The sequence below is a fragment of the Streptomyces sp. NPDC052036 genome (assembly GCF_040680495.1).
GTDB lineage: Bacteria > Actinomycetota > Actinomycetes > Streptomycetales > Streptomycetaceae > Streptomyces.
In genome coordinates, this window is record NZ_JBFAWW010000009.1 from 112,144 (window position 1) to 167,655 (window position 55,512).

Below are 55,512 nucleotides of genomic sequence, written 5' to 3' on the forward strand. Positions count from 1 at the left end.
GGCCCTCGATGCCGAGCAGCTTCTCGACCGCGAGGCAGTACGCCGTCTCGTTGAAGAACGGCGTCAGATAGTCCATGCGCGTCACGAACGTGGTGCCCTGGGTCCACGTGCGGTACTCGAGGTTCTTCTCGATACCGGTGTGGAGATAGCCGATGCCGCAGCGGGCCTCGGTGACGGTCTCGCCGTCGATCTCCAGGATGAGCCTCAGCACCCCGTGCGTGGACGGGTGCTGGGGACCCATGTTGACGATGAGGCGTTCGTCGTCGGCGCGGGTGGCGGACTGGACGACCTCGTCCCAGTCGCCGCCGGTGACCGTGTAGACGGTGCCCTCGGTCGTCTCGCGCGAGGAGGCGGAGGACGGAGTCTGCGTGCTCATGAGTACGACCTCCGCTGGTCCGGAGCCGGGATCTGGGCGCCCTTGTACTCGACGGGGATGCCGCCGAGGGGATAGTCCTTGCGCTGCGGGAAGCCCTGCCAGTCGTCGGGCATCATGATCCGCGTCAGCGCCGGGTGGCCGTCGAAGATCAGACCGAAGAAGTCGTACGTCTCGCGCTCGTGCCAGTCGTTCGTGGGATAGACGGGGACGAGCGACGGGATGTGCGGGTCGGCGTCGGGGGCGCTGACCTCCAGGCGGAGCAGCCGGTTGTGGGTGATCGACCGCAGGTGGTAGACGGCGTGCAGTTCACGGCCCTTGTCGCCGGGGTAGTGCACCCCGCTGACGCCGGTGCACAGTTCGAAGCGGAGCGCCGGGTCGTCGCGGAGGGTCTGGGCGACGGCGACGAGGTACTCGCGTTCGATGTGGAAGGTCAGCTCGCCGCGGTCGACGACGGTCTTCTCGATGGCGTTCTCGGGGACGAGTCCCTGTTCCTCCAGGGCGCCCTCCAGTTCGTCGGCCACCTCGTCGAACCAGCCGCCGTAGGGGCGGGTGGCGGCGCCGGGGAGGCGGACGGGACGGACCAGGCCGCCGTAGCCAGAGGTGTCGCCGCCGTTGTTGGCGCCGAACATGCCGCGCTGGACGCGGATCTCCTCGCCGTGGTCGCCGCGCATGCCCGGGAGGTTGGCGGTGCCGAGATCCTTCTCGGGGTTGACGCCGTTGCCGTTCGCGCCGTTGCGGTGCGTGTCCGCGCCGTTGCTCTTCGCGTCGCTCATCGCAGCAGCCCCTTCATCTCGATCGTCGGGAGGGCCTTGAGGGCCGCTTCCTCCGCCTCACGGGCCGCCTCCTCGGCGTTGACGCCGAGCTTCGAGGTCTGGATCTTGTGGTGGAGCTTGAGGATCGCGTCCATCAGCATCTCCGGCCGCGGCGGACAGCCCGGCAGATAGATGTCGACGGGGACGATGTGGTCGACGCCCTGCACGATCGCGTAGTTGTTGAACATGCCGCCCGAGGAGGCGCAGACCCCCATGGAGATCACCCACTTGGGGTTCGGCATCTGGTCGTAGACCTGCCGCAGGACCGGCGCCATCTTCTGGCTGACCCGGCCGGCGACGATCATCAGGTCCGCCTGCCGGGGCGAGCCCCGGAATACCTCCATGCCGAAGCGCGCCAGGTCGTAGCGGCCGGCGCCGGTGGTCATCATCTCGATGGCACAGCAGGCCAGGCCGAACGTGGCGGGAAAGACCGACGCCTTGCGCACCCAGCCCGCGGCCTGCTCGACGGTCGTCAGCAGGAAACCGCTCGGCAGCTTTTCTTCGAGTCCCATGACTAAAGGCCCCTCAGTCCCATTCCAGGCCGCCGCGCCGCCATACGTACGCGTACGCGACGAAGACGGTGAGCACGAAGAGCAGCATCTCCACGAGCCCGAAGATCCCCAGGGCGTCGAAGGTGACGGCCCAGGGGTAGAGGAAGACGATCTCGATGTCGAAGACGATGAAGAGCATCGCCGTCAGGTAGTACTTGATGGGGAAGCGCCCGCCGCCGGCCGGCGTGGGGGTCGGCTCGATGCCGCACTCGTAGGCCTCGAGCTTGGCGCGGTTGTACCGCTTCGGCCCGATCAGCGTGGCCATGACCACGGAGAAGATCGCAAAGCCTGCCCCGAGGGCTCCCAGTACGAGGATGGGCGCATACGCGTTCACCGCTCCTCGCTCCTCTCAGTCGGCATTGACTGCATGGGGTCCCCCCTGGTCGAGCGGAGCCGAGACCTTGGGGGAGGTTGCGCTGGACTCACACCGGCCTCACAGGGCCCACGAGCCCCGCCCGCCCCGGCGAAGATCGCGGACATGTGAAGCAGGTCACAAGCCCAACTGCCCCGCATCTTATGCCCGGCGGTATGTGATCTGCGACACGGGGGTCACCACGTACTTTGTGATCTCCACCACCTGGCGAAGGATCATGAAGTCGGATGAGCGGTGACCTTCATACGCGAAGCAGTCGAGTGATCACCAAGAGGTGACATTTTCGCCTGCCTTCGCTGGTCGACGGCGTCTTGCACTATCAAGGATCACCCCTGCGAGGCAAATTCGCGCCGGACCGGATCGCTTGATAAGGGAGCGCGTTCACACCCGGGAGTGAGGGGCGGGGAGGAATGTGGACACGTGCACACGTTCACAAGCGGGGGCAGATGTGATCAAGCGTGAAGGTCTGCGCGTTCACAGGGAACGAGAGGTGTCCTTCGTGCGCGAGACGCCGCCCCACCGGTGACCGTTCCGTGACCTGCGCCACATCTGTGTGAGATCGAAATAAGCGGGCTTGGCCATGTGCCGTGACCGGTGATAAGCGCAGCGCAATCCGGACGTAACGAAGAAAACCCGTGATCACAGGCTTGATCACTGGTGTCCGCAATGCCCGTTACGGCGTCAATAAGGAGTGGCGCGCCCGGGGTTTTGGGGATCGATTGAACAACTGTGGCGCACCACACGTTTCTTGAAGGTATGGAGGAGCCCCTGATACCCGTTGTACTCATGTCCCACACCGCTCACATACGCAGCCACCGGAAGCCCCGCAACCGCAGCGCGTCGACGATCGCGATGCGGGCCGGAGTTGCGGGTGGCGTCCTCGGCACGCTGGCCGTTGCCGGCGCGTCGGCCTCGGCGAACGCCGCCGAGCCCGTGACGCAGACCCTTGAACTGCCCACCCTGACCGCCGACATGGCCACGCAGGTCGCGCAGTCCGCGGAAGCCACCCAGCAGGCCGCCGCCGACTACCAGCTTCAGGCCGAGCGCGACGCAGCCGCCGCAAATGCCGCAAAGCAGGCCAAGGCAGACCTGGCGGAGGCCAAGAAGAAGGAAGCGGAGGCTCAGCGGAAGGCCGAGGCCGAGCGCAAGACGGCAGCCGCCGCCTCGCGCAGCGCCGAGCGGACCGTCCTGGCCGCCGCGTCCGGCGCGACCTCGACCAGCACGTCCACGGCCACCGGGTCCGCCGCCGCGGTCGTCGCCTTCGTCAAGGCGCAGATCGGCGACTCGTACGTCATGGGCAGCACCGGCCCGAACTCGTGGGACTGCTCGGGCCTCGTGCAGACCGCGTTCAAGCAGATCGGCGTCAGCCTGCCGCGCGTGTCGCAGGACCAGTCGACCGCCGGCACCCAGGTCTCGCTGAGCAACCTGCAGCCGGGCGACATCCTCTACTGGGGCGGCGCGGGCAGCGCGTACCACGTGGCGGTGTACGTCGGCGACGGCATGTTCGTCGGCGCGCAGAACCCCTCCAGCGGTGTCGTGGAGAAGCCGCTGTCGTACGACCCGCCGACCGGCGCGGTCAGGATGCTCTGACCCGCACCACGACCCGTACGGGCGTCATGACGCGTACGCGCGTCACCGGCGCCACGGACTGAGGGCCGCCGCTGCCACCGGGCACGGCGGCCCTTGCGGTTGCCCTGACGCTCCCACCGAGGGACGCACGGGGTATCTCGCCGAGGGCTGCCCCGGCGCGCCCACAGCGCCCGCGAGCGCCGCCCGTTGGTCCGGGCGGAATTCACCCAAAGGGAACACCCGCGTGCCGACGGCGACGGGACGGGCCCCGGCGGGGCGGAGTGTGGGGCGGGTGGCTCCCGCCCTCCGGACCACGCGCCGACCCCCCGAAGCCCTGCGGCTCGGCGGGCTGCCGTGGCTGCTGTGCGCGGCGGTTGGCCGGCGATACGGACTCCGGTGGACGGTGCGCTTCGCCCGCGCCTGCGGTGTTCGCACGGCGCGCGGCCAAGGCGGCCGAGCTGGGCGCCCCGTAGGAGCACGCCCATCCTCAGGGCCCGGGGCCGGGAACGCGCCGACTGCTCGCGCCCTCACGCCCCGCCGGGGGCGCTCACCGCCCCCGGGCCGTCCGGCACCCCCGGGAACGCTCACGCCCGTGCACAAGCCCCCCATGCCCCCACGAGCGCCGCCCCCACGAGCATCGGGCCACGAGCGCCGAACCCACGCCCCGCCGGACCCACGCCCCACCGAACCCCGCGAAGGGTTACGCCTTCGGGGCCACCTTGGACAGGCCGTTGATGATGCGATCCATGGCGTCGCCGCCCGTCGGGTCTGTCAGGTTGGCCAGGAGCTTCAGCGTGAACTTCATCAGCACCGGGTGCGTCAGGCCCCGCTGGGCCGCGATCTTCATCACCTTCGGGTTGCCGATCAGCTTCACGAAGGCGCGGCCCAGCGTGTAGTAGCCGCCGTAGGTGTCCTTGAGGATCTTCGGGTAGTTGTGCAGGGCCAGTTCGCGCTGGGCGGGGGTCGCGCGGGCCACGGCCTGGACGATGACGTCCGCGGCGATCTGGCCCGACTCCATGGCGTACGCGATGCCCTCGCCGTTGAACGGGTTCACCAGTCCGCCCGCGTCACCGACGAGCAGCAGGCCCTTGGTGTAGTGCGGCTGGCGGTTGAAGGCCATGGGCAGGGCGGCGCCGCGGATCGGGCCGGTCATGTTCTCGGGGGTGTAGCCCCAGTCCTCGGGCATCGAGGCGCACCACGCCTTGAGGACCTCGCGCCAGTCCAGCTCCTTGAAGGAGTCGGAGGTGTTCAGGACGCCCAGGCCGACGTTGCTCGTGCCGTCGCCCATGCCGAAGATCCAGCCGTAGCCCGGGAGCAGCCGCTCCTGGCTGCCGCGCCGGTCCCAGAGTTCCAGCCAGGACTCCAGGTAGTCGTCGTCGTGACGCGGGGAGGTGAAGTACGTGCGCACCGCAACGCCCATCGGCCGGTCCTCGCGGCGGTGCAGTCCCATCGCCAGGGAGAGCCGGGTGGAGTTGCCGTCCGCGGCGACGACGAGCGGCGCGTGGAAGGTGACCTCGCGCTTCTCCTCGCCCAGTTTGGCGGTGACACCGGTGATCCGGCCGGTGCGGTCGTCGACGATCGGCCCGCTGACGTTGCAGCGCTCGTACAGACGCGCGCCCGCCTTCTGGGCCTGCCGGGCCAGCTGCTCGTCGAAGTCGTCGCGCTTGCGGACGAGTCCGTAGTTCGGGAAGGAGGCGAGATCCGGCCAGTCGAGCTGGAGGCGGACACCGCCGCCGATGATCCTCAGGCCCTTGTTGCGGAGCCAGCCGGCCTCCTCGGAGATGTCGAGGCCCATCGCCACGAGCTGCTTGACGGCACGCGGGGTGAGGCCGTCGCCGCAGACCTTCTCCCTCGGGAACTCGGTCTTCTCCAGCAGGAGGACATCGAGCCCGGCCCTGGCCAGGTGGTACGCGGTCGTGGAGCCGGCTGGCCCCGCGCCAACGACGATCACATCGGCGGTGTTGTCGGAGAGGGGCTCGGTCACGGCGGGATCTCCCCAGGGTTCGAAAACTGCGTGCTGACGGGCACTGGACATGGGCAGTCTATTCAGCAGAATTGATCACCCGGCTGAAGGGCTGCCCCCGTGAACCGAGCTCTGCCCGTAGTACGGTTGCGCGTTCCCACCGACGAGGACGCCGTGGCCTGGCACAGGGTGTTCGACCACCCGGACGTGATGGAGTTCCACGGCGGCCGATCCGCCGGACTGTCCGTCTACGAGGAACTCACCGCCCGGCAGCGGCGGCACGACGCCGAGCGCGGCTTCTGCCTGTGGACCGTGCTCGACGCATCCGGTCGGGTCCTCGGTTTCACCGGCGCCCAGCCGTGGCCGCAGGAGTGGGGGCCGCAGGGCGAGATCGAGATCGGCTGGCGGCTCGGGCGGGAGCACTGGGGCAAAGGGTATGTCACGGCGGCCGCGCGGATGACCCTGGAGCGGGTCCGTGCCGCGGGCGTGGACGACGTGGTGGCCATGGTCAACGCCCGGAACGCCAGGTCGATCGCGGTCACCCGGCGGCTCGGCATGAACCTCGCCGAGGTCCTCACGACGCCGGTGTCGAAGCAGGAAGCACACTGCTACCGCCTCGCGTTGTGACGTAGCGTAGCCAACTGCTACAGAAAGAAACGCAGCGCTTCCGGGTGGCACCCTCGTCCGGTTACCCTTCCAGTATCGCTGGGGGTGACATCTGTGCCTATAACACCCAAAACACCCGAAGTTCGTGTGCCGCGCCTGGTCGGGCTGATGGCGATGGACGCACGCGAGACCGCCGCGCAGCGGGGTGTGGCCCTCGCCGCACCCGACCGGCCGGACTTCCACCGCACCGTCGTCGACTACGTCGTACGCCAATATCCCCTGCCCGGCGCCGAGGTGCCGCGCGGTGCCGTGGTCACCGTGTGGTTCGACCTCGGTGAGGGCGAGGGCGGCGGAGGCGCCGGGGTCCGCGAACCACGGCTGCCCATCCCGCCGCCGGGCGGACTGCGCCGCGAACTCGACGAACCGGGAGACACCTTCGAACTGCTCAGGTGAGCCGCCCGGCCCCGGCCGGCCTTCAGGCGCCGGCGGCTTCCGTCAGTCGTTCTTGAAGCCGCGGTGCAGCGCGACGATGCCGCCGGTCAGATTGCGCCACGCCACATTCGACCAGCCCGCCTTGCGCAGTCGCCCGGCCAGGGCCGGCTGGTCGGGCCAGGAGCGGATGGACTCGGCGAGGTAGACGTACGCCTCCGGGTTGGACGACACCGCGCGGGCCACCGGCGGCAACGCCCGCATCAGGTACTCGGTGTAGACCGTGCGGAAGGGCGCCCACGTGGGATGCGAGAACTCGCAGATCACCACGCGCCCGCCCGGCTTGGTCACCCGGTACAGCTCGCGCAGCGCCGCGTCGGTGTCCTGCACATTGCGCAGCCCGAAGGAGATCGTCACGGCGTCGAAGGCATCGTCCCGGAACGGCAGCCGGGTGGCGTCGCCCGCCGTGAACGGCATCCAGGGGTGTCGCTTCTTGCCGACCTGGAGCATCCCGAGCGAGAAGTCGCAGGGCACCACATAGGCCCCCGCGCGCGTGAAGGGCAGCGACGAGGTCGCCGTGCCCGCCGCCAGGTCCAGGACCTTCTGCGCGGGACGCGCGTCGACCGCCTTCGCGACCTCCTTGCGCCACACCCGGTCCTGGCCGAGCGACAGCAGGTCGTTCGTCAGGTCGTACCGTTCCGCCACGTCGTCGAACATCGAGGCGACTTCGTGCGGCTGCTTGTCCAGGGATGCGCGGGTCACGTTCCCATTGTGGCAGTACGGGGTACGGCATCACGGCAGCAGCCTCGGCTTCTTCCGGGCGGCCACGTCCTCGACCCATCCCAGGAGGGGAAGCGCGACCCAGATCAGCACCCAGCCGACGCCGTACAGGAACCACTGGCTGTCCAGCGGCAGCCACTTCTCGAACGCGGGCACGTCCCAGAACCGGTCGATCAGCGGCACGGCGAGGACGAGCGCGATCTCGTGCCAGAGATAGATCGTCACCGCGCGCGCGTTGAAGATCGTCACCACCCGGTCGGTCCGCCGGAGACGGGCCAGCCACGCCAGGTCGATACGGAAGTAGGCCTTGGCGTACATGAGCAGCGTCACATAGCCGGCCGACCAGAACGCCTGGGCGAGCGGGATGTCGTCCAGGTCGTAACCGCCCGCCTCCTGCTGGTGGGTGAGGGCGTACCAGCCGCCGTACGCGATCGCCGCGAGGGAGAGCGCGACCACCGGGAGGGGCGCCAGCCGCCGCAGCACGCCCTCGCGGTGGGCGAAGCCGAGCAGCCAGCAGAAGAGGAAGGTGGCGAAGTCGTACAGCCCGCTGCCGAAGCGGTTGTCCGGGGGCGCCCACAGATACCGGAACACCACGATCGGGGCGAGCGAGGCGAGCAGGACCGGGACCGGGGCCGCCCGGAAGACCCGGAGCAACACCGGGGAGAGAAGGACGAACCAGAGGTATGTCCGCAGGTACCAGAGGATCTCCCAGGCCTGCTCGCCCCAGGCGTTGCCCGGTGGATCGCCGAGCGGGACGGTCCAGTAGACGATCTGCCAGCCGGGCATCCAACCGCGGGCCAGCATCGCGAGCACGACGAAGAAGCCCCAGAACCAGAAGGGGGGCAGGAGCCGCCGCAGCCGGCTCCTGATCACCTTCAGGGCCGGCCGCTCCAGGGACTTGGCCATCAGGGTGCCCGCGAGGGCGAACATGACGCCCATGGAGGGGAAGACCAGGCCGGCCCAGGCCCAGCCGAAGGTGTGGTAGGTCACGACCCGGACCAGGGCGACGGCCCGCAGGGCGTCGAAGTAGCGGTCCCGGCCGGCCGCCTTCGGCTCGGGCGGGGCGTCCGCTCGGGGCGGCTGGGCGGCGTCCGGGGACGCGCCGGGCACCGGGGCGGAAGCGCCTCCGGAAAGAGTCGATATGGGCTCTGCTGCCCCTTTTCGATGGGAACCCATTCAGCTCGCCCCCGCCGGTGTGCCCACTTCGCCCGTGCGCTTGAGCTTCTGCCAGCGCAGTCGGCCGCCGGTGAGGGCGGTGATGCAGGAGTGGATGAGGACGAGGTACATCATCTGCCGGTAGGCGAGTTGCTGCAGCGGCATCATCAGCAGATAGCGATACTGCTCCCGGTCGAGCCGGAACGCGTACGCCGCGCACAGCAGCTGGACGGCCAGCACCGCCAGCCAGGCCAGCAGCGCCGCCCGGAAGTCGACGAAGATCATCGAGTAGACGGTGAAGACGTCGATGAGCGGGGCGAAGACCGGCGTGATGATCTGGAAGACGACCACGAGCGGCATCCCCACTCGGCCGAAGCGGCCCGAGGGACCCTCGTCGGTCAGGGACGTGCGGTGCTTCCACAGCGCCTGCATCGTCCCGTACGACCACCGGTAGCGCTGTGACCACAGCTGGCCCAGTGAGCCGGGCGCCTCCGTCCAGGCCCTGGCGTGCTCCTCGTAGACGACCCGCCAGCCCGCGCGGTGCAGGGCGATCGTGATGTCGGTGTCCTCGGCGAGCGTGTCCTCGCTCATACCGCCCACGGCGAGCACCGCCTCACGGCGGAACGCGCCGATCGCACCCGGGATCGTCGGCATGCAGCGCAGCAGGTCGTACATCCGCCGGTCCAGGTTGAAGCCCATCACGTACTCGATGTGCTGCCAGGCCCCGATCAGCGTCCGGCGGTTGCCGACCTTGGCGTTGCCCGCGACCGCGCCGACCTCCGGATCGGCGAACGGCTGCACCAGCCGCTCCACGGTGTCCGGCTCGAAGACGGTGTCGCCGTCCATCATCACGACGATGTCGTGACGGGCGCTGCGGACGCCGTTGTTGAGCGCGGCCGGCTTGCCGGCGTTCTCCTGGCGCAGGACCCGTACGTTCGGCAGCCCGAGGCCCTCCGCGATGTCCGCGGTGCCGTCCGTCGAACCGTCGTCGACCACGATGATCTCGATGGGATGGGTGCTCCGGGCGAGAGAGTTGAGCGTGTTGGCGATGCACTCCTTCTCGTTGTACGCGGGCACGATCACGCTCACCGGCCGGGTGACCGGCGGCCCCCAGGAGAACCGGCGTCTGTTGCGCTGCCGGTGGTGGCGGCGGGCCAGGAACAGCATCATCCCGAACCGGCCCAGCACGGCGAAGCCGACGACCGTGAGTCCGCCCGCGAGCACCGGCACGGTCCACTCCGCTACGGCGACCGCCCAGACGAGGGCCTTGCCCTCGTAGAGGGTGGCGCCGGTGGCGGTGCGGTGCGCGGCCTGGAGCACCGTCATCCCGGACCGGGTCCGGCCGGCACCCTCCCCGCCCGGCCCGGCACCCTCCGCCACGGCACCCGCACCGGCAACCACTCCCGAACCGGCCCCGGCACCCGTCCCCGAGCCGGCGGAGGCCCCGGCGCCCGTGGCCGTCCGCCCGATCGCGCGGTCCTCGGCGAGGGCGCCGCTGATCGTGGTGAAGGTGTAGCCCTTCGCCTTCATCTTCTTGATGTACTGCGGCAGCGCCTTGACGGTCTGCGAACGTTCGCCGCCCGCGTCGTGGAAGAGGACCGAGGCACCCTTGCTCTTCTTCGGCGTGGCCCACTGGATGATCTTCGAGACGCCCGGCCTCTTCCAGTCGTCGCTGTCGGTGTCGACGAAGACGCTGGTGTAGCCCTGCTCCCCGAGCTTCTTGTAGACGGGCCAGCTGTAGTTGTCGATGGCGTCCGCCTCCGAGGAGTACGGCGCGCGGAACAACGTCGTCGTGATGCCGGCCGCACCCGCGAGGGCGAGCTGCGTCTGGTCCATCTCACGCTGGACGCGGGCGTCGCTCTGGTACGACAGGTCCACATGCGTGAAGGTGTGGATGCCCACCTCGTTGCCCTGCTCGACCATCGTCTTCACCACGCTCGGGTAGCGCGAGACCATCGAGCCGACCAGGAAGAACGTGCCCGGGACGTCGTTCTCCCGGAGGATCTTCAGAACCTGGGGCGTCCAGGTCGGGTTCGGGCCGTCGTCGAAGGTGAGCGCGATCGTCTTGGCGGGCACCGACCGGGACACGGCCTGTCCGCCCCGGAAGGTGAGGATGGAGCCGCCGTCGAGCACCTTGTCGGGGACGTCATCAGAGGCGGCGCCGGTACGCACGCGCTGGTCGCCGCCCACCTCCGCGCGCAGATAGCCGTCGAGCAGCATCACGCTGGTGAGGGCGAGCAGAAGCAGTCCGGCGAGGATGACCCGCGGTTTCTGGAGTGCGGCGGCCTTTCCGGCGGCCCGCTCGATCTTCGAGGGGGCGCGTCGGCGGCCGCGTGTAGAGGTCGTCGTCATGACTGTGGCCGCACTCCCGTCAGTTGGCGCCGGAGGACGCGACGGCGGCCGGGGCCGTGGGCGCGCCCGCGGGTGGAACACCGGTGGGACTGCCGGTGGGTTTGCCCGTGGGCCTGCCGGTCGGCGTGACGCCCTCGGGGCCGCCTCCCGGCCGGAAGCCGCCGCCGGGTGCGGACTGGCCGCCACGGCCGAAGGGCAGCAGCGCGGACGGGGTCAGCGAGGTGCCCCAGCCCATGAACGCCATGCCGAGCACGGCCGCGTACCCAAGGCAGACGATGCCGACGAGAAGGCCGATCCGGCGCAGCGCCTTGGCCCGGCGCCCGGAGTTGTCGACGAAGACGGGCCCCTCCGCGGACCCGCTGCCGCGCTTGCGGCGGCCACCGGGGACGCGGGCCGCGGCGGCGCTTTTATCTATGGCGGACTCGGATTGCATTCCTCGGATATTAGGGCTGCTTTATTTGGCCGAATCTCTGGCTTTCATGTGCGCCACCCGTGAGAAGCGCCGGAGACTGTCATTACGCTGAGAGTTTCCCGGAATCACTCGACGGCACAGATCAGGGCGCAGTGCCCGGAATGCCGGACGACTTGCCCCATCATGCCCCTTTCATGCCGCCACCCCCCAGTCTTCCCTGTGCACCCGCTGTCGAAATAAATCACAGCCCGATGTGATTCATTTCCGTTTCCGGAACGGATTTGTTTCCGTCCTGAGACAGACTCACGAGAGCGGGTGCATGCGCAATGAGGAGTTTCCTGAAGCCGGTGGCCGGGCTCAGCTGCCTGCTCGCCCTGGCCGTCGCCGGCTGCTCCTCCGCCACGAAGAGCTCCCCGCCCGAGCCGTCGTCGCCCCCCTCGGCCGGGTCGGCCCCGTCGGCACGATCGGCCCCGTCGGCCCGGTCGACCGCCTTCGAGCCCTACGTCAGCGCCACGGACGCCTCCGCCATGGACGCGGCCGGGTCCCCGTCGACGTACAACCTCGCCTTCGTGATCTCGGACGGCAGCAGCTGTACGCCGAAGTGGAACGGCACCGAGGCTGTCGGCGACTCGGCGGTGACGGCCCGGATCGCGGCGCTGAAGCAGCACGGCGCGACGGTACGGGTCTCCTTCGGCGGGGCGTCCGGGAAGGAGCTGGCGTCGGTCTGCGCCAGCGCGAGCGCGCTGGCGGCGGCGTACGCGAAGGCGCTGGACACGGCGGGCGCGACCCGGGCGGACTTCGACATCGAGGGCGACGAGCTGACAGACACGGCGTCGGTCGCGCTGCGCTCGAAGGCGATCGCGCTGCTGCAGAAGGAGCGTCCCGGGCTCGACGTCTCGTTCACCCTGCCCGTGATGCCCTCGGGCCTGGACGCCGACGGCAAGGCGCTGCTGGAGTCGGCCAACGACCACGGGGTGCGGGTGTCCGCCGTGAACGTCATGACGATGAACTACGGCGAGTCGTACTCCGGCGACATGGGCGACTACGCGATCACCTCCGCCGAGGCGGCCCACGACCAGCTCGCGGATATCTTCGGGCTGAGTTCCCAGGGCGCGTGGCAGGGCCTGGCGCTGACCTCGATGATCGGCGTCAACGACGTCTCGGGAGAGACGTTCACGCTCTCCGACGCGGCCCAGGTGCGGGCGTTCGCCGAGCGGAAGGACCTGGCGTGGCTGTCGATGTGGTCGACGTTCCGCGACCGGAGCTGCGTGGACGGCAGCTCCTCCAAGGGCGACGCGGCCACGAACTGCAGTGGCGTCCGGCAGACTTCGGGAGCCTTCGGACAGGCCTTCGCGGGGTGAACCGTCAGCGGCGCCGGTGCACGAGCCGCCCGGCGACGACCGTCGCCACACACGTCCCGGCCCCGCGCTCGGTGAGGGCGGCCTCGTCGGGGACGTCGAAGACGGCGAACGTCGCGTCCCAGCCGTCGGCGCCGTCCGGCGGAAGCGGCAGCAGTATCGCCTCCGCCAGGCTGCGCCCGGTCAGCGGGTCGAGGGACGGCGGGCTCTCGGGACGCTCGAAACGCTCCTCCTGCGTCAGCCCCGCTCGGTACACGGCGTCCACCACGGCGGGCCTCGTCAGGGTTCCGGCCACGGCGACCGTGCCGTGCGCCAGCATCCGCTGCACTCCGCGCCGCGCGCTCGCGCCCCAGCGGGTGTCGCTCATCACGATCCCCGCGAGGGCCTCGCCCATGAGCGGCTGGGTGCCCAGTTCGTCGGCCTCACGGGGATCCGGATGGTAGGCCTGCTCCAGCAGTTCGGGCCCGTACGGGTTCAGCAGACCCGGGGTCAGGAGCCCCGGCCAACGCCGGACCCGGGCGGTCGGGTGTGCCGCCGCCAGTTCCTCGTACGGGCCGACGGCCGCGCACGCCCGGCCGTCGAGGAGCACCGCGCCGTCGGGCAGGGCGGTCCGCCGGTCCCCGGTGACCAGGAGACCGGCGGTGTGGATCGTCAGCATGCGCGCGCTAGTTGGAGGCGAGCAGCTTCAGCTCGGGGTGGGCCGTGCCGCCCTCGATCGCCGTCGACGAGATGTGGGACGCGACCCGCTCGTCGACCGGGTCGTTCGCCGGGTCGTCGTGGACGACCAGGTGCTCGTACGTCGTCGAGCGCTGCGCCGGGACCCGGCCGGCCTTCCGGATCAGGTCGATGATCTCCTGGCGGTTGGAGCGGTGCTTGGCACCGGCCGAGGAGACGACGTTCTCCTCCAGCATGATCGAGCCGAGGTCGTCCGCGCCGTAGTGCAGCGACAACTGGCCGATCTCCTTGCCCGTGGTCAGCCACGAGCCCTGGATGTGCTGGACGTTGTCCAGGAAGAGGCGGGCGATCGCGATCATCCGCAGGTACTCGAAGAGGGTCGCCTGGGTGCGGCCCTTCAGATGGTTGTTCTCGGGCTGGTAGGTGTACGGGATGAAGGCCCGGAAACCGCCCGTGCGGTCCTGTACCTCACGGATCATCCGCAGGTGCTCGATGCGCTCGGCATTGGTCTCGCCGGTGCCCATGAGCATGGTGGACGTGGACTCCACGCCCAGGTTGTGCGCGGCCTCCATGATCTCCAGCCAGCGCTCGCCGCTCTCCTTCAGGGGCGCGATCGCCTTGCGGGGCCGCTCGGGCAGGAGTTCGGCGCCGGCCCCTGCGAAGGAGTCGAGCCCGGCGGTGTGGATGCGCGTGATGGCCTCTTCCACCGAGACGCCCGAGATCCGTGCCATGTGCTCGACCTCGGACGCCCCCAGGCTGTGGATGACCAGCTGCGGGAAGGCTTCCTTGATGGCGCGGAAGTGCTTCTCGTAGTACTCCACGCCGTAGTCCGGGTGGTGGCCGCCCTGGAACATGATCTGGGTGCCGCCCAGTTCGACGGTCTCCGCGCACCGGCGCAGGATGTCGTCGAGGTCGCGGGTCCAGCCCTTGGCGGTGTCCTTCGGGGCCGCGTAGAAGGCACAGAACTTGCACGCCGTCACGCAGACGTTCGTGTAGTTGATGTTGCGCTCGATGATGTACGTCGCGATGTGCTCGACACCGGCGTACTTGCGGCGGCGTACCGCGTCGGCGGCGGCGCCCAGCGCGTGCAGCGGAGCGTCCCGGTACAGGACGAGCGCTTCCTCGGGGGTGATCCGCCCACCGGCTGCGGCACGGTCGAGGACGGCTGTGACATCAATGGGCGTGAGGTCGGCCTTCTCGGTCACCGGGCGTCCCTTTCGTAAGGGTTGTGGACAGACCGGACCAGCCTACGCCAGGGGTTTCACCGGGCCGACGTCAGGCCGCACCCGCGCCGGTCAGCAGTCCCACCAGGGCGCCGGCGATGAGGAACGGCCCGAAGGGGATCGCGGTCCGCCGCCCGGCCCGGCGTGCCAGCACGAGCGCGAGTCCGTACAGCCCGCCGAGGAGGAATCCGGTGAAGGTGCCGAGGACCACGGCCGGCCAGCCGTACCAGCCGAGGACCGCGCCGAGCCCGAGGGCGAGTTTGACATCGCCGAAGCCCATGCCGTTCGGGTTGACGAGGAAGAGCACGTAGTACGCGCCGCCGAGGACGAGGGCGCCGAACAGTGCGGTGCGCCAGTGCCCCGTGTGCCCCGGCAGGGCCGCGGCGGCCGCGAGCAGGACCAGGGCGGCGGCCGCGAGCGGCAGGGTGAGCACGTCCGGCAGCCGCTGCACCCGGAAGTCCACGATCGTCAGCAGGACGCCGACGGGGGCGAGCAGCAGCCAGACGGCCAGCTCGGGGCGGGTGCCGGTGGCCAGGGCGAGGGCGGCGCACACCAGGGCGGTGGCCACGCTCACCGAGACGGTCCCGGGGCCGTACGCCCGCCCGTCGGCGCACCGGGCCCGGCCGAGCCACCCGTCGATCGGGTGCCCCTCGGGACACCGGTCCCGCCATGGCTGTTCGGGCTCGACGCAGAGCCGGTACGCGGCCCGGGGCACCAGCAGGCCGACGCCCGCACCCCACACCGCGGCCCCGACGGCCGCCCAGAGGTCCAGATCCACGGGCACAGGGTAAGCGCCGGATGCCGTTCCCGACTCGCCCCGGGGAAGGGCTACTTGACCTTCTGCAGGAGTGCTGTCGGGTTCCCGGCGTCCGCGTTGTCCGTCTCGTACTTGAGGTCCGAGCCGTCGGGCGTGAGCCGGACCTCATGGCTTCCGGTCGTGCACGTCGACGGGTTGGACTTCTCGGCGACGCTCGTGGCGACGAGCTGCCCGGCCGAGACACGCTTCAGGAACAGTACGTCGTCACAGACGCCGCCCAGCTGGTCGGTGGACCGGAAGGTGCCGATCCGCCCGCCGGCGGCAGCCTGGCCGATGGTCACCCGGAACCTGCCCGCGGGCAACGCGCCACCGAGCGCCAGGGCGTCGCCCTCCCAGGTGCCGAGGTAGAAGGCGGACACGGCGGCGTTCCCGTCCGCCGGGGTGGACGCGCTGCCCGTGGCCGACGGGGACTTGGGGGCCCCTCCGGCGGTGCTGCCCCCGCCGGAACCGCCGCCGTCGAACAGCCGGAAGGCGAAGTGCGAACCGACCGTCACCACGGCCAGCGCCCCGGCGACCGCCAGCGCGACCGTGCAGCTCATGCGCCGGCCGCGACCGCCCGGCGCGGGGGCGGAGGTCGCGGCGACGCTCACCGAGAGCCTTCCGGGGCCGCCGGTGGCGGTCACGGCGTCCTGAGGCTGCGCCTCGGGGCCCCGGGCGGGAGGGACGGTCATGGCGGGCGGAGGACCGAAGACCCCGGCGGGCACCGGGACTTCGGGCGCCGGAGCGGGACGGCTCGCAGAGGCCGCGCCCGTACCCGCGTCCGCAGGCGCCCCGGCCGAGTCGCTCACCGACGCGTTGCTGAACCGCACCGGCCCCGACGGCGGCGTCTGCGCCGGATGCGCCCCCGAGACCTCCAGGTTCAGCAGTTGTACGGCCTTACGGCTGACCTGTTCCACCAGCGGGCCCGGCAACCAGCCGCCGCCCACCAGGCGGGACGCGCCCTCCGGGGCGAGGCGCCGGACCACGTCCTCCGGTGCGGGGCGCGCCGCCGGGTCCTTGGCCAGGCAGGCGGCCACCAGGTCCCGCACCTCGCCGTCCAGGGCGCCGAGCTCCGGTTCCTCGTGGACGACCTTGTACAGCAGCGCCGCCGAGGAGTCGCCGGGGAACGGAGGCTGCCCGGTCGCCGCGTACGCCAGCACCGCACCCAGAGAGAAGACGTCCGCCGCGCCGGTGACGCCCTGGCCGAGGATCTGCTCGGGGGACATGTAGCCGGGCGAACCGACGGAGACACCCGTGGAGGTCAGCGACGCCGTGCCGTCCGTGGCCCGCGCGATGCCGAAGTCGATCAGGAGCGGTCCGTCGAGGGTGAGCAGGACGTTGGACGGCTTGACGTCCCGGTGCACCAGGCCCAGTCCGTGCACCGCCGCCAGCGCCTCCGCGAGGCCGGCGCCCAGTGCCCGTACCGAATGCGGGGGCAGCGGGCCGCCGTCCGTCACCGCGACGGCCAGGGACGGCCCCGCCGCGTACCCGGTCGCGACCCAGGGCACCGGCGCCTCGGCGTCCGCGTCCAGCACGGGCGCGGTCCAGGCGCCCCCGACCCGCCGCGCGGCCTCCACCTCGCGGCGGAAGCGGGCGCGGAACTCCTCGTCCAGCGCGAAGTGGGGATGCACGATCTTGACCGCGACCGTGCGTCCGCCCGCGCTGCGCCCCAGGTAGACCCGGCCCATCCCGCCGGAGCCGAGCCTGCCGAGCAGCCGGTAGGGCCCCACCGTGGCGGGTTCACCGGCTTCCAGTGGCTGCATGGCGCCACTCCTCCCCCGTACGACCTGCCAGCAGGGTAGTGCCGTCCCGGGGGGAGCCTGCTAGGAGTCCAGGAGCTCCACTTTCACGTCCGCGGGGAAGCCCGTGGTCGGCCCGACCCGCCGGGCGAACTCGGTGACCGCCGCCAGCTGCGGACCGCCGAAGCGGAAGTCGAGCGTCGTGAAGTACTTCTCCAGCACGGTCGCGTCGAAGGCCTCCCAGCGGGCCGCCTGCTCGGCGACCTTGGCGACCTCCTCCAGGGACACGTCGCGGGAGGCCAGGAACTCCTTGTGCACCCGTCGGGTGACCTCCGGCTCGCGCTCCAGATAGTCCCGGCGGGCGGCCCACACCGCGAAGACGAACGGCAGGCCCGTCCACTCCTTCCACAGCACGCCGAGGTCGTGCACGGCGAGGCCGTACCGAGGGCCCTCGTGGAGGTTGGCGCGCAGGGCGGCGTCGCCGATGAGGACCGCGGCCTGCGCCTCCTGCATCATCAGGCTGAGGTCGGGCGGGCATGTGTAGTAGTCCGGCGTCACCCCGTACCGCTCGGCGAGCAGCAACTGGGCGAGGCGCACGGAGGTCCGGGAGGTGGAGCCGAGGGCGACACGGGCGCCGTCGAGCTGCTCCAGCGGGACCTGGGAGACGATCACGCAGGACATCACGGGGCCGTCGCAGCCGACCGCGATGTCGGGCAGGGCCACCAGGTCGTCGGCGTTCTTGAGGAACTCGACCAGGGTGATCGGGCCGATGTCGAGATCGCCCCGCACCAGCTGCTCGCTGAGCTTCTCGGGGGTGTCCTTGGTCAGCTCCATGTCCAGGAGCGTTCCGGTTCTCGCGAGCCCCCAGTAAAGGGGCAGACAGTTCAGGAACTGGATGTGGCCGACGCGCGGCCTGGTGCGGGAATTGTCCACATCGCGACACTAGACCCCGTGCGGTACGGTGCTGGCTTCAGGGTCCAGAAGCCACCTCGCACCCCTTGCGGACCATTGGTGTCAACCCCTACGTCCACTATGCGACACTGTGTCGTCAGTTCAGCTCACACCCGTTCAAACATTCGGGTGAAGTGATCTTGGCCTCTATTGCTTTGGGCTGCCTGCATGCTAGGCTCGCCGCAAGTTGCAGTTTGGTTTCCTTGCAGTACAGAGCCTGCGGAGCATGTGACCGCGGGCTCTCGTCGTTTTCAGAGACATGCAGTTGTGCGGCGCTTCAGTTTTCACACTTGCAGGTTCTGGAGCAGGGCAACCCTTTGGGCCCAAGGAGGGCTTATGGCTACCGGAACCGTGAAGTGGTTCAACGCCGAAAAGGGCTTTGGTTTCATCGCCCAGGAAGGCGGCGGCCCCGACGTCTTCGTCCACTACTCCGCGATCAACGCGAACGGTTTCCGCTCGCTCGAGGAGAACCAGCAGGTGAGCTTCGACGTGACCCAGGGCCCGAAGGGCCCGCAGGCGGAGAACGTCACGGCCATCTGAGTCGCTGACCCGGAGTTTTCGGTCTTCGGTTCCAGGCCTTCGGCTCACCGGCCCTCCGGCCCATCGAGTCCGATGCTTTGATCCGGAACGGACAGCAGTACCCAAGGAGCCCCGCGCGCCATCCGGCGCAGGGGGCTCCTGCTTTTTTGCGCACACCTTTTCCCACCGGCTTCCCACCGGTTCCCCGTCAGGCGCGCATAAACCCCACCGGCCCCGAGGTCCCACAGCGGATCACCCCGCGCTTCCGCACCACGAGCGAAAGACGTCCGGAAGGCATCGGGAAGACGGCCCGTCGAGCGGCCTGGCGGCCACCCCCGCGTCCGCGCAGTCGGCCGGGAACGGCGACGCGCTCTCCCTGCTGACGCCCCTACCACTCCACCGGCAGCTCCAGCGGGAAGCGGCGGATCGTCTCCGTGTCCCAGCGGATCTCCCCCGGCGGTACCGCGAGCCGCAGTTCGGGGAAGCGTTCCAGGAGCCGTCCGATGGCCACTTCCAGTTCCGCCATGGCCATCGGTACGGCGATGCACCGGTGGCCGCCCCAGCCGAAGGTCATATGGGGCAGGTTGGGTCGGTCCGGGTCGATGAGGTCCGGGTCGGGGTAGCGCTCCGGGTCGCGGTTCGCGGTCAGGTACGACACATGGACGTAGTCGCCCGCCCGGATGAGCACCCCGTCGATCTCCACGTCCTCCAGCGCCACCCGGGGAATGCCGACGCCCTTGCGGAAGGGGATGTAGCGCAGGATCTCGTGCAGCGTGGCCGTCAGGGTCTCGGGTCGCTCGCGCAGCCGCTGCACCAGCGCGGGGCGGGTCAGCAGCAGATAGACGATGTCGCTGATCTGGCAGGTGGCCGTGTCCTGGCCGCTGAGCACCAGCGTCAGCGCCATGACCGCCAGTTCCTGGTCGTCGAGCGTGTCCTCGCCCTCCCGCGCGGCGGCCAGCGCGCTGATCAGATCGGGCCCGGGGGCGCGCCGGCGCTGTTCGACCTGTTCGCCGAAGTACGCCCGCAGTTCCGCCTTGGCGGCCGCGGCCTGCTCCCGGCTGTCCGGGCCGGTGGCGAGCAACTGGTGGACGTACTCCTGCATCCGGTCCCAGTCCGCCTCGGGGATGCCCAGGACGTCGAAGATGGTGCGCCGGGGCAGCGGGTTCGACAGATGCTCGACCAGGTCCACCGGCGGCCCCTGCGCCTCCATCTCGTCGAGCAGGGTGTCCGCGAGCCGGGTGATACGCTCCCGCATCCGCTCCACCTGCCGCTTGGAGAAGGCCTGCGAGGCGAGGTGGCGCAGCCGGCTGCTGTGCGGCGGGTCCATCACGTTGACGGACTCCGGGGAGACGATCGGCTCCGGCGTCAGCCGGGGATAGTCGGTGCCGATGATCGCCGCCCGGCTGAACCGCTGGTCGCTGGTCACCTGCCGCACCCCCTCGAACCCGGTGACCAGCCAGGCGTCGCCTTGGCCGTACGGCAGCCGGATACGGCTGAGGGAGTCGCGGCCCATGAGCTTCGCGAGCGAGGGATCGAACTCCAGGCCCTCGCTGAAGTCGAACGGGCACAGGAGGGGTTCGTTGCCTGGGGTCATCGTGCGGTCTCCGTTTCGAGCGGCCTTCGGTGTGCGTGTGCCGTCAGTCCTCCGTCACCGGCCTGACGTCGGTGGCGGCCACCGCGGCGCGCAGGCCCCGGGCGAGCTTCACGGCGTCGCCGACGGCCCAGAAGTGGACGAAGAACAGACGGGGTTCGTCCCTGAGGCCGTGGTTGTGCAGTTCTACGAGTTCGGCCCCGGCCCCCCGCAGGGCCGCGAGGACGTCCTGGACCTCCCCGGCGACCAGGCAGCAGTCGCCGCTGACGGCGGCCCGACCGCCGCCCAGCGGCTGCCAGTTGATCGCGGTCGTGGATCCCAGTCCCGGTGGCAGCACCCGATCGCCGTCGGTGACGGTCTCCCGGCGGACGAAGAGACTCTTGTAGATCCCGTCGTCGATGCTGCCCTTGACGCCCAGCGCGGCGTCGATGCCGGCGGTGTCCAGGTCGAGGGGGCGCGGCCGGACGGAAGGCGTGGGGCGGGCCGGGGGCGGGGTGCCGGTGCGGTCGAGCGCCGCGCGCAGGCCCCGGGCGAGGGCCACCGGATCGTGGCCGTGGGCGTGGATGTGCATCCACCAGACGTCCGGGCGCTGGGCGAGCAGATGCTTGTGGAGCGCGGTCTGCTCGATGCCCCGCTGGTGCAGGACATCGGCGAACCCCTGGAGTTCGGCCTCGGTGACCACCATGTCGCCCATCACCATCGTGCCGCCGTCGGCATAGCGGACGAAGGCCATGTGCGCCGCCAGGGCGAGCGCGGGTCTGACGCGGACGCCGTGGGAGAGGACGGCGAGGTCCCGGCGGGCGAAACCCGTGTGGTACATCACGTTCCGCTTCATGTCGCCGGTCCGGCCGAGCGCGTCGGCGACGCCCTTCCAGTCCGACAGCACGGTGGGCACGGGACGGACCAGCTCCCGGCCCCGCCCCTTCGCCGTCCCGGCAGACTGGGCACGGGCGCCCGTCGACACCGCGGCCAGCAGCGGCGCCACAGCCGCCGCGGCCACCACCCGTCGACGTGACGTGCCGGGGCCGGGTCGGGCGTCCTGCTGTCGGTACTCAGCCATCATGTGCGCCTCCTGACGGGATGGAAGCACGCAAGGCCCTCCACACCCGCCAGCACCGCCGCCGCCCTGGGCCAGGTGGCCCAATCACCCGCCGGTGAAGTCGGTGAAGCGGGTGGTGTCACGGAAACGCCGGGCAGTGCTCGTCGTCCCGGGCGCGCCGGCCGCGCGGTGCCCGAGCCGATACGCGGCGCCGGGCCGTCAGTCGTCGGCCAGGACCGCCGCGATCACCCGCTCCGGCGCCTCCAGCGACGGCCAGTGGCCCACGTCCGGCAGCTCCACCAGCCGTGCGCCGGGCATCCGGTCGCGGATCCGGTCGGCCATGTGCGCGCCGGAGACCGGGTCCTGAAGGCCCCACACGAACCGCAGCGGAAGATCTGTGTTCTCAAGCGCGCCGACCCACCGGTCGCGGTGCGTCTGCCGATCACGGATATAGCGGATCAGCAGATAGGAGTTCAGCTGTCCCTCGTCGCGGCTGTAGGTGCGCCACATCTCCACGCTGTCGGTCAGCGCGTCGTAGGCGGGCGGGAACGTGACGGCGAGGTCGGAGACGAACCCGTCCTCGTCGGCCCGCGCGCTCAGTGTGCGGCCGGTATCGGGGTCCAGGAGCCGGCTCTGCGCGTCCGTGCGCCGGTGCAGCTCGGGGTAGATCCCGCCGTTCATCAGTGTCATGCCGGCCAGGGCCACGGACAGCGAGCCCTCCGCACGGCGTGCGAGCAGCTCCTGCCCGACCGAGCTGCCGTAGTCGTGTGCGACGACCCGGGTGGCGCCCAGGCCGTCGTGCGCCCACAGCGCCTCCACCAGATCGGCCTGCTCCATCAGCGAGTAGTCGTGCTCGCGCGGCTTGGCGGACGCCCCGAAGCCGAGGAAGTCCGGCATCACCAGGGTGTGCCTGCGGGCCAGCTCGGGCGCGATCCTGGCCCACTGGTGGGACGACGCCGGATATCCGTGCAGGAGCGTGAGCGGAGGTCCGCTGCCCATCCGGCGTGCGAAGATCGTGCGCTCGACGCCGCGCAGGCGCAGGGGCACGTACTCGCCTTCCGACCACCAGGCCTCGACGCTGTCGATCGACATGGAGCCCCTCGCTCTCGGCTGGAGTGACATCTCCACTCTCCGCGTGGCCGACGGGCGCCGCAAACACGCATCAGGCCCACGCGTTCGTCGCGGCGCCGGGCGCTACGGCGTGTACAGCCCCTCCACCTCCCGCGAGAAGTCCCGCAGGATCGCCTCGCGGCGGAGTTTCAGAGACGGGGTCAGATGGCCGGCCTCCTCCGTGAAGTCCACGGGGAGGACCGTGAAGCGGCGGATCGACTCGGGGCGGGAGACCAGTTTGTTGGCCTCGTCCACGGCGCGCTGCAGGACCACGTACAACTCCTCGTCGTCGGCCAGGAGTTCCGGCGGTACCGGGTGCTTGCCGATCATCTGGCGCCAGTGGGTGATGCCCTCCGGGTCGAGGGTGATCAGTGCGCTGATGTAGGGGCGGCCGTCGCCGAGGACCAGGCACTGGGAGATCAGGGGGTGGGAGCGCAGCCAGTTCTCCAGCGGGGCCGGGGCCACGTTCTTGCCGCCCGCGGTGATCAGGATCTCCTTCTTCCTGCCGGTGATCGTGAGATAGCCCTGGTCGTCCAGACGGCCGATGTCACCCGTGGGGAACCAGCCGTCGGGGCCCGCCGGGACCACCCCGCCCGCGTGCGGGTCCCAGTAGCCGCGGAAGACCTGGCCGCCGGACAGCAGCACCTCGCCGTCGGCCGCGATACGCACCCTCGTGCCGGGCAGCGGCCAGCCGACCGTGCCCAGCCGGGGTTTGAGCGGTGGGGTCACGGTGGCGGCGCCGGTCGTCTCCGTCAGGCCGTACCCCTCGTAGATCCCTATGCCGGCGCCCGAGTAGAAGGCGGCGAGGCGCTGGCCGAGCGGGGAGCCGCCGGAGATGACATGGCGGACCCTGCCGCCCAGGGCGTTGCGGATACGGCGGTAGACGAGGGGGTCGTAGAAGGCCCGGGCTGTCTTCAGGGCGCGGCCCGGGCCGGAGCCGGTGCCGTGCCGACGGGCCTCCGTCGCCTCGCCGTAGCGGCGGGCCACCTCCGCGGCACGGTCGAACAGCGTCGCCCGGCCGGCGCGCTCGGCGGACGCCCGCGCGTTGTTGTAGACCTTCTCCAGCATGTAGGGGATGACCAGCAGGAAGGTCGGCCGGAAGCTCGCCAGGTCGGCCAGCAGGTCCTCCGCCTGGAGGCTCGGCGCGTGGCCGAGCCGTACCCGGGCGCGGATGCAGGCGACCGCCACCATCCGGCCGAATACATGCGACAGGGGCAGGAACAGCAGCGTGGACGGCTCGTCGCTGCTCTTCGTGCTGAAGATCGGGTGGAGGAGCTCGGTCGCGTTGTCGACCTCGGCGAGGAAGTTGCCGTGGGTCAGCGCGCAGCCCTTGGGGCGGCCCGTCGTGCCCGAGGTGTAGACGAGGGTGGCCAGGGTGTCCGGGCCCAGGACGCCCCGGCGTACGGAGATCTCCTGGTCGGGGAGCGACTGCCCCACCTGCGCCAGGCTGTCGACATGCCCCTTCTCCATCACCCACACACGGCGCAGGTCGGGCATGTGGGGGCGTTCGGGGCCGAGGGCCGCCGCCTGGGCGACCGTCTCCGTCACCAGGGCCGCGACGCCCGCGTCCTGGAGGATCCAGCGGGTCTGGAAGACGGAGGAGGTGGGGTAGACGGGGACCGTCACCAGGCCCGCCGCCCAGGCCGCGAAGTCGAGGAGCGTCCATTCGTACGTCGTACGCGCCATCACGGCGATCCGGTCGCCCGGCATCAGGCCCTCGGAGATCAGCCCCTTCGCCACGGCCAGGACCTGGTCGGCGAACTGAGCCGCCGTCACATCCGTCCAGCCGCCGTCCGCGTCGCGGCGGCTGAGGGCCCGGTGGTCGGGCGCCTCGGCCGCGTTCTCGAACGGCAGGTCGGCGAGCGAGCCGTGGGTCACCTGCGGTACCAGCGGGGGCACGTACGCCTCCCGCACCTCACCGTTCAGCCGCCGGGTCTCCGGCTCCACGAGGACCGGGCCGCCGTCGTGGTCGAGGTGGACCGGGGCGGCGGGAACGGGAGCGGACGAGTACGAGATGGGCATGGGCAGCTCCTGGGACCTGCAGCGGTGCACTGCTTCGCTGCATGGGGTACGCGCCGTGCGCACCGAGATGTTCAACCGCGGCGCGGCTCACTGTTACCGCCGGTTCAGGACCCGGATCGTACGGGGCCCGCGTGGGGAGTCTGTGCGGGTTCGGGGAGGGTCCGGGGATGGTCCGGAGGCGGGGGTGTGCGGGTTGTCCCGCGTCGGTCGGGCGTTCGTCAGGTGTCGGTCAGGGGCGTTCGAGGATCGCCGTCACCCCCTGTCCCCCGGCCGCGCAGACCGAGATGAGGCCGCGGCCCGGGGCGTCCCGCTCGGCCAGCAGCTTCGCGAGCGTCGCCACGATCCGGGCGCCCGTGGCGGCGAAGGGATGGCCGGTGGCGAGGGAGGACCCGGCGACGTTCAGCCGGGCGCGGTCCACCGGGGCGAGCCCGCGCCGCTCCCAGGCGGCGAGCGTCGCCAGCACCTGGGAGGCGAAGGCCTCGTGGATCTCGACGAGGTCGAAGTCGCCGATGCCGAGGCCCGCCCGCTCCAGCATGCGCGGGACCGCGTACGCGGGCGCCATCAGCAGTCCGTCCTCGCCGCCCGCGACGTCCCCGCCGACGAAGTCGACGGCCGCGGTCTCGTACGCCGTCAGATACGCGAGCGGCTCCAGCCCCCGCGCCCTGGCCCACTCCTCGCTCGCGAGCAGGACGACGGCGGCGCCGTCCGTGAGCGGGGTCGAATTCCCCGCGGTCATCGTCGGTTCGGGCCCGTCGGTGCCGAACACCGGCTTGAGACGGGCGAGTTTCTCCGGTGCGGAGTCGGGGCGCAGGTTCTGGTCGCGGTCGAGGCCGCGGAAGGGGACCACCAACTCCCGCAACAGGCCCCGGTCGTACGCCGCCGCCAGCCGCCGGTGGCTCGTCGCCGCCAGCTCGTCCTGCGCCTCGCGGGTGATCCCCCACGCGCGGGCGGTGACGGCGGCGTGCTCGCCCATGGACAGGCCGGTGCGCGGCTCGGCGTTGCGCGGGATGTCGGGGACCAGATGGCCGGGGCGGATCCCGGCCAGGGCCCTCAGCCGGGCGGCGGGTGACTTCGCCCGGCGGGCTCGGAGCAGGATCCGGCGCAGGGTGTCGTTCACCCCGAGGGGCACGTCGCTCGCGGTGTCCGCGCCGCCCGCGATCGCGGACTCGGTCTGCCCGAGCGCGATCTTGTTGGCGGCGGCGATCACGGCCTGCAGTCCGGTGCCGCAGGCCTGCTGGATGTCGTAGGCGGGAGTACGGGCGTCCAGCGCGGATCCCAGCACGGTCTCCCGGGCGAGGTTGAAGTCGCGGCTGTGCTTGAGCACGGCCCCGGCGACCAGTTCGCCGACCGCGCCCGGTGCTCGGAGGCCGTGGCGCCGCACGAGGGCGTCGACCACGGCAGTCAGCATCTCCTGGTTGCCGGCCGTGGCGTAGGGCCCGTCGGAGCGGGCGAAGGGGAGGCGGCTGCCGTCGAGCACGGCGACTCTGCGCACCTCACCGATCCTGAGGGAACCGCTCATCTCGACTCGCTCCTCACCCGGGGCATAGCCTTACCCCCGGTAACCTTACTTCAGGGTAAGCAGTCGAGCGAGCTGGGAGCCTGACGATGACCGACCGCTATCTGCGCTTCACGGGGACCGCCCCGGGCCGGTTCCTCACCCGGCGGCTCGGTCTGCCCCAGCCCGTGACGCTGCATCGCCGGTCGGCCGAACGCCCCGCCCTGGAGGGGCCGCTGCTGCATCTGACGGCGGGCACGTCCGCGCTGGATCTCGCCCCGGTGCTGGCCCGGACCGGACCGACCGGCGGGGACGACGGCCGTCCCGCCGCGGTGGTCCTCGACGCCACCGGCGTACGGGAGGTCGAGGCGCTCGCCGAGGTGCACGCCGCGCTGCACCCGGTCGTGCGCTCGGTCGCCGACAGCGGACGCGTGGTGGTGCTGGGCTCGCCGCTCGACGCGGCCGACCACCACCAGGCGGCGGTGCAGCAGGGCCTGGAGGGGTTCACCCGCTCCCTCGGCAAGGAGATCGGGCGGGGGCGGACCGTGACGCTGCTGCGGCTGACGGACGCGGAGGCCGCCGAGTCGACGTTGCGGTTCCTGCTCTCGCCGAGGTCCGCGTATGTGAGCGGGCAGGTCGTCGAGGTCGGTGAGGGGCCCGTCGCCGCGCCCGGGGACGGGGCGCGACCGCTCGCCGGGCGGACCGCGCTGGTGACCGGGGCCGCGCGCGGGATCGGCGAGGCGGTCGCCGAGGTGCTGGCGCGGGACGGGGCACGGGTGGTGTGCCTGGACGTGCCGGCCGCCGGGGCGGAGGTGGGGCGGGTGGCCGAGCGGCTCGGCGGGAGTGCGCTGACGCTCGACATCACGGCGGCGGACGCGGGCGCGCGAATCGCCGACGCGCTCCCCGACGGGCTGGACGTCCTCGTCCACAACGCGGGCATCACCCGGGACCGCCGGCTCGCGAACATGGCGGCGGACCGGTGGAATCCGGTGCTCGATGTGAACCTCGCGAGCGTGCTGCGCACGACGGACGCCCTGCTGTCCCGCGGGGTGCTACGGACCGGGGGGCGGATCGTGGCCACCGCGTCGATCGCCGGGATCGCCGGGAACGCGGGGCAGACGAACTACGCGACGAGCAAGGCGGGCGTGATCGGGCTCGTGCGCTCGCTGGCCCCGCGGGCGCTCGCGGAGCACGGGGTGACGGTGAACGCCGTGGCCCCCGGATTCATCGAGACGAGGATGACGGCCGCGATTCCGTTCGCCGTCCGGGAGGCGGGGCGGCGGATGAACTCTCTGGGGCAGAGCGGGCTGCCGGTGGACGTGGCGGAGACGACGGCCTGGCTGGTCCACCCGGGTTCCGGAGCGGTGAACGGGCAGGTTGTACGGGTCTGCGGCCAGAGCCTGCTGGGGGCGTAGACCATGACCGTCCGCACCGGCTCCCCCGCGCTGACCCCGCTGCTGGCCCGGGGCGCCCTTCTCTCCCCCTTCAAGCGCCCCCGGCCCGACGCCCCCTTCCCCCGGGCCCGGCTCGTGCTGCCCGGGGTGCGGATCGACGCGGACCGGCTCGCCGCCTACGAGCGGGTCTGCGGCTTCCCCACCGGGATCCACGCGCTGCCCGTCACCTACCCCCATGTCCTCGGGTTTCCGCTGGCCATGCGGATCATGGCGATCCGGGCGTTCCCCCTGCCCCTGCTCGGGCTCGTGCACACGTCCGTCGAGATCACCCAGCACGAGCCGCTCACCCCGGACGGGGAGTACGTCATCGGTGTGCGGGTGCGGGAACTCGTGCCCCATCGGCGCGGCACCGAGGCCGTCGTCGTCACCGAGGCTCACCGGGGGAAGCGGCTGCTGTGGGAGTCGGCCGGCACCTACCTGGCCCGGCACCGCACCTCCGCCGCCCCGGCCGAGGCACCCCCGCCGTCCGGTCAACCCCCTCTGCCCGCCCTCGCCGAATGGCGTCTCGCCGACGACGTGGGCCGACGCTACGCGGCCGTGTCCGGGGACGGCAACCCCATCCATCTGCACCCCCTCACCGCCCGTATGTTCGGCTTCCCCCGGGCCATCGCGCACGGCATGTGGACCGTCGCCCGGTGCCTCGCCGAACAGCCCGCCGGTTCCGCCGTGCACCTGCGTGCCGCGTTCAGGGCCCCCGTTCTGCTCCCGGGCACCGTGACCTACGCGGCGGACGGCGGACGCTTCGAACTGCGCGGCGGGGACCGGCTCCACCTCAGCGGCGAGATACGGCGGCTGCGGGAGTGAGAGTCCGCCGCCGCTCGGCGCGGCCCGGAATCCGCATGGGTCCGGCCCGGAGGGGTACCGGGGAAACATGGGTGTGCTGGCCCGCCTGGACGGTTACCAGCGACAGCATCGCTGGACGGGTTTTCCTTTGGCCGTGGCCTACAAGTTCTTCGACGACCAGGCCGCATATCTGACCGCGCTTCTGACGTACTACGGCTTTCTGTCCCTGTTCCCGCTGCTGCTCTTCCTCGTCGCCCTGCTGGGTTCCCTGCTCAGCGGCAACCCTCAGCTCCAGCACGCGGTGCTGAACTCGGCACTGGGCGAGTTCCCGGTGATCGGCGACCAGCTGGGGCACAACATCCACTCCTTCCACGGAAACGGCGTCGCCCTCGCCGTGGGTGTCGTGGGCAGTCTCTACGGAGCCCTGGGCATCGCTCAGGCCGCCCAGCTCGCTCTGAACAAGATCTTCGCGGTGCCCCGCCACGCCCGCCCCGATCCCCTCCGCTCCCGGCTGAAGGGCCTGAAGTTCCTGTCGCTGCTCGCGCTCGGGCTGCTGGTCACCACTGCCCTGTCCGCCGGGGAGTCCGAGGCCAGCGTGTTCGGCACCCGGCTGGCCATAGGGCTGCGCCTGGCCGCCGCGGCCACCGCCATCGTGCTCAACGCCGTCCTGCTGATGCTCAGCTACCGCATCCTGGCGCGCCGCCGGCTGCCGGTGCGCCTGATGTACGGCCCGGCCCTCGGCGGTGCCTGTGCCTGGCAGGTGCTCCAGTGGGGCGGCTCGTACTACGTCGGCCATGTCCTCAAGGGCGCCACGGCCACATACGGGCTGTTCGGGATCGTGCTGGGCCTGATCGCCTGGCTCTACCTCGGCGCGTTCGTGTACCTGTGCACCGCGGAGATCTGCGCGGTGCGGTGCCTGCATCTGTGGCCCCGCAGCCTGCTGAGCCCCTTCACCGACCGGGTCCACCTGAGCCCGGGCGATCTGCGCGCCTACCGGTCGTACGCGGCGACGGAGTCCTTCAAGGGCTTCGAGAAGATCACGGTCCACTTCGACCATCCCCCGCACCCGCCCCTCGACGGCGGCACACCGGAGAGCCATCCGCCCGCCGACGGCGGCACACCGTAGGACGTTCCACGCGGATCCTCTGCCGAGGACACGGAGCGCGGTGGGCGGCGGCGCCTCCAGCACGCGGGTGAGGTCTAGTCGTGGTCCGGCGGTGACCAGGGTCGGCTTTCCATGAGGTTGCCGAGGCCCGCCCAGGCAAAGTTCATGAGGGTCGCGGCGGCCTGCCGAGCGGAGACGCCCGGGGTGGCGTTCGCCCAGGCCGCGAGGGACTCCGCCGCGCCCACCAGGGCCTCGGCGAGCCCGGCCGCGTCACGCTCGGGCAGGTCGGGGTCCTGGGGGGACCTCCCCGTTCGAGCGCGGCCGGGAGCTTGGGGGCGGGCCTCGCGCGCGGCGACGGCGATGAGCTGTGTCACGAACGCGACGATCCCCTCGCGCATCGCGTCGACCTCGGCCGCGAAGGGCTCACCGTGCGTACGGGCCTGGAGGTGCAGCACCGTCCAGGCCTCCGGGTTCCGCGCGGTGTGCGTGAAGAACGCGCACAGCCCCTCCCAGAGTTGGCGGTCGGCGGGCAGACCCGGCCGGACGCCGGAGCGCACGGCCGCGGTGAGCGCGGCGGCCTCGCGGCGGATGCAGGCGGTGAAGAGGTCTTCCTTGGAGTTCAGATACAGGTACACCAACGGCTTGGAGACGCCCGCCAGTTCCGCGATCTCGTCCATCGACGCGGCCGTGTAGCCACGCCGGCCGAAGATCTGCACGGCGGCGTCCAGCATCTGCTGCTCGCGCACGGCCCGCGGCATCCGCTTGGTCTTCACGGAACCCATACGCGTAGCGTAAGCCGCCCCGACAGCGCCGGTTGCGCACTCGGCGGCGGCTCACCGTCCCGATGAGCGCTCCGTGCGCCCGGACCGGCGTCCCGCTACGACGCCTGGCCCTGCACCGGCGCCGTGTCGTCGGCCGCGTCCTCCTGGGCGCGGTTCGCCTCGATGTTGGCCTTCATACGGTCGACCTTGCGCACGACCTGCACCGAGGCACGGTCCCGCTCCCCGCGGAGCAGCACGAAACTGAGCGGTGCCGAGATCACCAGGGCGAGCAGAACCATCCACAGGCCGTTGGAGGCACCGAGGCCGCGCGGGGCGATGCCCGAGTAGACGAGGCCCCAGACGACCACGAGGCAGCCCGCGAAGATACCGAGGCGCATCAGCGTGTAGCGGAGCATCTCAATCCACTCTTCCGTTCCGTGGGAATCCCCCTGTGGGTCACCGTCCAGTGAAGCACGCGCGGCACCCGATCTTGCACGGGGGTGCGGGCGGGCCGGTCATCCCAGGGGAAGCAGCATCGTGATGTCGTCGCGGTCGTCCCCGGGCGCCACCCGTATCGCCCCGGGCACCCGGCCGACCTCCTTGTAGCCGCAGGAGCCGTAGAAGTGCTCCAGGCCGAGACCGCCGCGGCAGGTGAGCCGTATCGCCTCGATGCCCTCGATACCGCGGGCCGCGTCGGCGGCGGCCGCCAGCAGATCGCGGCCGTAGCCCTTGCCCTGATGCCGTGGGTGCACCATCACCGTGTAGAGCCACAGCCAGTGCGTCATCAGCCGGTGGGTGTTGAGGGTGAGGAACGTGCTCGCGCCCACCTGCCCCTGCGGGTCGTACCCGACGAGCAGCCGGGTGCGACCCTCGCTCATCGCCGTCAGATGCCTGAGCAGCTCCTGCCGGACCGTCTCCCGGGTGACGGGCGGCACGAACCCGACGGCCCCGCCGGCGTTGGACACGTCCGTCCACAGATCGAGGACGCCGTCGCGCAGGGCGGGCGTCATGGGCGGATCGAGGACGAAAGTAAGGGGCATGCGGCGAGGCTATCCATTACCTCGTTGCGGGCTCAAGCAAGTGTGGCGCCCCTCACCTCACGACCCTGACCTCCACAGACGTGCAGGCCCCGGCGGTGCGCGCCGGGGCCTGCACAAGGACTGGGGAGGGATCAGAGCCGCATCGGCTGGGGCGCGTCACGGCGGGCCGGGTCCGGACCGTCGTACTCGCGGATGATCTCGTACCGCGTGTTCCGCTCCACCGGGCGGAAGCCCGCGTCCCGGATCAGGTCGAGCAGGTCCTCGCGGGTCAGCTTGTTCGGCGTGCCGTAGTTGTCCGCGTCGTGCGTGATCTTGTACTCGACGACCGAGCCGTCCATGTCGTCCGCGCCGTGCTGGAGGGCCAGCTGTGCCGTCTGCACGCCGTGCATGACCCAGAAGACCTTGACGTGCGGGACGTTGTCGAAGAGCAGCCGGGAGACCGCGAAGGTCTTCAGCGCCTCCGCGCCCGTCGCCATCTGGGTGCGCGCCTGAAGGCGGTTGCGGACCTTGCCGTCCTGCATGTCCACGAAGTCGTGCTGGTAGCGCAGCGGGATGAAGACCTGGAAGCCGCCCGTCTCGTCCTGCAGCTCACGCAGCCGCAGCACATGGTCGACGCGGTGGCGCGGCTCCTCGATGTGGCCGTACAGCATGGTGGCCGGGGTCTTCAGACCCTTCTCGTGCGCCAGGCGGTGGATGCGCGACCAGTCCTCCCAGTGGGTCCGGTGGTCGACGATGTGCTGCCGGACCTCCCAGTCGAAGATCTCGGCACCGCCGCCGGTGAGCGACTCCAGACCCGCGTCGATCAGCTCGTCGAGGATCTCGGACGCGCTCAGGCCGGAGATGGTCTCGAAGTGGTGGATCTCCGTCGCGGTGAACGCCTTCAGCGAGACGTTCGGCAGGGCGGCCTTCAGCTCGCGCAGCGACCGCGGGTAGTAGCGCCACGGCAGGTTCGGGTGCAGGCCGTTGACGATGTGCAGCTCGGTGAGGCTCTCCGACTCCATCGCCTTGGCGAGCTTGACCGCCTCCTCGATGCGCATCGTGTACGCGTCCTTCTCGCCCGGCTTGCGCTGGAACGAGCAGTACGCGCAGGACGCGGTGCACACGTTCGTCATGTTGAGGTGACGGTTGACGTTGAAGTGGACCACATCGCCGTTCTTGCGGGTCCGCACCTCGTGCGCGAGGCCGCCGAGCCAGGCCAGGTCGTCCGACTCGTACAGCGCGATGCCGTCCTCGCGGGTCAGCCGCTCACCGGCCCGGACCTTGTCCTCCAGCTCGCGCTTGAGCCCGACATCCATGCTTCTGCCTCTCCCTTTGGACAAAACCGACCCCACCGTACCTCCGCCCCGCGGGCGGACGGCGCCCCACCCGGCACCTCCACCGGGCGGCCCCCGCACGGCGCCGTGCGCCTACTGCGTCTCCGGAAGCTCCCCCACCCGGTTCTCCCACTTCGTGGACAGCACGATCGTGGTCCGCGTACGGGAGACGCCCTTGGTGCCGGAGAGCCGGCGGATGGTCTTCTCCAGGCCGTCCACGTCGTTCGCGCGCACCTTGAGCATGAAGGAGTCGTCGCCGGCGATGAACCAGCAGTCCTCGATCTCCTGAAGGTCCTTCAACCGGTGCGCCACGTCTTCGTGGTCCGCTGCGTCGGAGAGCGAGATGCCGATGAGGGCGGTGACCCCGAGCCCGAGGGAGGCCGCATCGACGGTCGCACGGTAACCGGTGATGACCCCGGCCGCCTCAAGCCGGTTGATGCGGTCGGTGACGCTGGGCCCGGACAGGCCGACAAGACGTCCCAGCTCCGCGTAGGAGGCCCGGCCGTTCTCCCTCAGGGCCTGGATGAGCTGCCTGTCCACCGCGTCCATGCGATCGAAGCCTTCCACTGAAGAGGTCTGATACAGAAGGTCTGAAGAGATCTGTTTACAGAGGTCTGAAGAGATCTGCCGCAGAGGGTCCGAAGAGATCTGATGCAGAGGTCTGAAGAGGTGCTGAAAGTGCTGCGGACTGCCGCGGCCCGGCCCGTGAGGCGCTCGGCCGGCTCTCACGTCGTACGGCTGCCCCCGCCCAGTTCGCCCTGCCAGCGGCGGTAGAGCCCGTGCTCCACTCCCACCGTGTCGAGCACCCGCCCGGCCACGAAGTCCACCAGGTCCTGGATGTGCGTGGCCCCGGCGTAGAAGGCGGGCGAGGCGGGCACCACGACCGCGCCCGCGTCGTCCAGGGCCACCAGGTGGCGCAGCGTCTGGCCGTTCAGCGGGGTCTCCCGTACGGCGACGGCCAGCGGACGGCCCTCCTTCAGGGTCACGCTCGCCGCCCGCTGCAACAGGTCCTTCGACAGCCCGAGTGCGACCCCCGCCACGCACGCCGTCGAGGCCGGCACGATCAGCATCCCCTTGGCCGGATAGGACCCCGAGGACGGCCCGGCGGCCAGGTCCCCGGCACTCCAATGCCGTACCCCCGTGATGTCCACGTCGAAGGTCCCGGGCTTTCCGTCGGCACCGCGGGACAGCCAGGCCCGCAGATCGTCCTGCCAGTGGGCGTCCCGGAACGGCAGGCCCGTCTCGTCGAGCAGCGTGAGCCGGGAGGCCCGGCTGACCACGAGATCGACGCTCTCGCCCGCGTCGAGGAGTCCGCGCAGCACGGCAGCGGCGTAGGGGGTGCCCGAAGCACCCGAAACCCCCACGATCCAAGGCGTACGCGGCGTCTCTCCTGGCTTGACTGGGTTCACGCCCCCGAGCCTATCCGGCGTCGCACACGGGCGACCGGCCAAGGTCCCGGCAGAGCGGACGGTGTGACCGGGGCCGGGGTCAGGACCGGGCGGGCGCCTTCGGGTCCACCGGCAGCCCGCTGGTCGTCAGCGTCAGCTTGCCCAGCGGGGAGTCGACGGTCAGGTCGGGGCCGTACGGGATGGTGTCGCGGCCGCGGTAGCCGTCGGGGCCGGGGTTCCACATCGTGACGACATGGCCCTTGAGCGGGTCGAGAACCAGGTAGTTGGCGATGCCGCGGGAGGCGTACCAGCGGGGCTTGACCTCGTAGTCGCGGCGGACGCTTTCCGGGGAAACCACCTCGGCGACGAGCTCGATCAGGTCGGACGGGTACGCGCTGCGGTTCTCGGCCTCCGCCTCGGCCGGGATGACCGCGATGTCCGGGCAGAACTCGTTGGCGTCGTCGAACGGGAACGCCACATCGCTCACCAGGGACCACCCCGGCGGCAGCTGTTCCTCGAGGAGTGCCCACACCCGCTGGATCGTCTTCCCGTGGAACGGCCTGACCGGGTTCATCACGATGCTGCCCTCGACAATCTCCGTCACATAGCCGGGGAACATGTCCTCCAGCCTGCTGAGCTGCGAGTGCAGGCGGTCGATGCCCGAGATGGTCACGGCGGCCTCCCTGGGGTCCTGCCCTCGATGGTAGGCCGCACCGTGGTCAGACGCTCAGACCCCGAACGAGAAGATCGAGCAGCGCGCACACGAACAGGGCAATCCCGATGAAGCCGTTGACGCTGAAGAACGCGCGGTTCAGGCGGCTCAGGTCGTGCGGCCGCACGATCGAGTGCTCGTAGACGAAGGCACCCGCCACGATCACCAGGCCGAGCCAGAAGAAGAAGCCAGCGCCGGTGGCGACCGCGTACCAGACGAACAGCGCCGTCACGATCGCGTGGCAGACCCGGGCGGCCCGGATCGCCGTCGGGATGCCGAAGCGGGCCGGCACCGACATGACCCCGATCTCGCGGTCCGTCTCCACGTCCTGGCAGGCGTAGATCAGGTCGAAGCCGCCGATCCAGATGCCCACCGCGAGGCCGAGGATCACCGCGTCCCAGTCCCACCTGCCGCTGATCGCCAGCCAGCCGCCGATCGGGCCCATGGCCTGGGCGAGGCCCAGGATCGCCTGCGGGAAGTTCGTGAACCTCTTGCCGTACGGGTACACCACCATCGGGATCACCGCGATGGGGGCGAGGGCCAGGCAGAGGGGGTTGAGCAGGGCCGCCGCGCCCAGGAAGATCACCAGGGCGATGAGGGCGCCGGTCCAGGCATGGCGGACCGACATCGCTCCGGTCACCAGCTCGCGGTGCGCCGTGCGCGGGTTCCGGGCGTCGATCTCCCGGTCGATGATCCGGTTGACCGCCATGGCGAACGTCCGCAGACCCACCATGCAGACGGTGACCAGCAGCAGCCGTCCCCAGTGGATGTTCCGGTCCCACTGGTACATCGCGGTCAGCGCGGCGATGTACGCGAAGGGCAGGGCGAAGACGGAGTGCTCGATCATCACCAGGCGCAGAAACGCCTTGGTGCGTCCCGGCTGCGGGATCGCGGCGGAAGCGCTGCTCACAGGCCGTACTCCGGTTCGCCCCCGCGACGGCGGGAAAACCCCGTCGCCGCCCTGCCTGCTTCCTGCATGGCCGTACGCATCACAGCCCGTACTCCTTCCAGCGCCGGGTCACCTTCGCCGCAGTCTCCTCGTCCGACAGGACCATCTCGGGCCAGCCGCCGTCCCTCGTGTAACCCTCCTCGGGCCACTTCTTCGTCGCGTCGATGCCCGCCTTGCCGCCCCAGAACTGCTGGTAGGAGGCGTGGTCGAGATGGTCGACGGGACCCTCGACGACGGTGAGGTCGCGGGCGTAGTCCGTGTTGCCGAGGGCACGCCAGGCGACCTCGTGCAGATCGTGCACATCGCAGTCGGAGTCGACGACCACGATCAGCTTCGTCAGCGACATCATGTGCGCGCCCCAGATGGCGTGCATCACCTTCTGGGCGTGCTTGGGGTACTTCTTGTCGATCGACACGATCGCACAGTTGTGGAAGCCGCCCGCCTCGGGCAGGTGGTAGTCCACGATGTCCGGCACGATGATCTTGAGCAGCGGCAGGAAGAAGCGTTCGGTGGCCCGGCCCAGCGGACCGTCCTCCGTCGGGGGGCGGCCCACGACGATCGACTGGAGCAGCGGGCGCTTGCGCATGGTGACGCAGTCGATCTTCAGGGCCGGGAAGGGCTCCTGCGGCGTGTAGAAGCCGGTGTGGTCGCCGAACGGTCCCTCGGGGAGCATCTCGCCGGGCTCCAGCCAGCCCTCCAGGACGACCTCCGCGTTGGCAGGAACCTGGAGCGGGACCGTCTTGCAGTCGACCATCTCGATCCGCCGGCCCGCGATGAACCCGGCGAAAAGGTACTCGTCGATGTCGCCGGGCAGCGGCGCGGTCGAGGCGTACGTCACCGCGGGCGGACACCCGAAGGCGATGGCGACCGGCAGCCGCTCGCCGCGCCGGGCCGCCACCTGGTAGTGGTTGCGGCTGTCCTTGTGGATCTGCCAGTGCATGCCGATCGTGCGCTTGTCGTGGCGCTGGAGGCGGTACAGCCCGAGGTTGCGGATCCCGGTCTCCGGGTCCTTGGTGTGGGTGAGCCCGAGGTTGAAGAAGGAGCCGCCGTCCTGGGGCCAGGTGAACAGGGCCGGGAGGGCGTCGAGGTCGACGTCGTCGCCGCGCAGGACGACCTCCTGCACCGGGGCGCTGTCCGCCTTGACCTTCTTCGGCGGCACATGCGCCATCGCGCCGAGCTTCCCGAAGGCCTCGCGCATGCCGACGAACCCGTGCGGCAGTTCGGGCCGGAGCAGACCGCCGATCTTCTCGGAGATCTCGCCGTACGACTTCAGGCCGAGGGCCTTCAGCAGTCGGCGGTCGGTACCGAACACGTTCATGGCGAGCGGCATGCGCGAGCCGCGCACGTTCTCGAAGAGCAGCGCGGGCCCGCCCGATTTCTGCACCCGGTCGACGATCTCCCCGACCTCCAGATAGGGGTCGACCTCGGCTTTGATGCGCTTGAGGTCTCCCTCGCGCTCCAGCGCCCGGAGCAGGGACCGAAGATCGTCGTAAGCCATGCGATCCAGTATCCGGTACCGGCTAACCTGACCCCGTCACCGGGGCCGTCCCACGCTCCGCCGTCGTCTCCTGGGGGATCCCACCACCATGTTCAGGTATCTGCCCTACCTGCTGGTCCTGGCGCTGTGGATATACGCCTTCATCGACTGCCTGAACACCCCCGAGGAGCAGGTGCGGGGGCTGCCCAAGGTGGTGTGGGTCATCATCATCCTGCTCTTCGGCGAGGTGCTGGTCGGACCGATCGCCTGGCTCGTGGCGGGCAAGGTGCGCCATCCCGCGGTGAACGGCTCCACCCCCTCCGAGTGGCACCGCAACCACCGTATGGACTGGGTCGCGCCCGACGACAATCCGGAGTTCCTCAGGTCGCTGAAGGAGGAGACCAAGAAGGACGAGGCGCTGTTGAAGGACTGGGAGGCCGATCTGCGCCGCCGCGAGGAGGAGTTGCGCCGCCGGGAACGCGGCGAGGACCCCAAGGACTGAGCGGACCGGGACCGTCCGATGGAACTCCGGCTGCTCGTCACGTTCGAGAAGGTCGCCACCCTCCTCAGCTTCACCCGCGCCGCGGCGGAACTGGCCTACGCGCAGTCCAGCGTGACCGGCCAGGTCCGCGCCCTGGAGGCCGCGCTCGGCACGGAACTCTTCGACCGGCTCGGCAGCCGCATCCGGCTCACCGAGGCCGGCGAGCGGCTGCTGCCCTACGCACGGCGGATCATCGAGCTGAGCGAGGAGGCCCGGGCGGCGGTGGCCGGTGCGGAGGAACCGGCGGGCTCCCTCACCGTCGGCACCATGGAGTCGCTGACCTCGTACCGTCTGCCCCCGCTGTTGGAGTTGTTCCACCACCGCTACCCCAGGGTGCGGCTGTCGCTGCGGACCACCATCGGTGACGAGACCCGGCAGGCACTGCGGGTGGGGGCGTACGACCTGGGCTTCCTGATGGAGGAGGAGACCGGGCACGCCGGGCTGGAGACGGCGGTGCTGGCCGAGGAGCCGCTGGCACTGGTGGCGGCGCCCGGACATCCCCTGGCCCCGGGGCCGGTCGCGACGGCCGATCTCGTGGGGCAGTCCCTGCTGGCGACCGAACCCGGCTGTGCCTACCGGGACTTGTTCGAGCGGGAACTCAGTGCTCTCGGGCCCGTGGACTTCAGGGAGTTCGGCACCATCGAGGCCACCAAACGCGCGGCGGCGGCCGGTCTCGGGGTCTCGCTGCTGCCCGAGGTGACGGTCGCCGCCGAACTCGCGGAGGGCTCTTTGGTACGTCTGCCGTGGGAGCCGCCGTTCACGCTTCGCACGCAGCTGGCGTGGCGGGCCGGGAAGCGGCTTCCGGCGCATGCCCGGCTGTTCGTGGAACAGACGCGGCGCCTCGTGGCCGAGGAGTCGGGGCAAGGGTGACGCGCAGGCTCGCGAGGACGATCAGCGGGACGCCGAGGGCCTGGACGAGTCCGATGTGGTGGCCGTACACCGCCCAGTCCATGATCATCGCGACCGCCGGGTAGACGAAGGCCAGTACGGCGATCTTCGCGGTCGGCAGCTTGGCGTAGGCGGCGTACATGAGGACGTACATCAGACCGGTGTGGATGACGCCCAGCCCGACCAGCCAGCCCCAGTCCGCGCCCTCGATGGGGGTCCCCCCTGCTCGAGCGAAGCCGAGAGCTTGGGGGAGCATGGCGCCGAAGTCGGCGAAGGGCAGGAGCAGAGGGATGCCGACGAGGACCTGCACCAGGGCGATGAGGTGGGGGCGTACGCCCGTGATGCGCTTGGTGACCAGGGTCGACAGCCCGTACAGCAGCGCGGCGAGGAGGGCCTGGCCCACGCCCAGGAGGTACGAGCCGCCGTTCCCGAAGTCGCGGGGTGTGACGCCCGAGACGAGGATCAGCCCGACGAAGGCGACGGCCACCCAGCCGGCCTTCGCGGCGGTGAGCCGCTCGCGGAACAGCAGGGCGCCCAGCAGGACCACGTAGAACGGCTGGGTGTGGTAGACGACCGTGGCCACGGAGATGGACGTGTTCCGGTACGCCTCGAACAGCAGGACCCAGTTGCAGACGATGAACACGCCGCCGAGGACGGCCAGTCCCAGGGTGCGCGGGGTGAAGCCGTGGCCGCGCAGCCAGCCGCGGGCGACGACATAGGTGCCGAGGGCGAGGGCGCCGAACAGCACACGGAAGAAGACGACGTCGAAAGGCGAGGCGCCCGACTCGACGACGAAGACACCGAGGGTGCCGGAGAGCACCATCGCGGTCGTCAGCTGGGCCGTGCCTTTGTTCTCGGGGGTCATGCCCAGGACGCTACGAGCGGGCGGCCCGGCCGGTCCACGCGCCGGCGGGGCGTCCTGCCGATGGGCCCATCGGCCCCGCCGATGGCGGCGACCGCCTGGGCGGCCCTTCCACGGGGTCACGGGACGTCCGGCCCCCGCCCGCCCCCGGCGCCCGGCCGGCGGATTCAGGAGGGGGCGAACGTATCGCCCCGCACGGTTCGGGGAACGGAAGCTATATGGGCATATGGAACAAACGAGACAATATGCTGGTGCATGAGGCCGAGCCGTACAACGCCGAACCGCCTCCCGGCGCCCTTGTCTCCCCGCTCACCCCCCTGGACACCTTCTACGGCCGCAACCACGGGCCGATCCCCCGTGTCGACGTGGCCCGCTGGCGGCTGCGGGTGGAGGGGTTGGTCGAACACACGCTTGAATTGTCGCTCGACGACCTGCGGCGCCGCTTCCCCGAGCGGACGGTGGTGGCGACACTGCAGTGCGCCGGTAACCGCCGCGCCGATCTCATGGAGTTCCGCGACATACCGGGCCAGGTCCCCTGGGGCCCGGCGGCCACCTCCACCGCATGCTGGAGCGGGGTGCGCCTGGCGGATGTGCTGGCAGCGGCCGGACTGCGCGGGGAGGCCGCCCATATCGCCTTCACCGGCACCGACGTGTCGCAGCAGGCCGACCCGCCGGGACCCTTCGGCGGCTCCGTCCCGGTGACGAAGGCGGCCTCCGACGAGGTGCTGCTGGCCTGGGCGATGAACGGCGAGGCGCTGCCCGCCGCGCACGGCGCTCCGCTGCGCGTGGTCGTCCCGGGCTGGATCGGCGCCCGCAGCGTGAAATGGCTCCGGTGCATCACCGCACGCGCCGAACCCTCCGACAACTACTTCCAGACCGAGTACAGCATCCTGCCGCCGGAGGCCGACCCCCGCACGGCCGGGCCGGGCGACGGCATCACACTGGGCCCGATCGCCCTCCACTGCGCCATCCTGCAGCCCGACAGGAACTCCTGGCTGCCTGCCGGGCCGACCGAGGTCACCGGCTACGCCCTCGCCGGAGAGGACCGGACCGTGGCACGCGTGGACGTCTCCCCCGACAACGGCAGAAGCTGGACCCACGCCGATCTGGACGCACCGGAGAACCCCTGGACCTGGCAGCACTGGCGCACCACGCTCACCCTGCCGGTGGGCGAGACGGAGCTCCTCGCCCGCGCCTGGGACTCCACCGGGGCCGTGGAGCCCGAATCGCCGGCGACGGTCTGGAACCCCAGGGGGTACGCCAACAACTCCTGGGCCGGCCTGCACCTCACCTGCCACACCTGACGATCGACCGCGGTGCAAGACGATCATTCGCGGCCCGACAGCGGGCAACTTTCGTAACCCAACGGACATCACGCACCCTAGTCCGAATCAACTCCCCCTTTTTACACTGGTATTGGTAGACCTCACAGCAGCACATCGGATCGGACCGCTCCGGGGGGAGACGCGGTGCACAGATCGCTGCACGGCCGGGGGCCGCTGTTCGACGCCGATCCGCCGGGCCTCGCTGCTCGGCTCGTCGGTCTGCGTCCGTACCAGCTCCGCTCCTCGCTGCAGGAACACCAGGGCGACCTGCCGTTCGTGGTGTTCGCCGGCGGGCGCGGCATCGGCAGGACCGCCCTGCTCGCCGAGGTGCGCACCGCCTACCAGGGGCATACGCCCGTCGCACTGGTCGACGCCGAGGAGGCGCAGTTCACGGCGCCGCCCCCGGATCGGCCCGCCGAGGCGTGGTCGCCCCTCGCCCAGGCCCTCACGACCGTCGCCGAACAGCTCGCCGAGCCTGTGAAGGGAGCCGGGCGGATCAACTTCCCACGGCTCGCCTCGGGGCTGCTGGCCGTCGCGGCGGGCGGCTGGAGCGACCGGGACGTGCCCCGGATCCGGCAGGAGGCCGAGCGGATCCTGCTGCTGAACGACGCCCGTTCCTTCCTCGACGGGTTCGCGGGGCGCTGGGTGGGCAAGGTGGTCGCGAAACTCGTCGCCTCCATGTCGAACACCGGGCCCGTCGTCGAGCCGATCATCGAGGCGACCCTGGAGTCCTTCAGCGAGGGGGTCTCGCCGACCCACCGGCGGTTACGCAGGGCCGCCACCTGGTACCGGGACTACCCGAACGCGGGCGGCAACCCCAAGCTGGGGCTGATCCTGCTCTCGGGGCACTTCCGGGCGGGCGGCGACTCCCGTGCCCACGCCGAGCGCCATCTCGTACGGGCCCTGCTGGCCGACCTCGACGACGCCTACGCCGGGGTCATGCAGCGCTCCCACCGGCTGGGTCGCCCGGTCGTGCTCATCGACAACGTGCAGGCACCCGCCGGGCGCGGCCTCATGGAGTCCGTGCTGCGCGACCGAGCGGACGGCATCCGCGACCAGGTCGTCTTCTTCTCCGCCCTGCGCGGTAGCACCCTCCCCCACTCCCGGCCGCACTCGGGCGGCGGGACCCCCGTCTCGCTCCGCAACGCCGGACGCCGCTCCCTCACGGAGGTCGCCCGCACCACCGGCTGGGAGCCGGGCGCCTCCCCGTCCTCCCGGGCGCTGCTCGTCACGCTGCCGCCGCTGACGCCCGACGACACCCTGCACATCGTGGGCGCCGCGTGCCGGGGCCTTCAGATGCCACCCCAGCTTCCGCACGCCACCCACCGGCTGACCGGCGGCAGCCCGCTCGGCATCACCCTGCTCGCCGAGTCGGCCCGGCAGAACCTGCCGCGCGGGGCCCGGTCCCTCGGTGCGCTGCTCACCGCGGACGTCGCCCTGCACGCGGACCACGACGGCCACCCCGCCTACCGGCAGCTGCTCGACCGGCTGGTGCCGGGCGGCCGCATCGACGAGCTGACCGTGCTCGCCGCCGCGCACGACCGGGACTCGGCGCTGGCACTCGCCGAGGACCGGCTCCCGGACGACTTCGGCGCGGCCGGGGTGCTCGGTCTGCAGGAGCGGCTCGCCGAGGAGGGGTGGCCGACGGCGGCCGGGCAGTTCGTCGGCGACCCGTTCCTGCGGGCCCTGCTCCTGCTGCGGCTGCACCACCTCGACACGGGGCACGCGCAGTGGCAGGCGACCCATCGGGCGGTCATCGACCACTACGGCGAGCGGGACACCCCGGACGCGCCCCGCTACCGACTGCACCACGAACTGGCCCTCGGCAAGGCCGACTTCGCGGTGGCGCATCTGCGGGACGCCTTCCCGGACACCGAGGTCGGCGCCTGGCTGTCCGAGCTGGTCTTCATCGCCTCCGCGCCCTACTACCCCGCACGCGACCCCGAGGGCCACGACTTCGACGGCCACGACCACCGGGCCGCGGTGGCGCTCGGCCGTACGGACCCGGCGCAGCGGCCGCCCGAGGGCGTGGACACCGCCCTGCACCTGCGCGTACGGCGGCTGCTGCACGCGGTGTGGCAGCTGACCGATCCGCTGGTGCTGCCCGACCCCAAGGTGGCCGAGCGGCTGCGTTTCGAACTGGAGCAGCTGTCGAACCTGCGGCCCGGGGGCACGGCCCTGCTGTGGCGTGCCTCGCGCGACTGGCCCTCGGACGCGCTGGCCGGCCGTCCCCTGCGCATCCCGGTCGACGACGAGGACGGGGGGCAGGGGTGAGGGGCCCGGCGGGCGGGGCCCCGGGGCTGAGCGGTACGGGGGCGACGGAGACCACGGGTTCGTACGAGGACGGGGGTCGGTGATGGCGGCACGTTTGTGGAGATGGCTGCGCGAGGACGTCTGGGAGATTCGCTTCCGCCGGTATGTGGCATTGCTGCTGACCGCCGTGGTCGTGGCCGCCGCCGTGTGGACCGGTCTCGTGATGACCGAAGAGGACCGTTCCTGCGCGCCGGGGGTGTCCCGCCCCCAGGACAGCGACGACTGTGTGGGCGTGTCGACGACGGCGTACGACTTCGGCCGGTCCCGATTCAGCGCGACCGTGCGGGCGATCGACCGTGAGAACCGCCGGCTCAAGCCCGGCAGCTATGTGACCGTCGCGCTGTTCCTGCCGTTCACCGCGTCCGCCCCGGCCAGCCTCAACGACATCCAGCACCAGTTGCAGGGCGCCTATCTGGCCCAGTACCAGGCCAACCACGACACCACGGACCAGACCCCGTCGATCCGGCTCGTGCTCGCCAACCCCGGTGCGGACGGGACGCACTGGGGGACCGTCGTCGACCGGCTGGCCGCGATGACCAAGGGCCCGGACACCCTGCGGGCGGTGACCGGGATAGGGCAGAGCACCGACGCCAACAAGCAGGCGGTCAGGGCACTGACCCGGCACGGCATCCCCGTGATCGGCACCTCGATCACCGCCGACGACCTGGCCAACGGACAGGGCGGCAAGGACCCCTACCCGGGGCTGGCCCGGGTCTCCCCCACCAACACGGACGAGGCCCGCGCCCTCGCCTCGTTCGCGAGGGTGTCGGGCGGGCAGGCGCTGCTGGTGTACGACAAGCCGGGCGACCCCTACACCCGCACGCTCCAGGACTCCTTCCAGCGGCTGCTGTCCGGATCGCGGATAGCGCCGCAGTCGTTCGCCCCGCCCGCCGACCGCACGCTGGACGGCACCACCGGGAACCAGTTCCGGCAGATCGCGTCCGTCGTGTGCGACACCCCGGCGTCCATGAACACGATCCTGTTCGCCGGACGGCACACCCAACTGCGCCAGTTCATCAACGCGTTGGGGGACCGCGGCTGCACGGACCGCAAGCTCACCGTGCTCACGGGCGACGAGGGCTCGTATCTCACCGGCGACAAGAAGCTCAACCGGGACGCCCTCACCCGCAACCTCGCCCTCCGCTACACCTCACTGGCCCACCCGGACGCCTGGAAGCAGCAGACCCCGGCGACGGGCGGCAGCACCGCGGACGCACGGGCGCTGGACGATCTGATCGCCCGGAGCCAGAGCGAGCCGGTCGGGCCGATCGGGCCGACGGCCCTGGAGGACGGACAGCTGATCATCGCCTACGACGGGATGCGGCTCGCGGTGCAGGGGCTGCGGGAGGCCACACCGACCGGCCAGGCCGTGCCGCCGCTGACCGACGTGGTCAACGAGTGGTCGTACATCAAGGGGTCGCACCGGGTGAACGGGGCCGGCGGATGGATCTGCCTCGACGGGCACGGGAACCCCTACGACAAGGCCGTGGCGATCGTGGAACTGACACCGTCGGGCGCGTCGCGGTTCGTGAAGCTCGCCTGGCCGGAGGGCAAGCCGCCCGCCAAGGAGTGCCTGCCGCCGACGTGAGGCCCCTCGCGTCAGAGGACGTCGGCCTCCACGACGGCGAGCAGGCGCTCGAAGCGCTCCCGCCAGCCCGGGTCGACGTCCTGTTCGCTCTCGTGCGTGAACCGCACGGTGGTGCCGGCCGGGCGGCCCGGCTCCAGATGGAAGCGGATACGGCCGCGGCCCTCCACGGTGTACTCGGCGACCCGTTCCACGTCCCAGGCCGTGATCCGGCCCCGGGCCGTGCCCTCCGGCAGTCTGAGTGCCACCGCTCCGCCGAGCCGCGGCTCGAACGGCTCGGCGGCGGCCAGCCACTCCCCCAGACCCGCGGAGGTGGCGAGGGCGGGCCAGACCTCCGCCACGGGCCGGGCCAGGCGCAGCAGGTAATGGCGTACGTGCAGATCCCCCCGATGCTCGGCGACGCGCTCTTCGATGGCATTGGTCATGACACCAGCCTGGCGCGGCAGCCGGGGTTCCGCTCCCCGAGGAAGGTCAGCGACACGATGTCCTCGGCCCGCGCCCAGCCCCCGGTGACCGTGTCCGCACTCAGCGTCCGTCCGTACGGCAAAGGCCGGTTCCCATGACTCAGGTCACAGGGAACCGGCCTTCGCGGCAGGGAGGCTTACACGCCGGCGTAGGAGTGCTTGCCGCCCACGAAGATGTTCACGCCGTAGTAGTTGAACAGCCAGCAGCCGAAGGCGATGAGCGCGATGTACGCGGCCTTGCGGCCCTTCCAGCCGGCCGTGGAGCGGGCGTGCAGATAGCAGGCGTACGCGACCCAGGTGATGAAGGCCCAGGTCTCCTTCGGGTCCCAGCCCCAGTAGCGGCCCCAGGCCGACTCGGCCCAGATGGCGCCCGCGATGATCGTGAACGTCCACAGCGGGAAGACGGCGGCGTTCACGCGGTAGGCGAACTTGTCCAGGGACGCCGAGGCGGGCAGCCGCTCCAGGACGGAGGTGGCGAAGCTGCCGGGCTTGCCGCCGTTCGCGAGCTTGTTCTCGTAGGACTCCTTGAAGAGGTAGAGCAGCGTGCCGACCGCGCCGACGTAGAAGACCGCACCGCAGATGATGGCGGTGGAGACGTGGATGTACAGCCAGTACGAGTGGAGCGCGGGCACGAGCTGGTCGCTGGCCGTGTACAGGACGGTGACCGCGAGACCGAGGTCGAGCAGCACCGAGGTGGTGAGGAAGAGGCCCAGCCACCGCACGTTCTTCTTCAGGGCGAGCAGCGCGAGGTACACGCCGACGGCGACCGTGGAGAAGGTGATGTTGAACTCGTACATGTTGCCCCACGGCGCCCGCTCCACCGAGGCCGCGCGGGCGATGACACCGGACAGCTCCACGAGGAAGGCGAGCACGGTGAGGGACACGGCGATCCGGCCGTAGAGGTCGCCCTGGGCGTCACCGCCGTGGGCGCCGGGACCGTCCGGCACCTCACGGGCGCCGGCCGCGGCGCGGGTGACGACCTTCGGGCGCTCCAGCACCGCGGTGCCCCCGGCCTTCTTGACCGTGACGGCGGGCGCCTCGGCCTGCCGGTCGGTGCCCGCGGTGAGGGCGTTGGCGGTGCGGGCGACCTTGCTGCGGCTGCCGAAGAGCCATTCGGCGATGTACGCGAAGAAGGCCAGGGTGTAGACGGCCATAGCGGAGTAGATCAGCGTGTTGCTGATATTCGCGAGATGTTCGTTGGTGGCGGTGGCGAGGGTCACTTCTTCTGAGCCCCTTCAGCGGCGGGTACGGGGGTATCGGCGCCCGGCTCCTGAGCGGGGTCGGCGTCGGCGTCGTCCTTCTCGTCGGTCTTCGTGGGTGCCCGGTCGTGGACGAGTCCGGCCAGGTCGCCGAGCTCCTCGGGCAGTTTCGCGGACTCGCTGCGGCCGAGGCCGCCCATCTCCACCACGGTGACCCCGTCGGGGCCGGCCGAGGCCCGCACCCAGACGCGGCGGCGCTGGATGAACAGGGAGCCGGCCAGACCGAAGATGGCGGCGAGGGCACCCCCGAGCGCCCAGCCGCTCGCCGGCTGCTGCACGATCTGGAAGCCGGCCCACTCCTTGACCTGCTTGTCGAAGGTGATCGAGCCGTTGCCGTCGGGCAGCTGCATGGTCTCGCCGGGCAGCAGGCGGGCCTTGACGAGGTTGCCCTTGGCGTCCTTGAACGGCTTCAGGTTCTTCGTGTTCAGCTGGTACACGTTCTGCGGGATGCCCGAGTTGACGCCCAGGTCGCCGTGGTACGCGGACACCGCGAGCACCGGGAAGTCCAGCGCCGGGAACTGGGAGAACATCGTGCCCTTGCCGGCACCGGCGAAGGTCGGCACGAAGAAGGCGGCGAAGCCCAGCTGGTCGGTCTGTCCCTGGGCGTTGCGGTAGCCGTCGTAGACCTTGACGGCGCCCTGCGAGGTGACGTTGGAGTCGATCGGCAGCAGCGGCACGGCGTCATGGAAGACGACGTCGCCCTTGCCGTCGCGGACGGTGACGACGGGCGCGTACCCGTGGCTGACGAGGTAGACCTTCGCGTCGCCGATGTTCAGCGGCTCGTTGACCTTGACGGCGGTCTTCCGGTCCTTGCCGTAGGCGCCCACGTTGTAGGTGATGTTCGCCTGGTACGTGCGCGGGGTGCCCTTGTTGGGGCCGGTGCGCTCGTACGTGCCGACGAACTTGTTCAGTCGGAAGCTGAACGGCACCAGGTCGTCGTCGGTGAAGAGGTTGCCGGACTTGAAGTCGTCGTACTGGGTGAGGGTGTTGGAGAAGCCGTCACCCTCGACGATCAGCTTGTTGCCCTCGGACTTGAAGAGCTGGCCCCAGGCGAAGGCGATCAGCATCACGATCAGGGCGAGGTGGAAGGCAAGGTTGCCGGCCTCGCGCAGATAGCCCTTCTCGGCCGCGACCGCGTCCCCTGTCGTATGCGTCCGGAAGCGGCGCTGCCTGAGCACCTTGAGCGCGACCTCGCGGACCGCCTCGGGTTCGGCGTCGGTGCGCCAGGTCGTGTACGCGGGCAGCCTGGTCAGCCGCTTGGGCGCGGCCGGCGGGCGGCCTCTGAGCTGGCCGATGAACTGCCAGGTGCGCGGGACGATGCAGCCGATGAGCGAGACGAACAGCAGAATGTAGATCGCCGAGAACCACACTGAGCTGTACACATGGAACAGCCCGAGTTTCTCGTAGAGGGGGCCCAGCGTCTTGTGGCCGTCCTTGAAGTCCTGCACCTTCAGCGCGTCGGTGCCGGTCTGCGGGATCAGCGAGCCGGGGATCGCGGCGAGCGAGAGCAGGAAGAGCAGGATCAGCGCGACCCGCATGGAGGTCAGCTGCCGCCAGAACCAGCGGCTCCAGCCGGTGACCTCGCGTGCGGTCCAGGTGATCCAGCCCCAGGCTCCGGGCGCCCGGGAGCCGCCGAAGGAGCCGGGCATGGCGACCTCGACGGGGGCGGTGGACAGCTGCGAGCCGGCCTCACCGAGATCGCCGTCGGGGGTGGTGTCCGTCGTCTCGCTGTGCACGTCGGTGCTCCGTGTGTCGCTCATGGATCAGATCCCCACCGTGAAGCCGTCGGACCAGCTCTGCATCTGCTGCACGATCCCGTCCCAGACGCCCGTCAGCAGCAGCAGGCCGGTCACGATCATCATGGTGCCGCCGAGGCGCATGACCCAGACGTAGTGGCGCTTGACCCACCCGAACGCGCCGAGGGCCTTGCGGAAGGCGACCGCGGCGAGGACGAAGGGGACACCGAGGCCGAGGCAGTACGCGACGGTCAGCAGGGCCCCGCGGCCCGCGCTCGCCTGGTCGAAGGAGAGCGCCTGCACGGAGGCGAGGGTCGGGCCGAGGCACGGGGTCCAGCCGATGCCGAAGAGGGCGCCGAGCAGGGGCGCGCCCACCAGGCCGGTGGCGGGCCTCCTGTGGAACCGGAACTCGCGCTGGGTGAGCCAGGGCATCAGGCCCATGAAGAAGACGCCCAGCAGGATCATGAGCACGCCGAGCACCTTGGTGAGGGTGCCGTCGTACTCCTGCAGCGTGTGCCCGAAGTACCCGAACAGCGCCCCGCCGGAGACGAACACGGCGGTGAATCCGAGCACGAACAGCGAGGCGCCCGCGGCCATCCGGCCCCGCCTGGCCTCGGCGAGGTCGGTACCGGCGACCCCGGTGACGTAGGAGAGGTAGCCGGGCACGAGCGGCAGCACGCACGGCGAGAAGAAGGAGACGAGGCCGCCGAGGACGGCGACCGGCAGGGCGAGCAGCAGCGCACTGGGCAGGGTCGAGCCGGTGGCCGCCGCGAGCTGGGACACTCCGCTCACGTCACTTCTCCGCGACGACCGGGTCGAGCATCTCGCGCAGCTTTTCCTCGGTGAGGGGCTGCAACGTCCGCGCGGCGATCTTCCCGTCCCGGTCGAGGACCAGCGTGGAGGGGATCGCCTGCGGGTTCAGGGTGCCCTTCTTGAACCGGAGCATCAGCCGGCCGGTCGGGTCGTACAGGCTCGGATACGTGACCCCGTACTGCTTCTCGAAGGCACGGGCCGGCTCGGTGCTGGTGTCGCGGGTGTTGATGCCGACGAACTGGACGCCCTTGGTCGCGGTGTCCTTTGCGACCTGGACGAAGTTCGTCGCCTCGGCTCGGCAGGGCGGGCACCAGGAGCCCCACACGTTGATGACGACGACCTTGCCCTTGTAGGCGGCGACGTCCAGCTTCCGGCCGTCGATCGTCGTACCGGACAAGTCGGGGGCGGCGGCCCGCTCACCCTTCTTGACGGTCGCGATGCCGTCCTTGCCGGTGATGAAGTTGGTGTTGCCCGAACCTCCGGAGGTGCCGCCGGAACCGCAGGCGGACAGCACAAGCGCCGCTACGGCGACCCCGGCGGTGCCGAGGGCGGCGCGGCGGCGACTGCGGCTACGGGTGCGGTTCAGGCGCTGGGGGGCGCGGCAGGCGGCACTCATGTGAAAAGTTTCGCATGTCCGTTCCGGGGATCTTGCGCACCCCCCTTGCGGGCGGAAAAGCGCATATCAGGCGGCCTTTGACGGGTCGCTCGACGTGGCCTTGCCGCTGTCCGCGAGGAACTCCTTCCAGCCGCCTGTCGGCTGCTGTCCCACGTTGAGGCTCTGCAGCTTGCGGACAGTGTCGGGCCGCTGCACGTCGAGCCAGTCCGTGAACTGCCGGAAGGAGACGAGCCGTACGTCTGCGCCCTTCTCCTTCTCGCGCGCGATGTGCTTGAACGCCGCCTCGACGGCGTCCATGTAGATGCCGCCGTTCCAGTGCTCGAAGTGGTTCCCTATGAAGAAGGGTGCGCGGTTTGTCTGGTATGCCCGCTCAAATCCGGCTATGTACGACTGCGTCGCCTGGGTGCGCCAGCCCGGGTAGTTGGACGGGGGCGCCTTCGTGGTCGCGATCGACTGGTTGGCGAGGATGTTGTAGTCCATGGACAGCACCTCGAAGGTGTGCCCCGGGAACGGTATCGCCTGGAGCGGGTAGTCCCACACGCCCTGCCGCTTGACCGGCCACATCTGCCGGCCACCGGGCGAGGAGGCGTCGTAGCGCCAGCCGAGTTCGCGGGCGGTGGGCAGCAGGTTGTCCTGCCCGAGCAGACAGGGCGTCCGCGCGCCGACCAGCTCCTTGTCGTAGTCGAAGGGCAGCGGCGGCAGATCCTTGAAGCCGGTGTTGGTCTTCCACTCCTTGACGAAGGCCTTGGCCTGCTGGATCTCGCTGTGCCACTGCTTGGGCGTCCACCACTTCACCGAGGTGTGGGTCTCGCCGCAGAAGTGGCCGTTGAAGTGGGTGCCTATCTCGTGGCCTTCCAGCCAGGCCCGGCGGACGTTCTGGAGCGTGGCGCGGATGTGCCCGTCGGCCAGATAGCCGATGTCGGAGGCGCCCGGCCGGTTGTTCGGGGGCAGATACATGCGCTTCTTCGACTCGGGCAGCAGATAGAGCCCGGAGAGGAAGAAAGTCATGTGCGCGCCGTGTTCCTTGGCGAGGTCCAGGAAGCGCGGGAAGAGACCGTTGCCGACCTCGCCGGCGCCGTCCCAGGAGAAGATCACGAACTGCGGCGGGGTCTCGCCGGGCTCCAGGGGCACCGGCTTGCCGGGCTGGTGCGGCTGCTTGCCGGTGTCGGCGGTGGAGCCGTCACCGAGCAGACGCGCGGTGGCCGTGGGGCTGTCGGGGCCGTCGGAGCCCCCCTTGCCCGAACCGTGCCCGGGCCGGGCGTCGTTCCCTCCCTGGGTGCCGCACGCGGCCAGTCCCATGGCGGCCGCAGCGCCCGCCCCGAGCCCTATCAGTCCCCGCCGGCTGATGTCCCGCATCCCGTCCCCATCTCATAGCGCCCGCTCAGTGGTCACACAATGAGAGGACACGACCGAGAACGCGGTTCCGCCGAACGCGCTTATCTATAGCGGATTTTGCGAAGATATCAATGGATGACAGGACTGAATACGCTTCGTGACGAAGCGTACGCCTTCGCGTAAGCCACACGCCTTGTCGTAGGTGTACGCCGCACCTCTGGGTGTACACCTACGACGTGCTCAGGCTCCGTACGCGTCAGGCTCCGAACGCCTTGCCCGCACCCTTCACCGGCTTGGCACCCGCCAGCAGATGAGCCGGCACCAGGTCCCGGGCCGGCTCGCTGTACCCGACGGACACGATTTTGTCCCCCTGATACGTGAACGTGGTAAGAGAGGCGAGCGTGCACTGCCGCTTGCGCGGGTCGTGCCACAGCCGCCGCTTCTCCACGAAGCTGCGCACGATCCAGATCGGCAGCTGGTGGCTGACGCACACGGCCTCATGACCGCGCGCGGCGTCCTTGGCGGCGTCCAGCGCCGCCGTCATCCGCACCACCTGGTCCACGTACGGCTCGCCCCACGACGGCTTGAACGGGTTGACCAGGTGCTTCCAGTTCCCCGGCCGCCGCAGGGCGCCGTCCCCGACCCCGAAGGTCTTGCCCTGGAACACGTTCTCGGCCTCGATGAGCCGCCCGTCGACGGCGAGGTCGAGGCCGTGTGCCTTGGCGATCGGGGTGGCCGTCTCCTGGGCCCGCTCCAGCGGGGAGGCTACGACATGGGTGATGTCCCGGGAGGCGAGATGCTCGGCGACCCGCTCGGCCATCTGCCGGCCGAGTTCGGAGAGGTGGTAGCCGGGCAGCCGCCCGTACAGAACCCCGCTCGGGTTGTCGACCTCGCCGTGCCGCATCAGATGGACGATGGTGATGTCGCTCATGCTGCCGTGGCCTCCGCTGCTGCACGGGCCGCCGCCGGAAGCGCATCGGCGATCCGCTGGATCGCCCGCTCGTCGTGGGCGGTGGAGACGAACCAGGACTCGAAGGACGAGGGCGGCAGATAGACGCCCTGCGAGAGAAGGGACTGGAAGAAGGCGGTGAACCGGAAGGACTCCTGCGCCTTGGCGTCCTCGTAGTCGACCACCGGCTGGTCGGTGAAGAACACGGAGAACATGTTGGAGGCGCTCTGCAGCCGGTGCGCGACGCCTTCCTTGGTGAGCGCGTCCGTGACGAGCGTACGGATCTCGGCCGACACCGCGTCGACCTTCTCGTACGCGGCGTCGTCGAGAAGCCGCAGCTGGGCTAGGCCGGCAGCGGTGGCGACCGGGTTCCCGGAGAGGGTGCCGGCCTGGTAGACGGGCCCGGCCGGGGCGAGGTGCGCCATGACGTCCGCACGTCCGCCGAACGCGGCGGCGGGGAAGCCGCCCCCCATCACCTTGCCGAAGGTCATGAGGTCGGGCTCGACCCCGTCGATCCCGTACCAGCCGGCCTTGCTGGTGCGGAAGCCGGTCATGACCTCGTCCGAGATGTAGAGGGCGCCGTTCTCCTGGCAGAGGTCCTTCAGCCCCTGGTTGAACCCGGGCAGCGGCGGCACCACGCCCATGTTCCCGGGCGACGCCTCGGTGATCACACAGGCGATCTCACCGGGGTGCGCGGCAAAGGCCGCGCGCACGGCGTCGAGGTCGTTGTACGGCAGCACGATCGTGTCCCCGGCCTGGGCACCGGTGACACCGGGGGTGTCGGGCAGGGCGAAGGTGGCGACGCCGCTGCCGGCGGCGGCGAGCAGCGAGTCGACATGCCCGTGATAACAACCGGCGAACTTGACCACCTTGGACCGCCGGGTGAACCCGCGGGCGAGCCGGATCGCCGACATGGTGGCCTCGGTGCCGCTGGAGACCAGCCGCACCTGCTCGACCGGCTCCACCCGGGCGACGATCTCCTCGGCGAGCGCGACCTCGCCCTCACCGGGCGTACCGAAGGACGTGCCGCGCGAGACGGCCTCCTGGACGGCGGCGATCACCTCGGGGTGGGAGTGCCCGAGAATCATGGGCCCCCACGAACAAACAAGATCGACATATTCGCGTCCATCGGCATCGGTCAGATAGGGACCGTTACCGGACACCATGAACCGGGGCGTACCGCCCACGGCGCGGAAGGCGCGCACCGGAGAGTTCACGCCGCCAGGCGTGACGGCCGCCGCGCGCTCGAACAGAGTCTGCGAAACTGGGGCTTCGTACGGATAGCTCACACTAGCCATGGTGTCAGAGGCAGCGGAGAACCTGCGGACAGGTGTTTCACCGCACGTTTCGGCGGGCGGCCGTGGGGGAGGTCACTGACACGATGATCGGGTTGCGCGGCGGGGGCCACGCGTCCTAGAACAGCAGTCGGGTGGAGATATGCATCGCGGTGGCGGACTGGGCGAGGGGACCGATGATCTGGGTCCTCGGCGTGCCCGGCGGGGAAGGCACCGGCGCGACGCGGAGGAGACGACGGAAACACATCGGACGCAGGGGCCTTACGAGGCCCACGAGCCGCAGGGTTCGCAGAATTCACAGGGTGCGCAAGGCGCGCAGGGTCCGAAGGCTTCGCCGGCCGATCCTGAGCGAATCGAGCGTGCGGCACGTATGGACCGCAGAGGCCGCGCGGTGGATCGGCTCAGGGTAGGGAGCGGGAATGGTGGTCGGGTGGGGGTGACGTACAAATACTTCGGCGCGCCGGACGGCGCCACGGCAGCCCGCGTCCCGATCTCGATGCGGCCCGAAGAGCTGGGCGGTGACGAGCTCGGCATGGGCGGCATGTTCACCAAGATCAAGCCGGAGACGATGGCGGCGATGGTCCTCACGGGCATCGAGGGCGTCCCGCTGCACAAGGTCCCGCCGCTCGAACTGGTGGTCCTGCACCCCGACTACGCGGTGGTCAAGCTCCCCATGACGGTCGTGGACCCACTGCGCGGCATCGGCGAGGAGGCGGTGGGCGCGGCAGCGTTCATCTGGTCCACGGTCCCGGACCGCGGCGGCCCCCGGGATGCGTTCAATGTGTACCAGTTGCTGCACGAATGGCAGGATTTCAGCCATCGACTGCATGAGGCGGGGCATCAGCCGTATTGCCTTGTCTGGCCCTGAGTCGGGGTTTCGCGGGGTGTGGGCGGGGCCTTCGGGTTCCGCCCTCGTCATGTGCCGAGCCGGCGCCCGTCGTGGTGGCAGAGGTCGGCTTCAGTGCAGGGTGACGACCGCGCTCCGGCGCAGGAATTCCTCGGCCCGGTCCCACGACCAGCCGTTCTCGACCACCAACGTGCGCCAGCCGCTGGGGCCGAACCAGAACCACAGCAGGTCCGCGGTCTCGTCAACCGTGCAGCGCGGGGGCGGAGTCAGCGTGTGCAGGTGCCGGGCGGCGGCGTGGAGTGCGTCACGGTAGTCCGCCGTCGCCCGCTCCCACAGTTCCTCGCCGTGCTCGTGGGAGGGCAGGGCCTTGCGGATCGCCTCGTGGACCAGGAACTGCCCTTCGTTGCCCAGCCGTGTACCGGCCGCGAGCGCTTCGAGGACCGCCTCGGGCGTCCGTAGGGCGATCATCTGCTCCATCGCCTGCTCATAGCCCGACGCCACGACGCCCTCGTCGACGATCCGGTTGAGGATGTCGCTCTTGCTTCCCACGCTCGCGAACACGGTCTTCGACGCGACCCCGGCCGCCGCCGCGATGTCCGCGACGGTCACTCGCCCGTACCCACGGTCGGCGAACAGCTCGGTGGCCCGGCGCAGAATCAGCGCGCGCGTCCGGGCAGCGGCCTCCTCCCGCAAGGGCGAGGAGTACGCGCGCGTCGAGGCCATGAGGCCAGCCTATCGAAGGGCGTTTGACGCATTGATTAGGCGCTCTATAACCTCAATTTCGCCTGCCGGGCCCACCGAGCCGTCACGGCCGTCCAAGCAGCGGCCTCCGGCAGCGAGGACCGCACAGCGGAGAGGTGACAACGTTGGCACTGGATCACGCCGAACTGGCTCACGGGCTCTTTCGGATACTGGAGACGGGCGACCCGGCGCTGGCCGCCGACGTCGTGGCCGAGGACAACCACAACCGCGAGGCCGCCGTCGCAACCCCCGGCCTGCGCCATCCCCGGACCGGCCGGAACCCTGGCCTCAGGCGCGTGGCTGCGGTCGGCCTTCAGTGATCTGCGCCTCCCCGTTCTCGGCGTCGCCGGCAACGACGATCAGGTCTGGGTCAGGCTGCGGATGCAGGGCCGGCACACCGGCCCGTTCGTACGCTTCCGGGACGGCAGACTCGACCAGGCCATCCCCCCTACCGGACGCGAGATCGACGTCGAGCAGGTCCACCTGCTCGACGTCCGCGAGGGGAAGGTGGTCCGGCACGAGGCGATCCGGGACGACATCACCATGCTCGGCCAGCTCGGCGTCTTCCCGCCGGCTCCGGCCACCGCCGTGCGCATGCTCGCCTGGCGGATGTCCGGACGGGCCACCCGCGCGGCCGCCGAGGTCGCGAAACTGGCCGCCGACGCCGCCGGCACCCTGACGAACAGCTCGCGTTCGGCGACAGCGAAGTGATGCGCCGCCCGCTGTGAAACGCGCGCTCGGGCGGACGGTCTCCGTCCCGCTGTCCGGTCAGTCGGTGCCGTGCTGGCGGCGGATTCTGCTCGCCACCTCGTTCTCCTCGGTCTCCCACCAGGGGCGTACGCGTTCGGCGGGCTGTGTCTCGTCGGGGTGCGGGGCGGCCGTCACGGGGGCTGCGGGGACGAGTTCCGCGTCGAGGCGGCGGTCGAGGGCCGCCGTCTGGACGCGTTCGGCGCGCGCCCACTGCGCGAGGATGGCCAGCAGGAAGGGCAGCGCGACGAGTTCGGCGATGCTGAGCATCGCCCCGCCGCCGATCTGCTGGTCGTGGTGGACGTCCGGCGCCCAGGA

Annotated in this window: 55 protein-coding genes (2 of these 55 cut by a window edge); 16 read left to right on the forward strand and 39 right to left on the reverse strand. The window is 70.7% G+C overall.

Translation table 11 applies throughout. The features are described 5' to 3' along the window. The 4 genes in view from AB0L95_RS15695 to AB0L95_RS15710 are tightly spaced (at most 13 nt apart) and all read right to left on the reverse strand, a layout consistent with a single transcriptional unit that may run on beyond the window. Positions 1–376: the 5' end (the start) of an NADH-quinone oxidoreductase subunit D gene (locus AB0L95_RS15695; protein ID WP_365162081.1), read on the reverse strand. It extends 956 nt beyond the left edge of the window; 376 of the gene's 1,332 nt are visible here — the first part of the coding sequence; the start codon lies at positions 374–376; its stop codon lies off the left edge, out of view. Next, positions 373–1,149 carry an NADH-quinone oxidoreductase subunit C gene (locus AB0L95_RS15700; RefSeq protein ID WP_365162082.1) on the reverse strand — a complete coding sequence of 259 codons (777 nt, stop codon included), beginning with the start codon at positions 1,147–1,149 and terminating at the stop codon, positions 373–375. The genes AB0L95_RS15695 and AB0L95_RS15700 overlap by 4 nt, the downstream gene beginning before the upstream one ends. Continuing rightward, complete coding sequence (locus tag AB0L95_RS15705) at positions 1,146–1,700, reverse strand: NADH-quinone oxidoreductase subunit B family protein (RefSeq protein ID WP_023547484.1); 555 nt, start codon at positions 1,698–1,700, stop codon at positions 1,146–1,148. Before AB0L95_RS15705 ends, AB0L95_RS15700 begins: the two co-directional genes overlap by 4 nt. Positions 1,701–1,713: 13 nt before the next feature. After that, positions 1,714–2,073 carry an NADH-quinone oxidoreductase subunit A gene (locus AB0L95_RS15710; RefSeq protein WP_003992243.1) on the reverse strand — a complete coding sequence of 120 codons (360 nt, stop codon included), beginning with the start codon at positions 2,071–2,073 and terminating at the stop codon, positions 1,714–1,716. Positions 2,074–2,898: 825 nt separating this feature from the next. Between AB0L95_RS15710 and AB0L95_RS15715 the strand changes: the two genes are divergently transcribed. Further along, entirely contained in the window at positions 2,899–3,702 is an 804-nt protein-coding gene (locus AB0L95_RS15715) for a C40 family peptidase (protein WP_365162084.1), read from the forward strand. 679 nt (positions 3,703–4,381) lie between these two features. Here the strand turns inward: AB0L95_RS15715 and AB0L95_RS15720 are convergent. Then, a complete protein-coding gene (locus tag AB0L95_RS15720; RefSeq protein ID WP_365162086.1) occupies positions 4,382–5,716 on the reverse strand; it encodes a geranylgeranyl reductase family protein in 1,335 nt (444 codons plus the stop codon). A gap of 48 nt (positions 5,717–5,764) precedes the next feature. On the opposite strand from AB0L95_RS15720, the gene AB0L95_RS15725 reads away from it, so the two are divergent. Together AB0L95_RS15725 and AB0L95_RS15730 are read left to right on the forward strand one after the other, a co-directional pair. Then, the gene (locus AB0L95_RS15725; RefSeq protein WP_365162088.1) at positions 5,765–6,271 is read left to right on the forward strand and encodes a GNAT family N-acetyltransferase; all 507 of its coding nucleotides are present in this window, start codon (positions 5,765–5,767) and stop codon (positions 6,269–6,271) included. A gap of 93 nt (positions 6,272–6,364) precedes the next feature. After that, positions 6,365–6,703, forward strand: a complete 339-nt coding sequence (locus AB0L95_RS15730) for a PASTA domain-containing protein (protein ID WP_365162090.1) — start codon at positions 6,365–6,367, stop codon at positions 6,701–6,703. A 42-nt stretch (positions 6,704–6,745) separates the two neighbouring features. On the opposite strand, the gene AB0L95_RS15735 is transcribed toward AB0L95_RS15730, so the two are convergent. The 4 genes from AB0L95_RS15735 to AB0L95_RS15750 all read right to left on the reverse strand — a co-directional run bounded on the left by AB0L95_RS15735 (position 6,746) and on the right by AB0L95_RS15750 (position 11,399). After that, positions 6,746–7,441, reverse strand: a complete 696-nt coding sequence (locus tag AB0L95_RS15735) for a demethylmenaquinone methyltransferase (RefSeq protein WP_365162092.1) — start codon at positions 7,439–7,441, stop codon at positions 6,746–6,748. Between the two features lie 30 nt (positions 7,442–7,471). Then, entirely contained in the window at positions 7,472–8,569 is a 1,098-nt protein-coding gene (locus AB0L95_RS15740; RefSeq protein ID WP_365162094.1) for an acyltransferase, read from the reverse strand. Between the two features lie 66 nt (positions 8,570–8,635). After that, a complete protein-coding gene (locus AB0L95_RS15745; RefSeq protein WP_365162096.1) occupies positions 8,636–10,966 on the reverse strand; it encodes a glycosyltransferase in 2,331 nt (776 codons plus the stop codon). Between the two features lie 19 nt (positions 10,967–10,985). Continuing rightward, positions 10,986–11,399 carry a hypothetical protein gene (locus AB0L95_RS15750; protein WP_365162098.1) on the reverse strand — a complete coding sequence of 138 codons (414 nt, stop codon included), beginning with the start codon at positions 11,397–11,399 and terminating at the stop codon, positions 10,986–10,988. A gap of 305 nt (positions 11,400–11,704) precedes the next feature. On the opposite strand from AB0L95_RS15750, the gene AB0L95_RS15755 reads away from it, so the two are divergent. Continuing rightward, complete coding sequence (locus tag AB0L95_RS15755) at positions 11,705–12,739, forward strand: chitinase (RefSeq protein ID WP_365162100.1); 1,035 nt, start codon at positions 11,705–11,707, stop codon at positions 12,737–12,739. 4 nt (positions 12,740–12,743) lie between these two features. Here AB0L95_RS15755 and AB0L95_RS15760 read toward each other — a convergent pair whose 3' ends face one another. The 5 genes from AB0L95_RS15760 to AB0L95_RS15780 form a co-directional block, all read right to left on the reverse strand. Continuing rightward, positions 12,744–13,394, reverse strand: coding sequence for a hypothetical protein (locus tag AB0L95_RS15760; RefSeq protein WP_365162102.1), 651 nt, complete (start codon positions 13,392–13,394; stop codon positions 12,744–12,746). Positions 13,395–13,401: 7 nt separating this feature from the next. After that, positions 13,402–14,616, reverse strand: coding sequence for a cyclic dehypoxanthinyl futalosine synthase (gene mqnC, locus AB0L95_RS15765; RefSeq protein ID WP_365162104.1), 1,215 nt, complete (start codon positions 14,614–14,616; stop codon positions 13,402–13,404). 70 nt (positions 14,617–14,686) lie between these two features. Continuing rightward, complete coding sequence (locus tag AB0L95_RS15770; protein ID WP_365162106.1) at positions 14,687–15,418, reverse strand: A24 family peptidase; 732 nt, start codon at positions 15,416–15,418, stop codon at positions 14,687–14,689. A 44-nt stretch (positions 15,419–15,462) separates the two neighbouring features. After that, complete coding sequence (locus AB0L95_RS15775) at positions 15,463–17,193, reverse strand: serine/threonine-protein kinase (RefSeq protein WP_365162108.1); 1,731 nt, start codon at positions 17,191–17,193, stop codon at positions 15,463–15,465. Positions 17,194–17,253: 60 nt separating this feature from the next. Then, positions 17,254–18,102, reverse strand: a complete 849-nt coding sequence (locus AB0L95_RS15780; RefSeq protein ID WP_365162110.1) for a menaquinone biosynthesis protein — start codon at positions 18,100–18,102, stop codon at positions 17,254–17,256. Between the two features lie 354 nt (positions 18,103–18,456). On the opposite strand from AB0L95_RS15780, the gene AB0L95_RS15785 reads away from it, so the two are divergent. Beyond that, positions 18,457–18,660, forward strand: a complete 204-nt coding sequence (locus tag AB0L95_RS15785) for a cold-shock protein (RefSeq protein ID WP_043442843.1) — start codon at positions 18,457–18,459, stop codon at positions 18,658–18,660. 367 nt (positions 18,661–19,027) lie between these two features. On the opposite strand, the gene AB0L95_RS15790 is transcribed toward AB0L95_RS15785, so the two are convergent. From AB0L95_RS15790 to AB0L95_RS15810, 5 genes are all read right to left on the reverse strand, one after another. Continuing rightward, positions 19,028–20,233 (reverse strand): cytochrome P450, encoded by a 1,206-nt coding sequence (locus AB0L95_RS15790; RefSeq protein ID WP_365162113.1) that lies wholly within the window; start codon positions 20,231–20,233, stop codon positions 19,028–19,030. A gap of 43 nt (positions 20,234–20,276) precedes the next feature. Continuing rightward, on the reverse strand, positions 20,277–21,293 hold the full coding sequence (locus tag AB0L95_RS15795) for a DUF1259 domain-containing protein (protein ID WP_365162115.1): 1,017 nt from the start codon (positions 21,291–21,293) through the stop codon (positions 20,277–20,279). Positions 21,294–21,488: 195 nt separating this feature from the next. Further along, positions 21,489–22,361, reverse strand: a complete 873-nt coding sequence (locus AB0L95_RS15800) for an alpha/beta hydrolase (RefSeq protein WP_365162117.1) — start codon at positions 22,359–22,361, stop codon at positions 21,489–21,491. 102 nt (positions 22,362–22,463) lie between these two features. Beyond that, complete coding sequence (locus tag AB0L95_RS15805; RefSeq protein WP_365162119.1) at positions 22,464–24,401, reverse strand: AMP-binding protein; 1,938 nt, start codon at positions 24,399–24,401, stop codon at positions 22,464–22,466. Positions 24,402–24,630: 229 nt separating this feature from the next. After that, positions 24,631–25,920 (reverse strand): acetyl-CoA C-acetyltransferase, encoded by a 1,290-nt coding sequence (locus AB0L95_RS15810; protein WP_365162121.1) that lies wholly within the window; start codon positions 25,918–25,920, stop codon positions 24,631–24,633. Positions 25,921–26,006: 86 nt separating this feature from the next. On the opposite strand from AB0L95_RS15810, the gene AB0L95_RS15815 reads away from it, so the two are divergent. From AB0L95_RS15815 to AB0L95_RS15825, 3 genes are all read left to right on the forward strand, one after another. Continuing rightward, positions 26,007–27,311 (forward strand): 3-oxoacyl-ACP reductase, encoded by a 1,305-nt coding sequence (locus tag AB0L95_RS15815; RefSeq protein WP_365162122.1) that lies wholly within the window; start codon positions 26,007–26,009, stop codon positions 27,309–27,311. A 3-nt stretch (positions 27,312–27,314) separates the two neighbouring features. Beyond that, positions 27,315–28,154, forward strand: coding sequence for a MaoC/PaaZ C-terminal domain-containing protein (locus AB0L95_RS15820; RefSeq protein WP_365162124.1), 840 nt, complete (start codon positions 27,315–27,317; stop codon positions 28,152–28,154). A 133-nt stretch (positions 28,155–28,287) separates the two neighbouring features. Continuing rightward, positions 28,288–29,259 (forward strand): YihY/virulence factor BrkB family protein, encoded by a 972-nt coding sequence (locus tag AB0L95_RS15825; protein ID WP_365162126.1) that lies wholly within the window; start codon positions 28,288–28,290, stop codon positions 29,257–29,259. A 74-nt stretch (positions 29,260–29,333) separates the two neighbouring features. Here the strand turns inward: AB0L95_RS15825 and AB0L95_RS15830 are convergent, their stop codons facing one another. The 9 genes from AB0L95_RS15830 to AB0L95_RS15870 form a co-directional block, all read right to left on the reverse strand. Further along, positions 29,334–30,020, reverse strand: coding sequence for a TetR/AcrR family transcriptional regulator (locus AB0L95_RS15830; RefSeq protein WP_365162127.1), 687 nt, complete (start codon positions 30,018–30,020; stop codon positions 29,334–29,336). Positions 30,021–30,115: 95 nt separating this feature from the next. Further along, entirely contained in the window at positions 30,116–30,415 is a 300-nt protein-coding gene (locus AB0L95_RS15835) for a DUF4229 domain-containing protein (RefSeq protein ID WP_365162129.1), read from the reverse strand. A 99-nt stretch (positions 30,416–30,514) separates the two neighbouring features. Continuing rightward, the gene (locus tag AB0L95_RS15840; protein WP_365162131.1) at positions 30,515–31,039 is read right to left on the reverse strand and encodes a GNAT family N-acetyltransferase; all 525 of its coding nucleotides are present in this window, start codon (positions 31,037–31,039) and stop codon (positions 30,515–30,517) included. Between the two features lie 131 nt (positions 31,040–31,170). Continuing rightward, positions 31,171–32,334 carry an aminofutalosine synthase MqnE gene (gene mqnE, locus AB0L95_RS15845; protein ID WP_365162133.1) on the reverse strand — a complete coding sequence of 388 codons (1,164 nt, stop codon included), beginning with the start codon at positions 32,332–32,334 and terminating at the stop codon, positions 31,171–31,173. A gap of 111 nt (positions 32,335–32,445) precedes the next feature. After that, positions 32,446–32,901 (reverse strand): Lrp/AsnC family transcriptional regulator, encoded by a 456-nt coding sequence (locus AB0L95_RS15850; protein WP_365162135.1) that lies wholly within the window; start codon positions 32,899–32,901, stop codon positions 32,446–32,448. A gap of 176 nt (positions 32,902–33,077) precedes the next feature. After that, positions 33,078–33,761: a UbiX family flavin prenyltransferase gene (locus tag AB0L95_RS15855; protein WP_365162137.1), complete on the reverse strand. Its 684-nt coding sequence runs from the start codon at positions 33,759–33,761 to the stop codon at positions 33,078–33,080. 79 nt (positions 33,762–33,840) lie between these two features. Further along, positions 33,841–34,413 (reverse strand): Uma2 family endonuclease, encoded by a 573-nt coding sequence (locus AB0L95_RS15860; protein ID WP_365162139.1) that lies wholly within the window; start codon positions 34,411–34,413, stop codon positions 33,841–33,843. A gap of 46 nt (positions 34,414–34,459) precedes the next feature. Further along, entirely contained in the window at positions 34,460–35,362 is a 903-nt protein-coding gene (gene mqnP / locus AB0L95_RS15865) for a menaquinone biosynthesis prenyltransferase MqnP (protein WP_365162141.1), read from the reverse strand. A gap of 79 nt (positions 35,363–35,441) precedes the next feature. Beyond that, positions 35,442–36,899, reverse strand: a complete 1,458-nt coding sequence (locus AB0L95_RS15870; protein ID WP_365162142.1) for a menaquinone biosynthesis decarboxylase — start codon at positions 36,897–36,899, stop codon at positions 35,442–35,444. Positions 36,900–36,987: 88 nt separating this feature from the next. Here AB0L95_RS15870 and AB0L95_RS15875 point away from each other — a divergent pair, with 88 nt between their 5' ends. Next, positions 36,988–37,380 (forward strand): PLD nuclease N-terminal domain-containing protein, encoded by a 393-nt coding sequence (locus AB0L95_RS15875; protein ID WP_365162144.1) that lies wholly within the window; start codon positions 36,988–36,990, stop codon positions 37,378–37,380. Between the two features lie 18 nt (positions 37,381–37,398). Continuing rightward, positions 37,399–38,289 (forward strand): LysR family transcriptional regulator, encoded by an 891-nt coding sequence (locus tag AB0L95_RS15880; RefSeq protein ID WP_365162146.1) that lies wholly within the window; start codon positions 37,399–37,401, stop codon positions 38,287–38,289. Here the strand turns inward: AB0L95_RS15880 and AB0L95_RS15885 are convergent. Beyond that, positions 38,177–39,172: a DMT family transporter gene (locus tag AB0L95_RS15885; protein ID WP_365162148.1), complete on the reverse strand. Its 996-nt coding sequence runs from the start codon at positions 39,170–39,172 to the stop codon at positions 38,177–38,179. The two genes, AB0L95_RS15880 and AB0L95_RS15885, sit on opposite strands and share 113 nt — an antisense overlap. A gap of 242 nt (positions 39,173–39,414) precedes the next feature. On the opposite strand from AB0L95_RS15885, the gene AB0L95_RS15890 reads away from it, so the two are divergent. The 3 genes from AB0L95_RS15890 to AB0L95_RS15900 all read left to right on the forward strand — a co-directional run bounded on the left by AB0L95_RS15890 (position 39,415) and on the right by AB0L95_RS15900 (position 44,395). Further along, entirely contained in the window at positions 39,415–40,473 is a 1,059-nt protein-coding gene (locus tag AB0L95_RS15890; protein ID WP_365162150.1) for a sulfite oxidase, read from the forward strand. A 165-nt stretch (positions 40,474–40,638) separates the two neighbouring features. After that, entirely contained in the window at positions 40,639–42,768 is a 2,130-nt protein-coding gene (locus tag AB0L95_RS15895; RefSeq protein WP_365162152.1) for a hypothetical protein, read from the forward strand. An 82-nt stretch (positions 42,769–42,850) separates the two neighbouring features. After that, entirely contained in the window at positions 42,851–44,395 is a 1,545-nt protein-coding gene (locus AB0L95_RS15900) for a hypothetical protein (protein ID WP_365162153.1), read from the forward strand. A gap of 11 nt (positions 44,396–44,406) precedes the next feature. On the opposite strand, the gene AB0L95_RS15905 is transcribed toward AB0L95_RS15900, so the two are convergent. The 8 genes from AB0L95_RS15905 to hemL form a co-directional block, all read right to left on the reverse strand. Next, entirely contained in the window at positions 44,407–44,817 is a 411-nt protein-coding gene (locus AB0L95_RS15905) for an SRPBCC domain-containing protein (RefSeq protein ID WP_365162155.1), read from the reverse strand. A 176-nt stretch (positions 44,818–44,993) separates the two neighbouring features. Further along, the gene (ccsB, locus tag AB0L95_RS15910; protein ID WP_365162157.1) at positions 44,994–46,076 is read right to left on the reverse strand and encodes a c-type cytochrome biogenesis protein CcsB; all 1,083 of its coding nucleotides are present in this window, start codon (positions 46,074–46,076) and stop codon (positions 44,994–44,996) included. Then, the gene (locus tag AB0L95_RS15915) at positions 46,073–47,875 is read right to left on the reverse strand and encodes a cytochrome c biogenesis protein ResB (RefSeq protein ID WP_365162159.1); all 1,803 of its coding nucleotides are present in this window, start codon (positions 47,873–47,875) and stop codon (positions 46,073–46,075) included. Before AB0L95_RS15915 ends, ccsB begins: the two co-directional genes overlap by 4 nt. 3 nt (positions 47,876–47,878) lie before the next feature. Beyond that, positions 47,879–48,643, reverse strand: a complete 765-nt coding sequence (locus AB0L95_RS15920; protein WP_365162161.1) for a cytochrome c biogenesis protein CcdA — start codon at positions 48,641–48,643, stop codon at positions 47,879–47,881. Position 48,644: 1 nt separating this feature from the next. Beyond that, entirely contained in the window at positions 48,645–49,280 is a 636-nt protein-coding gene (locus AB0L95_RS15925; RefSeq protein ID WP_365162163.1) for a TlpA disulfide reductase family protein, read from the reverse strand. A 66-nt stretch (positions 49,281–49,346) separates the two neighbouring features. Beyond that, on the reverse strand, positions 49,347–50,636 hold the full coding sequence (locus AB0L95_RS15930; protein ID WP_365162164.1) for a polysaccharide deacetylase family protein: 1,290 nt from the start codon (positions 50,634–50,636) through the stop codon (positions 49,347–49,349). Between the two features lie 235 nt (positions 50,637–50,871). Continuing rightward, positions 50,872–51,546, reverse strand: coding sequence for a histidine phosphatase family protein (locus tag AB0L95_RS15935; protein WP_365162166.1), 675 nt, complete (start codon positions 51,544–51,546; stop codon positions 50,872–50,874). After that, positions 51,543–52,862 (reverse strand): glutamate-1-semialdehyde 2,1-aminomutase, encoded by a 1,320-nt coding sequence (hemL, locus tag AB0L95_RS15940; protein ID WP_365162168.1) that lies wholly within the window; start codon positions 52,860–52,862, stop codon positions 51,543–51,545. Before hemL ends, AB0L95_RS15935 begins: the two co-directional genes overlap by 4 nt. 139 nt (positions 52,863–53,001) lie before the next feature. Between hemL and AB0L95_RS15945 the strand changes: the two genes are divergently transcribed. Continuing rightward, positions 53,002–53,727, forward strand: coding sequence for a hypothetical protein (locus tag AB0L95_RS15945; RefSeq protein ID WP_365162170.1), 726 nt, complete (start codon positions 53,002–53,004; stop codon positions 53,725–53,727). 90 nt (positions 53,728–53,817) lie between these two features. On the opposite strand, the gene AB0L95_RS15950 is transcribed toward AB0L95_RS15945, so the two are convergent. After that, positions 53,818–54,429 carry a TetR family transcriptional regulator gene (locus AB0L95_RS15950; protein WP_365162172.1) on the reverse strand — a complete coding sequence of 204 codons (612 nt, stop codon included), beginning with the start codon at positions 54,427–54,429 and terminating at the stop codon, positions 53,818–53,820. A gap of 143 nt (positions 54,430–54,572) precedes the next feature. Between AB0L95_RS15950 and AB0L95_RS15955 the strand changes: the two genes are divergently transcribed. Together AB0L95_RS15955 and AB0L95_RS15960 are read left to right on the forward strand one after the other, a co-directional pair. Then, positions 54,573–54,767, forward strand: a complete 195-nt coding sequence (locus tag AB0L95_RS15955; protein ID WP_365162174.1) for a hypothetical protein — start codon at positions 54,573–54,575, stop codon at positions 54,765–54,767. Further along, positions 54,748–55,158, forward strand: coding sequence for an ester cyclase (locus AB0L95_RS15960; protein WP_365162264.1), 411 nt, complete (start codon positions 54,748–54,750; stop codon positions 55,156–55,158). The genes AB0L95_RS15955 and AB0L95_RS15960 overlap by 20 nt, the downstream gene beginning before the upstream one ends. 57 nt (positions 55,159–55,215) lie before the next feature. Here the strand turns inward: AB0L95_RS15960 and AB0L95_RS15965 are convergent, their stop codons facing one another. Continuing rightward, a protein-coding gene (locus AB0L95_RS15965) for a cytochrome c oxidase assembly protein (RefSeq protein WP_365162176.1) crosses the window boundary here: on the reverse strand, positions 55,216–55,512 show its final stretch. It continues 735 nt past the right edge of the window; the window shows 297 of its 1,032 coding nt (coding positions 736–1,032); its start codon lies beyond the right edge, outside the window; its stop codon occupies positions 55,216–55,218.

Bases quoted from the DNA above. Each gene is read 5' to 3' on its own strand.
- AB0L95_RS15850 (WP_365162135.1), bottom strand. From the start codon at position 32,901: ATGGACGCGGTGGACAGGCAGCTCATCCAGGCCCTGAGGGAGAACGGC.
- AB0L95_RS15755 (WP_365162100.1), top strand. From the start codon at position 11,705: ATGAGGAGTTTCCTGAAGCCGGTGGCCGGGCTCAGCTGCCTGCTCGCC.
- AB0L95_RS15760 (WP_365162102.1), bottom strand. From the start codon at position 13,394: ATGCTGACGATCCACACCGCCGGTCTCCTGGTCACCGGGGACCGGCGG.
- AB0L95_RS15750 (WP_365162098.1), bottom strand. From the start codon at position 11,399: ATGCAATCCGAGTCCGCCATAGATAAAAGCGCCGCCGCGGCCCGCGTC.
- AB0L95_RS15820 (WP_365162124.1), top strand. From the start codon at position 27,315: ATGACCGTCCGCACCGGCTCCCCCGCGCTGACCCCGCTGCTGGCCCGG.
- AB0L95_RS15700 (WP_365162082.1), bottom strand. From the start codon at position 1,149: ATGAGCGACGCGAAGAGCAACGGCGCGGACACGCACCGCAACGGCGCG.
- AB0L95_RS15870 (WP_365162142.1), bottom strand. From the start codon at position 36,899: ATGGCTTACGACGATCTTCGGTCCCTGCTCCGGGCGCTGGAGCGCGAG.
- AB0L95_RS15720 (WP_365162086.1), bottom strand. From the start codon at position 5,716: ATGTCCAGTGCCCGTCAGCACGCAGTTTTCGAACCCTGGGGAGATCCC.
- AB0L95_RS15715 (WP_365162084.1), top strand. From the start codon at position 2,899: ATGTCCCACACCGCTCACATACGCAGCCACCGGAAGCCCCGCAACCGC.
- AB0L95_RS15890 (WP_365162150.1), top strand. From the start codon at position 39,415: ATGCTGGTGCATGAGGCCGAGCCGTACAACGCCGAACCGCCTCCCGGC.
- mqnE (WP_365162133.1), bottom strand. From the start codon at position 32,334: ATGGATGTCGGGCTCAAGCGCGAGCTGGAGGACAAGGTCCGGGCCGGT.
- AB0L95_RS15900 (WP_365162153.1), top strand. From the start codon at position 42,851: ATGGCGGCACGTTTGTGGAGATGGCTGCGCGAGGACGTCTGGGAGATT.
- AB0L95_RS15815 (WP_365162122.1), top strand. From the start codon at position 26,007: ATGACCGACCGCTATCTGCGCTTCACGGGGACCGCCCCGGGCCGGTTC.
- hemL (WP_365162168.1), bottom strand. From the start codon at position 52,862: ATGGCTAGTGTGAGCTATCCGTACGAAGCCCCAGTTTCGCAGACTCTG.
- AB0L95_RS15790 (WP_365162113.1), bottom strand. From the start codon at position 20,233: ATGACCCCAGGCAACGAACCCCTCCTGTGCCCGTTCGACTTCAGCGAG.
- AB0L95_RS15785 (WP_043442843.1), top strand. From the start codon at position 18,457: ATGGCTACCGGAACCGTGAAGTGGTTCAACGCCGAAAAGGGCTTTGGT.
- AB0L95_RS15930 (WP_365162164.1), bottom strand. From the start codon at position 50,636: ATGCGGGACATCAGCCGGCGGGGACTGATAGGGCTCGGGGCGGGCGCT.
- AB0L95_RS15705 (WP_023547484.1), bottom strand. From the start codon at position 1,700: ATGGGACTCGAAGAAAAGCTGCCGAGCGGTTTCCTGCTGACGACCGTC.
- AB0L95_RS15810 (WP_365162121.1), bottom strand. From the start codon at position 25,920: ATGAGCGGTTCCCTCAGGATCGGTGAGGTGCGCAGAGTCGCCGTGCTC.
- AB0L95_RS15775 (WP_365162108.1), bottom strand. From the start codon at position 17,193: ATGCAGCCACTGGAAGCCGGTGAACCCGCCACGGTGGGGCCCTACCGG.
- AB0L95_RS15840 (WP_365162131.1), bottom strand. From the start codon at position 31,039: ATGCCCCTTACTTTCGTCCTCGATCCGCCCATGACGCCCGCCCTGCGC.
- AB0L95_RS15830 (WP_365162127.1), bottom strand. From the start codon at position 30,020: ATGGGTTCCGTGAAGACCAAGCGGATGCCGCGGGCCGTGCGCGAGCAG.
- AB0L95_RS15875 (WP_365162144.1), top strand. From the start codon at position 36,988: ATGTTCAGGTATCTGCCCTACCTGCTGGTCCTGGCGCTGTGGATATAC.
- AB0L95_RS15935 (WP_365162166.1), bottom strand. From the start codon at position 51,546: ATGAGCGACATCACCATCGTCCATCTGATGCGGCACGGCGAGGTCGAC.
- AB0L95_RS15745 (WP_365162096.1), bottom strand. From the start codon at position 10,966: ATGACGACGACCTCTACACGCGGCCGCCGACGCGCCCCCTCGAAGATC.
- AB0L95_RS15800 (WP_365162117.1), bottom strand. From the start codon at position 22,361: ATGTCGATCGACAGCGTCGAGGCCTGGTGGTCGGAAGGCGAGTACGTG.
- AB0L95_RS15795 (WP_365162115.1), bottom strand. From the start codon at position 21,293: ATGATGGCTGAGTACCGACAGCAGGACGCCCGACCCGGCCCCGGCACG.
- AB0L95_RS15915 (WP_365162159.1), bottom strand. From the start codon at position 47,875: ATGAGCGACACACGGAGCACCGACGTGCACAGCGAGACGACGGACACC.
- AB0L95_RS15885 (WP_365162148.1), bottom strand. From the start codon at position 39,172: ATGACCCCCGAGAACAAAGGCACGGCCCAGCTGACGACCGCGATGGTG.
- AB0L95_RS15945 (WP_365162170.1), top strand. From the start codon at position 53,002: ATGCATCGCGGTGGCGGACTGGGCGAGGGGACCGATGATCTGGGTCCT.
- AB0L95_RS15835 (WP_365162129.1), bottom strand. From the start codon at position 30,415: ATGCTCCGCTACACGCTGATGCGCCTCGGTATCTTCGCGGGCTGCCTC.
- AB0L95_RS15925 (WP_365162163.1), bottom strand. From the start codon at position 49,280: ATGAGTGCCGCCTGCCGCGCCCCCCAGCGCCTGAACCGCACCCGTAGC.
- AB0L95_RS15880 (WP_365162146.1), top strand. From the start codon at position 37,399: ATGGAACTCCGGCTGCTCGTCACGTTCGAGAAGGTCGCCACCCTCCTC.
- AB0L95_RS15950 (WP_365162172.1), bottom strand. From the start codon at position 54,429: ATGGCCTCGACGCGCGCGTACTCCTCGCCCTTGCGGGAGGAGGCCGCT.
- AB0L95_RS15905 (WP_365162155.1), bottom strand. From the start codon at position 44,817: ATGACCAATGCCATCGAAGAGCGCGTCGCCGAGCATCGGGGGGATCTG.
- AB0L95_RS15805 (WP_365162119.1), bottom strand. From the start codon at position 24,401: ATGCCCATCTCGTACTCGTCCGCTCCCGTTCCCGCCGCCCCGGTCCAC.